Below are 56,829 nucleotides of genomic sequence, written 5' to 3'. Positions count from 1 at the left end.
GCTCTTGCGACGCTTTCGATTCGGAATTTTGGCGACGCCGCGGCGTCGGGTGAGCGACGCTGTAGCGTTACAGCTCAGACGCCAGTCAGGAGAGTGTCGGCAGCCGGCCCGAAGCCCCCCTGAAGATTGCATGAGATAGATGAGGTTACCTGCCCTGCTCTTTCTATATACTAGTGTGCCACATAATCAGTGAGCCACTATTTTTCTTTTTTTGTGTGTCACTCATATTAAAGAAAAAACACCATAGCCCCGCTTCCATCATTTCTCATTATCCGGGCTTATAACGGATACGCCGTGTCACTCTTAGTCTCCGAGAGCACAAAAAAACTTTGCACAGTGGTAATATTCGGAAGAGTCGCCAGCTTGTTCCGGTAAAAATCGTGGTAGGTGTCAATGTCACTGGTAGCAATCCGGAGGATGAAATCAAAAGTACCCGTCATTTGATAACACTCCATCACCTCCGGAAATTTCGAAACCTCCCGCTCGAAAGCACTGAGAGTTTCAGCGGTATGGTCATTCAGGAGAACATGACTAAAGGCGATCAGGCTTCTGTTAATTTTCCGGCGGTCTAAAATAGCCACCACACGTTGGATATACCCTTGCTCCTTCAATCGCCGGACCCGGTCATGAACCGTCGCTATAGATTTCCGTATTTTAAAAGCAATCTCTTTGTTGGTTAAGGAGGCATCTTTCTGCAATAGTCTAAGTATCTCAAGATCCGCCTTATCTAGTTCTGTGGAAGCCATAAAAATGCATGAATGAAAAAAGCATCAATTATTTAAATATAAAGCTTCAAAATTCTGTAAAAACATTCAAATATCCCGACAAAATCCATAATATTTTCAGCTTTTATGAAAAGTATTGAAATTTATTTCAGATAGAAGCATTTTTGACTGAAATAAAAACAAGTGATGGATACGTATATAAGCAAGCCTCCGGTCGCCAACACAGTTGAAAACATGTTTGAGAACTTGTGGTACATGGTGGGAAATACTCCGATGGTCGAACTGCGGTACACATACCGGGGTAAACCAGGGAACATTTTTGTCAAATGCGAACATTATAACCTGACCGGCAGCACAAAAGACCGGATGGCCCTTTACATCCTCAACCAGGCTTATCTCCAGGGTAAGATAAAACCGGGCGATACGATTGTAGAAGCGACAAGCGGGAGTACCGGAATTTCCTTCAGCGCCATAGGGCGGTCGCTTGGCCATCCCGTCAAGATTATCATGCCTGACAAAGTCAGCCAGGAACGTATAGATATCGTAAAAAGCCTGGGGGCTGAAGTGATCCTGGTAAGCCAGGAAGACGGCGGTTTTTCGGGATGCTTAAGGCTGTCAAAAGAAATGGCCGAAAACGACCCCAACGTATTTTTGCCAAAGCAATTCGATAACGAATACAATGTAGAGGCAAACGCCTGTACAACCGGACGCGAGATCTGGGAACAATTAAACGAAACCGGACTGAAGCCAACTGCATTTGTTGCAGGAGTGGGTACCGGAGGAACAGTGATGGGCGTAGGAAAATTCTTACGGTCAAAGAATCCATCCGTTGAAGTTCACCCGCTTGAACCAGCTGAATCACCCATTCTGACTACCGGCTACAAATGCGGAAAACACAGGATCCAGGGTCTTACCGACGAATTCATTCCTTCAATCATCAGACTGAACGAACTTGACTCTGTGGTTCAGGCACATGACGGCGACGCCATTATCATGGCACAAAAACTGGCAAAAGAGCTTGGCCTCGCTGTTGGAATATCCTCGGGTGCAAATGTTGCCGGCGCGATCATGTTAAAAGACAAGCTGGGCGAAGATGCAGTAGTGGTCACTCTCCTTTGCGATAGCAATAAGAAGTACCTCAGTACAGACCTGGTGAAAGAAGAACCGGTGAAAGAAGGCTACATTTCTACCGATGTCGTTTTCCAGACATACCGCCCGATCTGCCGGCTAACCAGCCCGGCTATGCATATCAAAGAAGAATTTAGTTTTTAATCGTATACACATAAAGATGAAAAAGTTAATAGTCGCAGCGTTTCTGCTGTTTGTAGCATTTAATACAAAAGCTCAGATCCTTCAGCCTGTAAAATGGAGTTATGCAGCCAAAAGACTCAGCAAAACAGAAGCTGTAGTATTCCTAAAGGCGACTATCGATGCAGGATGGCATTTGTATTCGCAAAACGTAGCTGATGGAGGCCCAGTAAAGACCACTTTCACGTTTTCTCCTTCAGGTGCATATTCCCTTACCGGAAGCACTATCGAGCCCAAGCCCATCACCCGCTTTGAAAAAACTTTCAATATGAACGTAAGCTACTTTGAGAAATCGGTGGTGTTCCAGCAGAAGATCAAACTCAAAGGTACCGGCCCGGCAACCGTAAAGGGAAAATTTGAATATATGGTCTGCAATGACCAGCAATGCCTGCCGCCGGACGAAGTTGAATTCAGCATTCCTGTTAAATAGTCAATCCGTTTAAGGTGCAAAAATCAATTAAACTCTTCTTAACAGTCCTGTTAACATGCTTCAGCTTACTCTCCTACAACAGAGCTGACGCACGCCAGGACACGGTATCAACTGACGGCATCGAGTTCAGTCCGGTTGAAAGCGAAGCCGCACAGGACTCAGTCTCCACCGATACACCAGACAAAGCAACAGTCGCTGCTCCCGGCACCAGCCAGGAAATTAAAGCAACAGCTGCATCTTCAGGAAAAACAGGAGAACAGCAAACAACCCTTTGGGCAATTTTCATTGCAGGATTTTTAGGGGGACTGGCAGCTTTGTTTATGCCCTGTATCTTCCCCATGCTCCCGTTTACAGTCAGCTTTTTCACCAAAAAGGCTCATAATAAATCACAGGCCGTTCGTACTGCCGTTCTCTATGGCATCAGCATTGTCTGTATCTATGTAGTGCTGGGTCTGCTCATCACCGTCATATTTGGTGCCGATGCATTAAACAGCCTGTCCACGAACGGTGTGTTCAATTTTGTCTTCTTCCTGCTGCTCGTTGTTTTCGCCGCATCTTTCCTGGGTGCATTTGAAATCACACTTCCGAGTTCCTGGGTAAACAAAATGGACGAGAAATCGGATAAAAGCGGGCTTGCGGGTATATTCTTCATGGCGGCAACACTGTCCCTGGTATCTTTCAGCTGTACTGGTCCTATCATCGGAACCCTGCTTGTACAGGCTGCAGTGAGCGGCGCTCTCCTCGGGCCGGCCATAGGTATGCTGGGCTTCTCCATAGCCCTGGCCATCCCGTTTGCTTTGTTCGCCATGTTCCCTTCCTGGCTTAATGCCCTTCCAAAATCCGGAGGCTGGCTGAATAGCGTCAAGGTGGTCCTTGGATTCCTTGAGTTAGCATTGGGATTAAAATTCCTCAGCAATGTGGATCTGGCTTATCACTGGCACCTGTTTGACCGGGAAGTATTCCTTGTGCTCTGGATTGTGATCTTTGGTTTAATGGGAATATACTTATTAGGAAAGCTCAGGCTCAGTCACGATAGCCCTTCGAACGGTATCTCCGTCTTCAGGTTATTCCTGGCAATCATTGTACTGTCATTTACTATATATATGGTTCCCGGCTTATGGGGTGCCCCGCTTAAATCGATCAGCGCGTTCCTGCCGCCGCAGGCAACCCAGGACTTTGATCTCTACAGCGCAAGCCTCAACAGCACAGCGCCTGCAGCCGGGGCCGGACAAGACAATACCCCCCACAAGTTTGCAGATCTTTTTGAAAAGCCTCCGGGCTTAAATCCTTACTTCGATTATGCCGAAGGGATTGCAATGGCAAAGAAAGCAGGGAAACCGGTAATGCTTGACTTTACAGGCCACGCCTGCGTAAACTGCAGAAAGATGGAAGCAAATGTATGGACAGACAAAACTGTTCTGCCTCTTATAAGAGATCAATATATCCTCATCCAGTTATATGTGGATGATAAAACAGAATTGAACGAGCACGATCAGTATACAAGTAAGTTTAGCGGCAAACTGATAAACACTATTGGAAAGCAGAACAGCGACATTCAGGCATCGAGGTTTAACAGCAACTCTCAGCCATTCTATGTACTGCTTGATCCAAATACAGAACAAGTTCTGGTAACGCCACAGGGAGCCGATTACGATCCTGCAGCGTATGCTGAATTTTTACAGAGCGGACTTTCCGCTTTCAGGCCATAGTGAGTTTAACTCCTTCATATGTTCCATAATTTTTGATTAATGATCCGGTATCTCCCCATGAGATGCCGGTTTTTTTTTAACTTAACCTGAAATTTATCCAGCTATGAACAGAACAAGCAGAAGGAAATTCCTCGTAACCTCCACCAGTTTAGCTATCGGAACAACAGCTCTTGGATCGGTACCGCTCTCTGCACCAGCACCAAAACATCCGGTCAGCCATCATGTATTTTTCTGGCTGAAAAATCCGGGATCGAAAGAAGACAGGGACAAACTTATCGACGGGCTAAAAACGCTTTCGAAAATTGAAGCGATAAAGGAACTGAGGGTCGGTGTCGTGGCAGATACGGAAAAAAGAGATGTTATCGATGATACCTGGTCAGTGTCGGAACTCATGTTCTTCGACGATTTGAAAGCACAGGCAAGTTACCAGTCGCATCCCCTGCACCTCGAGTTTATTAAAAACTGCAGCCATCTCTGGGAAAAGGTATTGGTATACGATGTAGAGGCGGTATAAGCGCCCTCTCAAATGTGCCCCGGCGGTTTAAAGAAAGTAACGGCAGACATGCAGCCTATATGGACGAAGCTCCGGGAGACATCTCTGCCTCGTCTTTTATCGTTTGATTCCGGTGCCGGATCAGGCGGAGCATGTATCTTTTGAGAAACAAGCTATCTGCCAGTCTTCCAAGTATACCAAACGGCGGTGTGTAAACAAACTCATCAATCATCAGAGTATAGCCATTTACCGGCAGGAACTGGTGGCGGTGAGCCAGCAGTTTAAACGGCCCCGACACCATTTCATCCGAAAAGATATCAGGATAACGAAACTCCGTAATTTTGCTTGTTAACTTAATAAACATCCCAAAATGCCTGGCCTGCCAGGTGACCGTCTCATTCAAGCCTATCAGCCCGCTCCTGACTCCTGCGATCGCTCTTTCACCATTTGAACGCATAGACATTAAATGAAGATCGATACTGCGGGCGAGATCAAAACAGATACCTGCCGGAGCATTTATTCGCGTACTAAGAATAAAACGTGCCATAAAACCCTTTCTATATTATTTAAGTCAGGAGTTCTTTTAAATGCTCCTTAACAAATCCCCTATTGCTAATACATCTGGAAATTATTTTTGTGTTCAAAAAAATTTCCAGAAACGACAGTGGGTTTCAGGTTCCCGGAGATTTTATTTTACTTTGTAAAAATCCAAAGCAATGTCCACCAAATTTAAAGCCTTTATATTTGATCTCGACGGAACCGTCGGAGACACACTCCCCTTATGTATTAGTGCATTTAAAAAAAGCATCGAACCGCTGTTAAAGCAATCTCTCACCGACGAACAGATTATCGCTACGTTTGGCCCATCAGAGGAAGGAACTATCCGTCAACTGGTCCCTGATCATCATGAAGAAGGAACTAAACAATATCTAGTCCACTATGAACACCTGCATTCGATGTGCCCGGCAGTTTTTCCTGGTATACAGGAGATCCTGGAAGAACTCACCCGCAAAGAGATCAAACTTGGCATGGTCACGGGTAAAGGCAAGTACAGCACAGAGATATCTCTCAGGAAATTTGGGATCGATCAATATTTCAAAATCTGCGAAACGGGCACTCCGGACGGTCCGGATAAGGTCAACGGCATCCGGAGGATTGCCCCAAGACTAAACATCCCGTTGAGTGAAAGCATCTATATCGGCGATGCACCTTCTGATATCAGATATTGCAGGGAAGCGGGCATACCTGTCATTTCAGCAGCATGGGCATCCACCGCTCAGCCTGAAGAATTGAAAGCACTGGAGCCTGACTATCTTTTTACGTCTATTGAAGAATTCAGAAAATGGATCGATCAGAACATTTAATGATTTGACTCCTCCGGAGCTGTTTCCTTCATTTGGATGCAAACCCTGTTTGCCATTCTGTAATATAATCACCTACTTTGTCTGAAAAATCCGGAATATGAAATTCGACGTTCTTTTAAAGCAAATGTCATTTATCCATGAGATAGATAAGATCAAATATATTTTCCGTAAAAGCAGGCTTTTTTCAAGTGACCGGCATGAAAACGACGCTGAGCACAGCTGGCACCTGGCTATGATGGCTATTATACTGGCAGACTATGCCAACGAGCCGGTGGATGTTCTGAAAGTCCTTAAAATGCTGCTCATTCACGACATCGTAGAGATCGATGCCGGAGATGTGTTTCTTTTTGATTCCGTGATCCGGCAAAATAACTCAGTGGCTGAATCCAAAGCAGCTGAAAGGATCTTTGGTTTATTGCCCGCAGATCAGGCGGCTGAACTCATAGAACTCTGGCAGGAATTTGAGGCTGCAGAAACCCCGGAATCCCTGTTCGCGCGTGCTATTGATAACCTTGAGCCTATTTTGCAGAATATATCAAACGGGGGTGGCACCTGGGAAGAATTCAATGTCAGTTATGAAACCGTGGTAGAAAAGAAAAAGCTTATCCAATACGGATCAAAGCACTTGTGGGAATTCACTGAAGATCTGCTGAAAGAAGGATTGAAAAACGGGCTTCTGAAAAGCGAAAAGGAAAAATCCCGATAAATTCTGCACATACCGGTAAAGGCTGTCAGGAATACGCGTTAAGGTTCTTTCCTCACCGAAGAAAAAGCCTCCAGGTATTTTGCAATATAATCCTGTTTGGACTTCGACTTATACTGCATAATAAACCGCGGGTGTTCAAGAGCTACAATGGAACCGAAGAACCCGTGTTGAGCATTCAACTTTCTCAGGAACGACTCATTCTTCCCTGTCCCAAAGCAGAAGCAAACGTCCGTTTCAAAGCCCATGCTGATGAGCTGATGAATGTTATCCAGAATAAAAGGCATCAGGGCATTCTGAAGTTCCTTACTGTCGTAGTAGTTATAGTTCGTCTCCTTTCCATTCAGTCCTTTAATGGTAAGACCCAGGGGACAGACCGAATGGATATAAAAACCGTGATAAAACTGTTCCGGACCACCATAAGCATCAATCATATCATAAATGAACTCAGATGAAGGTTCATGAGTCACCGGTCCGGGAAAAGGAATTCCACACTTACCGGCCAGGCGCTTCGGGTCTGTAAATGACACTCCCGTCGTTCCTGAACCGAAACGGCCGGGGTTAATGCCAAGGATCAGATGCCGCGGATTCCGATCATCGTAATATTTCCGGTAAAACGCCGTAGAGGCAGCCAAAGCAGTCTCACTCTCCCGGTAAGGATTCATCATTCTGATTCCTCCGGGTAAAGTACCGTGAAACTCTATATGCGTGTTAAAATGAATGATTTTATCGGCAAACGTCATGATGCTGCAAGTTAAGAACAGAATGCAGCCGGTGTATAAATAAATTTTTTATTTCCTCTGTATGGAATAAATTGCATCACCGCATCCGGTGATAAATTAAAAAATGAAACTAATCATATCCCTCCTGGGTCTGCTGATTTTTTCAACAGCGGTGTTCAGCCAGAAACCACTGACCAACAGCCGTAAGAACAGTTATTACACTTATATCTATCCATTAAAAGATGAACATGTCAAACTCCTTTACCAATCGAAGGATCGCAGGATGACCGACTATGTTCTCACAAATCCCATCGACTCCTTCTTAACTGACCATCCGCGGGAGCTCCGTCTGAAGCCAGGCTATTATCTTCAGGTCAGAGCGGTAGAGAATCAGCTCGAATATAAGCTCGTCGAGAATAAAACGGCCAGCCTCGTCCTGCTGTCGAACACGGACGGCAAACAGTTCATCCTGATGAATAAGAAGGGAGAGGAATTAAAAGACCTCCCGGTTTACATCGGGCACCGCAAGGTAGGTTACGATCCGGAAAGACAGCTCTATCACACCAAAAAATGGGGGGACCATGCTCTTTTGCAGGTAAATTATGGAGGGATAAATAACTTTTACCGCATATCGCACCCCGGGGTATCTCTTCCCTCGCGATCCTGGATGAAGAGGAAGAATGCCTTCGGACGGCTAAAGAATGTATTCAAAAAGGATAAACCCCGGTATCAATATAACATTCCTGAGAATCCGGGCTACATGGTCTTCAACAAACCTGTTTACAGGCCCGGCGACACAATAAAGTTTAAAGCCTTTATTCTGGCCAGAGGTCCGGGCAAACCTGTAACGGATAAAGAGTTGCTGATTCGTCTAAAAGATGATATGTGGGATAACGGCAAAATTATCGGCCGGGTAAGTGCCTACCGGCCCGGGGCGTTTGAATATCAGTTCAAATTAACGGACAGCCTTGATCTCGACCTTGACGACGATTATATCCTGAGCCTCGAACCTCTGAACAGTGCGAAATACGACCTTGACAAATATGAGGGAGATCTGGGGGACAGGGAATATTTGCTAAAACGAACGGTCTACCAGTCCAAAAGCTTTCATTTTGAAGACTATGAGTTAAAAGCAAATCACTTCGCGGTGAGGACGGATAAGGACGTACACACTCCCGGTGCTCCGGTCTCTATCTATTTTAAGGCCACGGATGAGAACGACCTGAACGTTCAGGACGGGCGGGTGGAGCTGACTCTTACCACAAATCACATCCCTGATTTCAACGCTCCTTACACCTTTGTTCCGGATACCCTCTGGAATCATACCATCGCACTTGAACCAACCGGGGAAACAAAACTGGTTTTGCCTGACTCGATATTTCCCGGTCCGGAAATACAGTTTAAAGCGGAGGCGGTTTTTCGTAATAGCAATAATGAAATGCATGTACAATCGCGCTACCTGTCCTTCTCCCCTGCTGAATATGAAATCACAGGAGAACTGACAAAAGACACGCTTGCCGTCAGTCACCGGTACAGGGGTAAAGAAACTCCGGTACGGGCACATCTCTTTGTAGTAAATACCACCGGCGATACGATATCTGCGAAAGAAGTTTCCCTTCCGTTAATCGAGAAGGTAGCTCAAAATGATTACAAATACGTGATCAGAACAGGCAAACTGACAAAAGCCTTCCTGATTAATAGTTTCCCCGCAGAGCTTTCACCATCGGCCTACCGCGATCGCGATTCCGTCTTCATACAGGTTTCCAATCCGCGCCGGCTCGATTTCTGGTATACGGTATTTGCGGGTAAAAAGATCATTGAAAAAGGAAGGTCAGGGACACTCAGGCGTGCAAGAGCTTTTTCTCAAAAAGCAAATGTGTCGGTCGTGTTTGACTATATATGGGGAGGGGAATCCCGCCACGAAGAGATTAACGTTCCTTACCAGGATAAACTCCTGAATATACAGGCGGAGCAACCTCTCACCATCTATCCCGGCCAGCAGGTGACCATCAATGTGCATGTAAAAGATGCAGCAGGCAAGCCCGTGGAAAACGCAGATATCAGTGCTTATTCCTTCACAAAAAAGTTTGAGAACGGACAAGCTCCTTTTGTTCCATACCTGGGCAAAGCCTATCCCTACAGGAAAGTTCAGGCTCCGTTTACCATAAACTTGCCGAAGAGCAGCGGTGCCTGGCTGTTGAACTGGGGTAGATGGAGTCAGGAAATGGGGCTTGACAGCATCAGGTATTACCAGTTTACCCACACACCAAACATATTCCGTGTCGAAGAACCAGCGCCTGACAGTATCACGCAAATCGCCCCCTTTGTGGTGAACAAAGGAAGGATCATCCCTGTTCATATTCTCTATATTGATGAAAAACCTGTTTACTTTAGCCAGACCACTCATCTTCAGAGATATTCTTTCAGGGTAAATCCGGGACCCCATAAAGTCTCTCTCCGGACAAGGGATTTCTCAGTTACGCTTGATTCCATAAAAGTTAGCAAAGGCAACAAATGTATTTTATCGGTTAACCTGGATCAGAGACAAAACATCCAGGCTCATTTTATCAAACAGAAACCGATACTATCTCAAGATGAGGCAAGACTGATTAATAAATATCTTCTCACAGTAACCGATAATTTCAACGGAGCTTTTGCCACCATTGAACAGGGCGATAACATATTTCTCCTGAACCCTGCTGACCGGAATGGCTATTACGGCTACTCCCGGGCACCAATTCTAACGGGGCCGCACTCCGGGTTTACTGCCAAATTTGACCTGAAAGGAGAAAAACCGGTTTATTTTGATCCTGAACCGGACTACAGGTTTGAGTTCAGGCCGGGGCTGCTGAAACAAACATCTTTACCGCGGTTTACTGAATTTCCATTCAGCACATCTTTGAACGATTTTACTCCCCGCACCAACAATGATTATACGCAATATCCTTTAACCACGAAGGAAGTTGATTCTATGTGGCAGGACTACCTCGATCTCCGGAGCAGAACAACTTCGCTGTTTCAAAATGAAAATCCGGACGACAGGAATACAGGCAAGCTGGTCGTGAAGATAGACTCTCTTCCGGACAAAACGTTTCCTTTTGTTAAGAACATCATCGTGTATAAATACGATGACCCTGATTTTATCAGGATATACCCTGGAAATACCACTAATCTTCAACGCTTCGCTGCCAGTAAATACCGCATATTTTATCTGCTGAAGGAAAACAGCTATATGCTGCAGGAAAATTTAAAGATCAGAGAGTATGGTACGAACCTTTACAGAACCATTGGTCTGCCGGTATTGAAACGTGATTCCGTCAGCTTAAAGATCGCAGGGATCATCGAAAACTATTCAAATGACCGGAACCCAAAAAGGGCATCGCACACTGTGCAGACCATCAAAGAAACATTTAATGAGAAGTATTTCGACAGCAACAAACTGACAGGCGAGATGTCCGGAACTGTTTACGACGGAGGTGACCAATCCCCACTGCCCGGTGTGAGCGTAAGAGTAAAGGGTATGAAGACGGGAGTTGCCACCGATATAAACGGAAACTTTTCAATCAGGGTCCCCCAGTCCGGCAAACTGGTCATTCAATTCATTGGCTATGAAACGGAGGAGGTTAGTATTCGTCAGGGTGCTGCTATGCGGATTAAGCTTACTCCCGCATCAAATGCCTTACAGGAAATTGTGGTGGTTGGATATGGAACCCGGGATAAACGAACGTTAACATCTGCAATAGCGCTCACAGGTGCTGTGCAGGGAGTGGCCGCCGGCGTACAAATCCGGGGCACCACTTCCATGCCGCCTGCAAAACCATTGGTCGTGGTCGACGGAGTTCCTTTTGATGGATCCATTGAAAGCCTGGATCCTTCTGTGATCGGTGAGGTCGCGATACTGAAAGATGCAGCTGCTACTGCCATTTACGGAACAAAAGCAGCGAACGGAGTCATTCTTGTGAGTACAAAAAAGAAAGTTACGGGAGAAACTCCTCAATCTCCAGGGGCTGAAGGCGCCGACCAGCAACAGAGCTTCCGCAAGAATTTCTCCGACTATGCCTTCTGGCAACCCGCACTGAAAACCAACGAACAGGGGAATGCATCTTTTACCGTGACTTTCCCGGACGATATTACCAGCTGGCGAACCTTCTTTGTGGGCATGACCGGCAATAAGCAAAGCGGTGCAGCTGAAGGGCAGATAAAATCATTCAGACCTCTTAGCGCATCATTTACCTCTCCGCTCTTCGCCGTTAAAGGCGATAAATTTCAGCCAATCGGCAAGCTCATGAACTACACCACCGATACCGTTGCCCTGAAGCGGAAATTTACATACAACGGAACGGTGCTGGAAGACAGCCCTCTCACGCTGCTCAATTCCAGGATAGATACCTTCAGGATCGAAGCCACGGGAAAAGACAGCCTCCATTTTGAGTATTCTATCCACCGTGAAAATGGCTACTTCGACGGAGAGAAACGGGCTATCCCTCTTTTCGAAAAAGGAGTGATGGAAACGAAAGGCATCTTTAAAAGCCTGGAGAGAGACACAGCATTGACTCTTTCATTTGACCCGCAACTGAAAAAAGTAACATTCCGCGCAGAAGCCTCGCTCCTTCCGGTATTGCTGAGCGAGACTAAACGCTTAAGGGAATATGAATACCTGTGCAACGAGCAGCTTGCTTCTAAATTGAAGGCCCTGCTGGCTGAAAAGAAGATCCGGACCTATCTGAACGAGCCTTTTAAATATGAAAAGAATATCCGGGACCTCATAAGAAAGCTTGAAGAAGGCAGGCAACAAAACGGTATATGGGGATGGTGGAAAGACACCAGGGAGGAACTGTGGATCAGCCTTCACGCTGCCGGGGCTTTACTTCAGGCCGAATCCCTGGGCTATAAAACCAATCTTGACAAGCAAAAAATGATTGGATACCTGATCTATGAAACTGACCGGCTGAAGGGAACGGATAAACTCTTCGCTATTGAAACACTTCAGCACCTTGGAGCAAAGGCTGACTTCAAGGCTCTGTTTGCAGCCTATCAGAAGGAAGCCCAGCCGGTGAAGAAGCAGTCGCAGTACGAGAAGATGCAGGCCGTCTTAACCGCTCTTCATGCGGGGCTGCCGGTGAGGACCGACAGTATTCTCGCCGCCCGGCGTTATACCATGTTCGGCAATGTCTACTGGGGAGACCCCGGTTATCGTTTTTTTGATAACTCGGTGCAGTTAACGATCCTGGCCTATAAGATTCTGAAAGAGGAAGGCAAACATCCGCAGTTACTTGAAAAAATACGCAACTATTTCCTGGAACAGCGTAAAGACGGCCAGTGGCGCAATACCTACGAGTCTGCGTTGATCCTGGAAGCCATCCTGCCCGACATCCTCAAACAAGGTACGCAGCCTCAGCCGGCTTCTCTGACTCTATCAGGAGCTAAGAATGAAACAGTGACCTCATTTCCCTATGAAACAACACTTGATCCGGAAAGCGCGTTCACCATTTCGAAGAAGGGTGATTTCCCTGTTTACATTACAGCGTATCAGCAATTCTTCAACTCAGATACTCAGAAAGTAAGTAATGACTTTATAGTGAATACATCTTTCGTGAAACGTGGAGATAACGTCACAACGCTCAAAGCCGGTGAGCCGGTCGCCCTGAAGGTGAACGTGACAGCCAGGGCCGATGCTGATTACGTGATGATTGAAGTCCCTATCCCGGCAGGTTGTTCCTACGAATCAAAACATCAGGCTTCTTATTCATCGGGCGAAGTACACCGGGAACACTTTAAAAATAAGGTAAGCATATTCTGCAGTAAATTAAAACAGGGATCTTACCAGTATGATATCCGGCTGATTCCCCGCTATAGCGGAACATACACACTCAACCCGGCAAAAGCGGAAATGATGTACTTCCCTGTATTCTTCGGAAGAGAGGAGATGAAGCAGGTGTTGATTAAATAGAACGTCCTTTTATTTCATCAACAGCATAACTATTACTTTCAGCAAAGTGCAAAAGCACTGCGAAGATAACCAGGTGCAGCAGTTGGGAGGGAATAGCCTCCCAATTTTCTATCATAGCCGTGCCGAATAACAGGACAAGCATGATAATACCGCCTGCCAGGAGTGCCTGCCTTGTGAAGAGCCCGATCAGCAGCAGCAATCCTGTTAAAAATTCTGCAAAAGGAAGGAGGTAACTAAACGCTTCCACAAAAGGTGCGGGAAGCATAGATTTTTCAAAGCTTTTCATCATCCAGCTGCTAAAGCCCTGCAATTTTGGGAGCCGAACCAACCCGTGGCCGAACATGCTGATGCCAATGCCAAGGCGGATTAAAAGATAACTATATTTGTTCATTGAAATCGGTTTTGCTTATTATCTGTTGAGTTGCTAAAACAAAAGTATACAATTAACAACCTTCTTAAAACGTAAAAATATTCCATAACCTGTATATTTGAATATGATCCGGGAGAATCTTTTTGAACCCTACTCTATTACGTATAAAACGATAGACGAATGTCCTAAAGAAGCACATCAGCATACCTTCTTTGAACTGGTATATATCGTTTCCGGCACAGGGCTGCAGTGTATCAATAAAAATCAGTTCAATTACCATGAAGGGCATATGTTCCTGATCACTCCCGATGACTGCCATTCTTTTGAGGTACAAACTACAACGACTTTCTTTTTCCTGAGGTTCAGCAACTTCTACCTGAAGAGCGGAGGCCTACCGCAGGAAAACATCCGGCGGCTGGAATTCATTCTTCAGAATGCTAATCACAGGCCTGGCTGCATTCTCAGAAACCAAACGGATAAACTGCTGGCAGCACCGGTCATTGAAGCGATAATACGAGAGCACTCCGGTAACGATATCTATAGTCAGGAGCTAATCAAACAGTTGGTCAATACCCTGATCATTATAGTAGCCCGCAACATTTCCAAATATCAGCAGGTAGAGATATCCGAATACACGGAAGAAAAGGCGCTGGACATCCTCCACTATCTCCAGGCGAATATCTATCAACCTGCAAAGCTGCGGACTAAACAGCTGTGCAAACACTTCAATATGTCCACCGCCTATCTCGGCACTTATTTCAAAACACACACTGGCAGTACAATTCGGCAATACGTATCGGACTATAAGCTGAAGCTCATTTGCCACCGCCTCGAGTTTAGTGATAAACGCATCCGCGAGATCGCTGGTGAGTTTAACTTCACCGACGAAAGTCACTTCAACAGGTTCTTCAGGAAACAGGCAGGGCGGAGTCCGAAGGAGTATAGGGGAATGAGGAGAACAAATGGCTTTTAGCTGTTGGCGATTAGTTGTTAGCTTCCCGTAAAGCGTTAATAGAAACGCTGTTCATTCTGTGAAGCACTTCAGATCCAACAACAGATGTATAATTTATTTTTATACGTATATTTGTTTATATGAAGACGCGATTGAATCTAACAATAGATGAATCTGTATTGGCACGGGTAAAGTCCTATGCTGAAAGTAAAAAGATCAGCATCTCAGAATTAGTAGAGCGATATTTTAAAAGCTTGTCCAAACCTGAAAAACAGAAAAACATTTTTGAGATGGTAGACGACCTGCCTGCCTCTTCATTCGATGTGAATATCGATTTAAAAAATGCTTTTTACGAAGACCAGGCTGAAAAATATGGCGCTTAAAGCATTTCTTGATGCTAATATTCTGCTTGACTTTCTGTTAAAAAGAGAAAACTATTCCGTTTCAAGAAAAGTCGTAGCACTGGCCGTTGAGGGAAGGATTGTTGCCTACGTCACACCAGCGATCATCCATATTGTAGGCTATTGGCTAACAAAAGCTTATGGTAGCAAAAAAACAAAAGAATTGTTGCTGACCTTGTTAACAGACATACGCGTCATTGATATTTCGCATGACATGACGATTATGGCACTCAATTCAAAGATTGACGACATCGAAGACGCTCTACAGTATTATTCAGCACTTGCAAATAAGTTGGATTACTTCATCTCCAGCGATAAAAAATTTCAGAAATTAGCAATTCCATCTTTACCAGTTGTCCCGCCTGAATATTTCATTAATTCAGTTATAAATACTAGTCCTAATTAACTTCCAGTCAACCCCAATTCATTGCCCATACTTCTGCCCTAAACTCTTAACTTTAAACTCCCCTCACCACAAGCTTTCCTCTCACTCTTCCTGTTTCCTGGTGCTCATGGGCTGCCTTCATCTCGTCAAATTCATAGATTCGGGAAACGTAGGGGCGGATGATTCCTTCCTCAAGCAGCCGGGCAACCTGTTCCATATCCTCGCCGTTTGAAGAAACCAGGAAGAAAAAGCCGTTTACGCCCTTGGCTTTGGCCTTTTCTGTCACGTGCTCGTTGAGGCCGGAGGGAATGCTGATCAGGGTTCCGCCGGGTTTTACGACGTCGAGGGAACGGTCGATATTGTCGCCTCCTATGGTATCAAGGACAAAGTCGGCATCCTGAATGACATCTTTGAGATCCTGTCTGGTATAGTCAATATGAGCGTCGGCACCGAGGGTGATGACGAAGTCCCGGTTAGCTGCGGAAGAAGTACCTACTACATAGGCTCCCAGATAACGGGCAAGCTGTACGGCAAAATGGCCGACTCCACCGGCAGCGGCATGGATCAGTACTTTTTGTCCTTTTTCCAGTTTACCTTGCTTTGTAAATGCCTGCCAGGCTGTAAGGGCTGCCAGTGTAGACGCGGCGGCCTGTTCAAAGGATATATTTGCGGGCTTCAATGCCAGATGGGATTCCGGGGCTGCAGCGAATTCGGCATATGCCTGACCGTGACCGGGAAAGTTGACCATGCCGAAAACCTCGTCGCCGGCTTTAAACCTGGTCACCCCGGGGCCTGTTCCGGTCACTATCCCTGCAATGTCCCAGCCGATAATCAAGGGGGACTGGTCCTTTATTCGTCCGTATACACCGTGCCCCGACCTGGTTTTTGCATCTACAGGATTGATGCTGATAGCCTTTACACGGACTAAAACTTCATTTTCTGATATTGTTGGGACCGCTACTTCACGGTACTCCAGCTGACCGGCAGCTCCGGGATTTTCTAAGACGATTGCTTTCATTTTCGTATGCGTTGATTACAAAAACAAAATTATACTCTTACGACTATCAAATACAGGTAAAAACTTTCCATTTACCTGTATTTTTCTAACATCCTAATCGCCAAAAACATTTCCCCGCTTGTCGGTCGCGATCACCCAGCGTAATGCGGCTATGATCAGCTTGTTCTGGGTTGCATCTGAGAATATATAGGGTCCGTGTCCCATATTCAGATATACCATCCGGTATTTGGTATTCGTCCACACCACCGGAACATCCCCGTCAGGGATAATATCCTTAAGTCCGAAAGGATAATTCTCAGGAGACAGTGAAACCAAAACCTTTACGTCTTTATTTTCACGGGGACTGGGTTTCCACTGATACCATTCATTAACAGGAGCAATAAAAGTACCCGGCAGCCCCTTTGTAACGGGATGATCTTTACCGTCGACCACTACTTTTGCCGGCATAGGAGGCCAGTTATTCCTGTAAAAGACTCCTCCGCCCAGGAATTTGACAAACCAGGGCCAGTTAGTGGTGCGATCGTTATAAGCAGCCACGTGAAACCCGTACCAGCCTCCGCCGTTCTCCATATAGTTCTCAAATGCCTTGCGCTGGGCGTCCGAGTGAGGAAAGTCGTTCAGCATCATCACCAGTTGATAATCCTTCAACTTTGTCTCATTCAGGTCGTTCATCGTGCTCGTCGTATCGAAAACAAAACCATTCCCGATAGTCAGTTCTTTAAAAAATTTAATGGCATCCCTGGAAAAGTCTGTATGAGCCGGCTCTACGTGCGGGTTGTAAAATGCCAGGACTTTAAACCGGGGAAACTGAGCATGCAGCGAAGATGACTGAATAAGTACCAGGAGAAAAACCGTTACGGCAAGGAGAATTGATCGCTTTGAATTCATGGATAAAATTAATTAGTTAAGTGGTGACAATTGAATATAAAAATATACCTGCAGCTTAATTCCTGGAAGCCCACAAGAGAGCATTGGTAAACATTGTTTTAAACTCTTTTGAGCCAAGCAGTTTAGCGTCGTGGCCCATAAGGAAATATACATTGCGGGCTTTCATCTTAGGGTTGGTCCATATTACAGGATGGTCCCCCATTTTAATATCTGAGGCTGGCTGGTAACTTGATTCGTCTACGGTGGCTAGCACGTGAACATTAGGCCGCGGATTTTTATCGAAGGTATACCATTCATCGTCCGGGATTACGAAAGAAGGAGGGAGTCCCTTCATTACCGGATGTTTGCTATCTTCTTTGTGAACAGTCCCGCTTGCTTTTGCGGCTATATAATTCTTAAACCGGATCCTTCCCATGAACTCAGAAAACCAGTCCCACATCGCAAATCCGTCGAATTCACCAAGCAATGTGGCATGGTGAAAACCAACCCAGCCTCCCCTGCCTTCGCTGATGTACTTTTCGAATGCCGCTTTAGCTTTGTCAGTCCAATTATAAGGAGGATAGTTTAGCTGTATAAAAACCTGGTAGTTTGACAAATAAGCATCGTCAACAGGCTCCGTACTGTTAATCACAGTCAGCTTAAAATTATGCTTTTCAGCGAGAGAATCAAGCCACCTGAGTGACGCCGCTACAAATCCCTCATGCAGGCCGCCCCGCTCTGTAAGGACCAGTGCCTTAAAGGAGGGTTTTTGAGCGTAACATACAGGAATCGTGATCAGCATCATGACTGTCACCATGCTGATTCTAAAGAAAAGAACAGGATTGAGTTGCATCTTCATTTCTTATGAGCTTATCGTTCACTTAATGTGTAGAAAAGGCCGTTACCGCCTGAAGGAACCATGCCGTATGGGGAATCCACTGTTCACTCCAGCGCCACTCGTTCCCGTTATCTTCCACCTTGAAGTCGATCCCCGACCCGTCCGGCATTCCATCCTTTCCCGTGATACCATTAGAAATGCCTCCCTTTCCGGATCCATGCCCGTACATGGATTTCATATAGGGTACATTGTTGCGGCCATATCCATACATCATGCACATATCGTAGGGATTGCATCCCAGTATCCAGGAGACCAGGTTCCCGGCAAACTGTTCAAGTTCAGGCTTTACCCCGGAAGCTGTACCGGCATCCGGATAAACCAGACGGCCCCCTGTTAATACGGCTGCGGCAAGAGAACCCAGCCTGGCATCTTCACCCTGCCACCACCAGCCGCTTTCGTTTTCGTGAGGAATGAAGAATGCGTCCTGCACCTTTCCCCTGAACAAAAAGCTCTGACGTGGATAACCGAACGGGTTTGTCACAGCCTGTGTGATTACGAGGTTGTAATCCAGAGATTTCCGGATGGTCAGGAGTGCTCTCTCCCGTAGTCCCGGGTCGGTTTCCTTATCCAGGTACCGCGCAAGAGCAATAAGGGGTAATCCGGCATCTGCCGCATGCCAGAAAGGGCGGTCTGCATCATTGGCTATAAAATATCCTTTATCTGAAAGACGGCCGCAAAGGTTGCCGGCCCTCTTTCTGGCCTCATCCCTGTAAACGGGCTTACCTGTAGCCATCCACAATTCGGAAGATGCCATTAGCGCGCAATAATCGTCAATAATATTGTCCTTTCCGTCATCTGCATACTTTAGGCTGAACTGCTGCAGGTGAGCAAAAGCCCGTTCTGCAGCTGCCAGATATTGTTTGTGAGAGAATTCGCCATCCATTTTCCAGCCTGAGACGCGGGCAAGGGCGGCAATGGCCATCCCTCCTCCTTCGCGATATGCACACTGGTAGTCGGAAGTCGTTTTGCTGTCGGCAAGAAGTCCGACTACCCTCCTCGCGCCCGGATCCGGGTTAAAATAGCTGAACACCGTCATATAGAAATAGCCTTCGGGGGAGAGAGAACGCATGATATAATCTGCACCATAAACAGCTTCAGTAGCCAAAGCATCCTTTGTTCCGGTTTGCTCAAGAAGGGATGGAATGCGTTCGGCAGTGTTGACCATCGCCCAGGTGACCATGGGAATCTGCTGAGGAAGCATAAAATTGGTATAGGCAAGATGAGAGAAGTACTTGCTCACATCACCCGAAGCATCACACCATCCTCCCCTCAGGTCGACGGTCCTGGTACTTCCAAAAAGAAGCACCTTCTTATCCGCTTCAAGTTCTTCCTTTGAATCGGCTCTCTGATGATGAAAGAAACTCACAATAGCAGGTAAGGCCACACATGCAAGGCCATTCCTTTCTATCCGAAAAACATGTGAGCGGGAAACAGATCCCCGGTACTGTATTTCCAGTTGAAATTCGCCTTCTCCGGAAAATCCTGAAAAATCCCCCCTGCTATACCAGATGCCTTTCTCCCAGCCGGACACCTCTTCTGCCTTCCCTGATCTGGTTGTAAAGACTGTCTGCGAATGTTTCGCTTCTTTCAGCTGAATTTCCAGACCTTCAGGAAGCGGAGTTGAACTTTTCAGCACCGCCAGCTTAGGTCCTGACGAATTATAAACTACCTGGTTGGATAAAATCGCGACCTCGGGAACTGCAGACTGCGGTCGTACCGTTTGTATGCTCACTGCAAAAAGAATAAACTGTATTGCACACAGGCGGTGCCAGGTTCGTTTCATGGTTGTTCACGTCCTGCAATTTTGCGGGACTTACTAGTATAGATCCATGAAAAAGGGAACAGGAGTAGTTTGGTTGAAATTATCTTTTGAAGAATATGTTTAATAACATAAAAACGACAGCCAGATCATTATGCTTCTGAAGGCTCAGCCTTAAAGACCGCAATGCCTGTTGCATGTGGGTCTTAACAGTCAGCTGTGATATGGACATCCGTTCTGCCACCTCTTTATATTTCAAACCTTCCTCCCGGCAGAGACGGAAAACGGTTCTTTGCTGGGGCGGCAAAAAGTCAATAGCTCTCTGAAGCAGTTTCTGAGCATCGTGGGTAATGATAGTCTGTTCGGTTTCGTCATGAGTTTCCTTCCAGTTAAGCGCGAGTTCGCGGCTGGCTTTCATTTCCAGTTGCTGTCTTCTCAGCAGGCGAAGCGTACTGTTACGGGCTACCACATGAAGGTAGCTCTCCAGATTGTCGATCTGCTCTAAATGATCGTGCTGCCATATACTCAGGAACACTTCATGCACAACGTCTTCCGCCCTGTCTTCGAATTTGAGGATCCTTAAAGCGTATGTATAGATCTTCTTTCGGTAACGGTCATAAAGCCACCTGAAAGCCTGCTCATCTCTCGCAGCTATCCTTTCAGCCAGCAACTTTTCATCGATCTTGTGTATATCTGCCGAGTTCATTAACATCTTTCTAACCCTGGACGCCTTAACGAAACAACAGTCATGACCAATACCGCAATTCGACGGCTAAACAGCCAATCTGATTAATGCATTTCCGTTAATTTCTCAGGTTTATAATTCAGGTTCTATTTATACCGCCATCCTTTCCCGGCGAACAAATAAAAATACAAACATAATTATTCGATTCTCTTTTGCAAATCCCGGTAAATAAAAATAAACACTGGTTGGCATAAAAAAAAATTTCATCGCACTACTCCTTTCTTTTTTCTCAAGCATCTTTAATAAGAAAGAACGCAGAAGGATTGCAGATTGATAGCCGACCAATTAACCAATGACAAAAGACCGCATTCGATATCTATATAAAAAATACCTGGATAACAACTGTTCGGAAGAGGAGTTTCAGGAACTGAAAGATGCTCTTACCGACCAGGATCATGAAACAATATTTCATGATCTGCTGGATGAAAGCTGGACAGAGATACAACCCGGGGAACTAGTTGATATGAAGAGTGACCGGTCTGACAGGATATTCGGTCAGATTGTATCGGCGCCCCGGAAAAAGGGACTTCCGCTTAAACTCCGGATCCCGCTTATAGCCGCAGCCACTGTACTTCTCGCTCTGAGTATTTCTTTCCTGATCAGGAACCGCGAAAGCGGGAATACGGAAAAAGAAGTGCATGCCAAGATCACAAAGGATATTCTTCCGGGAGTGAACAAAGCCGTTCTGACACTTGCAGGCGGCCGGACGATCACCTTAAAGTCTGAAAAGAACGGGATTGTCGTAACTGGTAATAAATTTGTGTACAACGACGGCACTACCGCCGGGGCATCAGACCAGGCAGCTGCCAGCCAGACTGCCACTCTTTCCACCCCTGCGGGCGGGCAATACCAGATCACCCTTTCCGACGGTACAAAAGTTTGGCTGAATGCTGAAAGCAGGCTCCGTTATCCTGTAGAATTCAACCGCGACAGCAGGACGGTAGAACTGGAAGGAGAAGGATATTTTGAAGTAGCGGGCGACAGCCGTCATCCCTTCATTGTAGAGTCAGCAGGGCAAAAGATCGAGGTTCTGGGTACTCATTTCAATGTAAATGCTTACAGGGATGAAAACTTCGTAAAAACAACACTTTTGGAGGGTAAGGTCAGGGTGAGCAATAACACAGATCCCGGCGCCGGGAAGCCGGTCATCCTCTCTCCCGGACAGCAGGCTCGCAGCATTTCAGGAGAGAGCCGGATATATGTGAACCAGGTAAGTATAGAGGAAACGATGGACTGGAAAGACGGGCTCTTCCTTTTCAATAACGAATCATTGAAAAGCATCATGAACCGCCTCTCGCATTGGTATAATATAGACGTCGTATACGAAGGCAATGTTGATGACATCCGCTTCACAGGTACTCACCACAGGAGCAAGGGTTTAAACAATTTACTGAAAAATATAGAGCAAATTGGAAAAGCGCGCTTTAGAACAGAAGAAGGTACGAACGGAAAAGAAAGGAGGATTATCGTAACAGCTAATTACTAAGTCTATTTGAAAGGAACGAAAATTCAGGAGTGTTGGCAGCACTCCTGAACGGGCAATTATTTCATAATTGCCGGGATAACAAAACTAATTAAGCATAAAACTTCATTAACCCATTTCAAATGTATAAAAAATATTCTGCAAGATCTTGCGGGGCAGGGAGGTACTGTCTTAAAAAATACTTAATAGCTATGAAACTTACTGCTATCTTAATTGTGGTGGGCATCCTGCAAACCACAGCAGCCAGCTTTGCACAAAAGGTTAGCATTAGTGTCTCCAATGCGCAGGTGAAAGATGTGCTCTACCAGCTCACCCGGAAAACCGGCTACAGCTTTATAGCAGACGCAGCGTTACTGGAAAAGCTGAAGCCCGTGACACTAAAGGTAAAGAACGAACAACTGAAGGACGTTCTTGAAAAATGCTTCGACCCGGAAAAATTTGAATTCTTATTTAATGAGAGTGAATCCGTGGTCATTAAAAGCCGCACAGCATCTTCCCTACCCCTGATGCAAAGCCGGGTACGGGGGAAGGTATCAGATGAGAACGGAGAAGCCCTACCCGGTGCTTCAGTTACCATCAAAGGTGCAGGAAGGGGAACTTCGACAGACGTGAACGGGAATTTCACCCTGACAAATGTACCCTCGAATGCGACCCTGGTGATCACTTTCATCGGGATGCAAACCCGTGAAATCGCTGTCAACGGTCGTTCCGAAATCAATGTCGTGCTCAAGAGCCAGTCGTTCAGCGTCGATGAAGTCGTAATCGTAGGCTACGGCCAGCAAAAAAAGGAATCTGTTACTGCTGCAATATCGACCATCGGAACGAAGGACCTCGTTCAGTCTCCCGTCGCGAATATCAGCAACGCCCTTGCAGGAAGATTATCCGGACTAACGGCTATTCAAACGAGCGGCAAGCCGGGCGACGATAAGTCGACACTGTATATCCGGGGCATCGGGACGTATACCGATCAAACCTCACCGTTAATTATGGTCGACGGGGTTGCCAGAACAAGCTACAACGAAATTGACGCTAATGAAATTGAGTCTGTCAGTATGCTTAAAGACGCATCTGCAACTGCCGTATATGGCGTGCGGGGTGCAAACGGAGTAATACTGATCACGACCAAACGCGGGCAGCAAGGGGAACCTAAGATCGCAGTATCCTCTCAGACAGCAGTTTCCGAATTTACAAGAGAGCCAAAATTTGTAAATTCCTATGAATACGCAAGCCTTCAGAATGAAAAGAGTTTTCAGCTTTACTGGGTGAATCATGCAAAGGACGCTGATATAAAGACCTGGAATGATTTCCTCATAAAAAGAGAGGCTAACTGGGTAAAAGAGGCGAGTTTATATTACACTCCTGAACAGTTGTTGTTCTATAAGAACGCGCACACTCCCACCCTCTCAAGCGGCGAAAAAAACCCTTACTATAATCCCTACTTCTACCCCGACGTAAACTGGACAGACCAGATCTTTAAAAATTTCGCACCGCAAAGCCAGGTGAATGCCAATATCTCCGGCGGTACTGAAGCCCTTAAATACTTCGTGTCCCTGGGGTATCTCACCCAGGGAGGCTTGTTTAAAACAGATTACATGAAGTTTTCTGATGAAATGGACTTCAGAAAGAAACGCTATAATGTGAGGGGGAACTTTGACTTTGATGTCAATAAAAACTTCAGGATCTCCGTGGATGTGGGAACCCAGTTCGTCAACATCAGCGGAATGAGCAACGACGGTTTCATTTGGGAAAAAAGGATCCTGTGGTCCAACCCAATGTCCTCCGCCGGGATCATCGACGGCAAGTTCGTGGTTCCATACTCCAATCCCCAGGCATCCCTCAACCCTTTATATGAGATTGCCAATGCAACAGATTATAATCTGACAGACAACAGTACTTTAAATTCTTCCGTGAAGCTCTCACACAAGCTCGATTTTATAACTAACGGGCTTTCTGTTAATGCAAGAGGGGCTTACGACAGTTATTTCTCAAGCCGGACAGGCGGCAGATATAACCCCGTATATTACGGGATCAGTCCTAACCCCAACGGGGATGTGCTCGATCCGGTATTCTCACAGTTACGGGAAGAAACACCTCCCGAAAGATGGTCGCCCTGGCACAACGGAAAATGGCGGAAAATATACGGTGAGTTTTCTTTAAACTATAACAGGTCTTTTGGAAACCATGCCGTTTCCGGATTATTCCTCTATAACCTCGAAAGATTCTATGATCCTGGTCTGGCGTATCATTTGCCGAAATCGTACACCGGACTGGCTACCCGCTTTACTTACGGATACAAAAGCCGCTACCTCGCCGAATTTAACATGGGATATAACGGTTCGGAGAACTTTCCCGAAGGAAAGCGGTTTGGCCTCTTACCTGCTTATTCCCTGGGCTGGGTTGCTTCCAACGAAAGCTTCTTTCCTAAGAACGACCTCGTCACCTATTTAAAGTTCAGAGGCTCACTCGGAAAAGTCGGAAATGACAACATCGGTGGCGCACGCTACCTTTACCTGCCTGACGTATGGACTTACGGGGGTACCGGCTACCCTTACATGGACTACACATTCGGAACCATCAGCGACCGTAATAATGTTAAAGGATCACAGGAAGGGACATTAGGAAATCCTAATGTCACATGGGAAACCGCCACCAAGGCCAATATTGGATTTGAGGCACACTTTCTCAAAGACAAGCTCTCGGTCACATACGACCACTTTTCCGAAAAACGTGTCGACATCCTGTCTTACCGGGGTACAGTACCCGCCATCGTACAGGCAACTCTTCCCCCTTATAACCTGGGAGAAGTAAAGAACTGGGGGAACGAACTGGAAGTGAACTTCAGAAGCAGGGCTGGAAAATTTGACTACTGGATAAAGGGCAATATTGCCAATAATGAGAATAAGATCATTTTCAGGGATGAGGCTATATCAGACGGACTGGAATACCAGGCGGAAACAGGAAGGCCGATCGGCCAGGGGCTCTATCTCCAGGCTGACGGTTTATATACCTCATGGGCCGATCTTTATAATATAGATACAAACGGCGACCCGGTTCTGGCAGAGCCGGTAAGGGCTCTCAATAAAGACGGACAGCCTTATACAAACGGGCAGGGACTTCCGGTTTATCAAAAGGATCTGGGTTACGGAGGGGTTGCCGTTCAACCTGGAGAGGTACGGCTGAAAGATGTAAATGAAGATGGCGTTGTAAACGAAAAGGACTACATCCGGACCGGAAATACTACGATACCTAAGATCACTTACGGGATTGCCTTCGGATTTAACTGGAAAGGATTTGATTTTTCCACCCTGCTGCAGGGCGTTGGCGGAGTCGCCAAATTCGCGATGAGCCAGCGGCATTTCAACAAGCAGGAATCACTATTTGAAGTAGACCTTCACCGTTTCACCCAGGAACGTTATAACAACGGAGAAAAGATCTACTTTCCACTGGCGGCGTATGACCACACGGGTGCAGAAAACACATACTTCCTGAAGAATACATCTTACATGAGGTTAAAGAACCTCGAAATTGGCTATACGGTAAAACCAGAATTCCTTCAGCGCATAGGCATCCGTTCGGCACGAATATATGCCAACGGGAACAATCTGACTACCTGGTCTCCGAACGAAATATGGGGAGACCCGGAGAACCTGGCCTACATAGGATATCCCCTGACAAGGACTTATAACCTCGGGCTCAATATTAATTTCTAACCTGATATTGTTATGGAGAAGAGATCAAACTTAAATATTTCGCTTTTTGCAGGCTTGCTGCTTTTGATCATGGCAACCAGCTGTACAAAGGATTTCCTGCAGAAACCCAAAGGTGGTGCCGTTACTGTCGACACCATATTTCATACCAAAGACCAGGCACGGTTTGCTGTGGCACGAATGTACTCATGGTGTGTAAGAAGCTACCTTCCGCAGGGGTCGACAGACCTCGCGAGACCGGAGATCCTCACCGATGCCCTCTACATTATCACTCCCGGATATGACTGGACTAACGCCGGTATTAACGCGCCAAGTTTTAAAAAGGGAAATATGGGAGCGAACAGCAATGTCGACTATGGCTGGGGGGCTGGCCGCGACGCCGCCGTAACCGGCGGAGCCTTCGGCTGGCACTACAAAGGGATCAGGCAGGCAAACCTGGTGCTGAAGAATATTGATATGGTAGTGGATGCCGACCAGGGATGGAAAGACGACGTAAAAGGTCAGGCCATCTTTTGCAGGGCCTTACAACATTATGAACTGTTCCGGCATTATGGCGGCATTCCCATTCTGCCGAATGCGTTAGCCGGCGATGGCAATATCAATATTCGCAGAAGCTCTGTTCAGTCGGTAGTAGACAGTGTTGTAAAATGGTGCGATCAGGCTGCAGGCCTGTTGCCTGTTACCCGCCCCAGCTCTGATTATGGAATGATCACCAGGCTGGCTGCTCTTGCGCTCAAATCGCGTATCCTGCTGTATGCTGCAAGTCCCCTTTACAACACGCCCGACAATCTGAAATCCGTTATATCGGCTGCAAGGTTCGGCGATCAGAGAGATACTGTGCTCTGCTATCCAGGCTATGATAAGGAAAGGTGGAAAAAAGCCTATGAAGCTGCATGGGATGTTATTCAGAACGCCTCTGCTGCGGGAGTTGGAATTTATAATACAGGCAAAGCACAGACAGATATCGGAACCGACAACTACGCCGGGCTTGGTGATTATGAAGCGGTCTGGAATGTATATGCCAATAAAGAATTGATATTAGTGAGCACCCGCAATCAGAACGGCGACGACTGGGGCGAAAATCTGACTGCCTGGGGAAAGTTTCTTTCATCCAAAGTAGGCGCCTGGGAATGGGGAGCAAAAAACAATATGCCGATAGAATTTATGCAGCTCTATGAAAAAAGGGACGGCACCAAATTCACGCTCCCTTCTTCAGGGAACGACCTTCCCGTAGATATCCGCAACTTCAACCTCGATCCGCGCTTTTACCAGACAGTTGCCTATGACGGAATGTTTTTCAGATCTGCCAGCGGGGGTAAATACGGGACAATCCCCTTCTACAAAGCGGGTGATGGTTTCCCCGAAGGCGCACTCTCCAAAAGTGATGTGGGCCCCGATGGATATGCATTAGATGTTTACAAGTTTGTGGCAAGGGTGGATAATGGAAACTGGAATCATTTTGCATGGCCGGTATTCCGCCTGGCTGAATTCTATTTAAGTTACGCAGAAGCTCTGAATGAATACAACAACGGGCCGAATACTGATGCCTACAAGTATTTGAATGAAATAAGAAGCAGAGCCGGCATGCCCGATAAATCAGGACTGGACTACCAGGGATTCCAGGCTGCTGTTCAAAACGAAAGGACCATTGAACTCGCCTACGAAGGACATCGTTACAACGACCTTCTCAGATGGCTGAAGGCACATACGGTCTTGAACACCGAGCTAAGGGGTATCGCTACCACCGCCAGAAAAGGTGCCGACGGCAGCCTGAAGAGATCGTGGACAATAGTTCCTTTCATGACGCAGGTATTTCCGGTTAAGTACTACTACCTCCCCTTCGTTTCTTCTGAAGTCAGCAAGAAATATCTGGGAGACGGAGTCTCATGGAATGGACAAAACCCGGGCTGGTAATCATTTATAAACTAAGTGTACTCACTGACACCTTGTTTCGGGGGTACATGGATCAATATTTATTCAAATGAAACATATAAGAAAAGAATATATCAAACTTTTTGCCTGTATTTTTTCATTCTTCTGCTTTCTCGCCGCCCGGGCTCAGCCTGGCTCCGATACCACTTCTGTTTCTGTTGTGAAATACAGAACAGGTGCAAGTTTCACATTAACCGGTGAAGAGATCCAGAGAATGATGGCAGGAAACCTCCTGAACACTCTCCAGGGAAGGATCCCAGGACTCACAGTTATGACAGGCTCAGGAGAACCCGGCTATGACAACCCGACCCTCTATTTAAGGGGACAAAGCAGCTGGAATATTACCGGGAATAAAGTGCTTATTTACCTCGACGGATACGAGGTGGACATGAATGCAATCAGTTCATTGTCGGCCTATGAGATCGAATCCGTCACCCTCCTTAAAGATGCCATCGCCCTCGCTCCGTTCGGACTGCAGGGTGGCGCAGGTGTGCTCTGGATTAAAACAATATCGGGCAATAATGAGAAAGTCCGGATTTCGGCTAATGCCCGTTACGGGATACAAAGTGCGATTGAACTGCCTTCTGCGGTGAATGCTTTCGACTTTACAAGCAATTATAACAAAGCGCTGGCCAATGATGGGCTGCCTCTGAAATATACCAACCCCGAACTGTATAAAGCGACCGACGATCCTTTTCATCCAAATGTAGACTGGTATAAGGAAACCCTGAAAAACACCTCAAAAATCCAGGACTATAACGTTTCATTCAGGGGCGGAAGTCCAAAAACAAGGTACTTCGTCCTGATGAATTATACCGACTTTACCGGCCTGTATAAGAATGCAGACGCCATTGATAAAGACTTTGGTACAAACGCACGTTACAACAAGATCAATCTGAGGGGCAATGTTGATCTGCAGCTAAGCAAAAGCCTTTCGATCACTGCCAATATCTCGGCTATCACAGAAGATAAGAATACTCCTGCCGGTTTTACAGCTACTGAGCTGTTTGACAATTTGCTGAAGATCCCGGCAGCAGCCTTCCCTGTTCGTAATCCAAACGGGTCCTGGGGTACCAGTTCAGCTTATAACTTTAACCCGGTGCAGCGGCTGCAGCGCTTCGGGATCTGGAACTCCCATACCCGGAACCTGCAGACCAACGTCTCCTTTACAGAAAAACTGGATGCTATCACAAAAGGTCTGGCACTAAAAGGAGGGCTTTCATTCAGCAACCAGTATGTAGGGTTCTACCAAAAGCAGTTCGGCCAGCCGGCATACGAGATCAGCAAGGGAGCAAATGATGAACCTCTTCTAAACGGCAGCGGCGAGGTAATCTACATCCAGAGGGGTACTATCAGTGAAAATATCAATGAGGGCGAAACCAGTCACTGGAACAGGACGACCGGCCAGGTAGGACTTGAATACAGCAGGACTTTTGGCAATAACACCTGGTCGGGAAGCATTTTGGCAAAGCGGCAGAACTACTCGAAAAACGGGGTGGTCTATGAGCTTCGAAACCAGGGATTATCGGGAAATGTGTCTTACGACTATAAAAAGACGTATCTGTTTGATTTCGTTGGCTCGTATATCGGGTCGACAGACTTCGCCCCCGGCAAACGGTATGGTTTCTTTCCGGCAGCAGGCCTCGGCTGGGTGTTGTCCAACGAAGATTTCTTCGATAAAAGCAAAGCGGTTAATTATCTGAAGCTCCGGGCCACCTACGGGAAAGTCGGCAACACGAATGAAGACCTGCGCTTCCTGTATCAGCAATGGGCTACAGGCGGCGGCGGCTGGATACTCGGCACCGGCAATTCATACAGAGACGGCAGAAAAGAGGGAGCCATTGCCAATCCGGCTGCAACATGGGAAGAAAAAACGACACTGAACATCGGACTCGACCTGCAATTATTTAAGAGGCTGACAGCCAACATCGATGTGTTCAGCGAAAAGCGATCGGGCATTCTCGAAATCCCCAGCGCTGATATCCCGGCCTTTACCGGGTTCTCGCTTCAGTATCTGAATACAGGGGAAGTAAAGAACAAAGGATTCGAAGCATCCCTTTCGTTCGACAACAACGATCATAATTTCAAGTACTACCTGAGAGGCTCCGCAGCATTTGCCCGCAATGAGATCACCAAACGATCGGAAGAAGCCCAGCCCTTTGATCGTTTATACACCAGGGGATATAGACTCGACCAGTTTAAGGGCCTCGCGTCCGATGGGTTTTACCAGGAAAGTGATTTTGATGCAAACGGAGCTTTAAAACAGGGCATTGTGGTATCATCCTATGCAACCGTAAAGCCCGGAGACCTGAAATTTAAAGATCAGGATAATAATGGAGTGATCAATGACTATGACATGGTACCCTTTGATTACGCCAGGCTGCCTGAAGTAACATTAGGCTTTAATCTTGGATTCAAATTTAAGGGATTCGACTTCGATGCCTACATGCAGGGAGTGCTCAACCGTACAGTAAGTTTGCTGAGCGATGCTTACATCTATAGCCACCCGTTCGTAAACAATAACAACATGACGGCTTTCTCGCTCAACAACTGGACACCGGAGAATGCCGGAACAGCTGACTACCCGAGGTTGTCCACTCTCAGCAATAAAAACAATGATCAGCAGTCCGACTTCTGGCTGCGCAATGGGAATTTCTTTAAACTGAGGAGCATCGAACTGGGATATACCTTACCGAAGATCAGCTCGGTTAAAAGGCTCGACAATGTCAGGATCTTCGTAAACGGCACCAACCTGTTTACATGGGATAAGCTGGAGGACCTGGAAGCAGAACGTTTGTCAATGGGTTATCCGCTGATGAAGGCGGTGACCTTCGGAATGAAAGCGCGGTTTTAATAATAATCTGTAACAGCATAGACAATGAAAAGAAATCATTATATAATAATCTCCTTGTTGACATTAGCTTCGGCTTTGTGTGCCTGTAAGGATGACTATTTAGATGTCAGAAAGATTGACGCCAACATATCAGTGGAACAGCTATACAGGAATTATCCATATGCACAGACCGCTCTCTGGAATATCTATAGTTATCTCCCCGACGGTTTCGCAAATTTAGATATGGAAGCCGCTACAGATAATGCGGAGAGCACCAGTGTCGACGCTATATCGCAGGCGTTTAACCTGGGGATATGGAACCAGTATACCAATCCTGATGGCAGGTGGAACATTAACTTTAATGGGATCAGGAATGCGAACCTTTTTCTTAAAAACAAGGAAAAAATTGATATCGCCTACATCAAGAACGGTGTCGTGGGAGTCGACTCTTCGAACTACTTCAATGCCCGTGATAATGTAAAGTACATGGAAGGTGAAGCGCTTTTCCTCAAGGCATTCTTTTACTTCGAACTGGTGAAAAGATACGGAGGAGTACCCCTTCTGGAGGAACCGCTTGATCCGGAAGATGCAGCAACCTGGAAAAACGTTCAAAGAAGCTCGCTGGATGAATCCCTGAAATATATTGCCTCATTGTGCGATAAGGCTGCCGCCATTATCCCGGCAAATCTTACTGCCTCCTGGTATGAAGACGGAAGGGTGAGACACGGGGCCATCCGGGCACTGAAAGCCAGGGTACTGTTGTACGGCGCAAGTCCCCTTTACAAGGCCAACGGATCCAGCATAACCTGGGCACAGGCGGCAAGTGCAGCCAATGAGGTGATCCAGCTTGCCAGGTACAGCCTCGATGCTTCGTATACGAAGGTATTCAGTAAAGACAATGCCGGCACCGCCGAGCTGATCTTCTACAGAAGGTATGGCGCCCTGAACTGGATTGAAAAGAACAATTTCCCTATCGTGTTTGAAAACAGTAACGGACGCAGTGTCACGCCTTCCCAGAATTTTGTGGATGCATTCGAAGTACTCGAGAAGGATGGTGCAGGCACGGTGACCGGCTCTGTTCCGTTCAATTGGAACAATCCTGCCCATACAGCTAATCCATACGCAAACAGGGACCCCAGGCTGGCGGCTACTGTCATCACCAATAACTCGTCCTATCAATCCACCACGATAGAAACATTCTATGGCGGAAACAGCGGGCTTCCCAGGCTGAATGCCACTAAGACCGGCTACTACCTGGCTAAATGGAGCAATTCTGCACTGAACCTGGTAACCAACACCACTTCCGATCATAACTGGATTTACTTCCGGTATGGAGAAGTTCTGTTAAATTACGCTGAAGCCATGTTTAATGCCTACGGGGCTCAGTCGGACCCGGGAAATTTCGGGATGACCGCTTTACAGGCCATTAACATGGTAAGAACAAGAGCCGGCGTTCCGGCACTGACAGCCGCCCAGCTTAACCAGGCTGCAATCGAAAGAGAGAGGAACGTCGAACTGAGCTTCGAAAACCATCGCTTCTGGGATGTACGCCGCTGGAACAAAGGTACCACCTACTTTAAAGCCCCGCTTAACCGGATCGATATCACAAAGAGTACTTCCGGAAGCGCAGTAACATTTACTTACACGGTAAAAAAACTGGAAGACAGGATCTTTGAAGAAAAGATGAACTGGTACCCGATCCCTCAGGCAGAGATCAACAAGACAGGATGGGCACAAAATGCAGGATGGTAACATAAGTAGCACGATAAAATGAATACAGACATGAAAATTCAGAGATATTCCATATCCATACTGTTTGCCGGTCTGCTGATGATCAGTTCAGCCTGCAAACAGGAAACGATAGAAGGCGCTGAGGCAACAGGAAATGAGCCGTTCAAAGTTTATTTCCTTAACGGGGAAGACAAGGGCGTTATCAATGGTATCCAGGATACAAAGATGGAAATAGATGTTGCTGCCAGAACAGCCAATTTCCCGGTACCGGTTTTTCGCGGTGGCCAGGCAGGCTCAGAACCCTTCACAGTTGATATAGCAGTAGACAACAGTGCTGTTTCCCCGCTGATTCAATCGGGAGATCTGCCAGCCAATACTGTCGTACTGGATGCCGGTGCATTCACCCTTGCACCAAAAGATACTCTCATGGTAGAACATGATATGATGAAAGGGAATGCAGTGCTGAAGGTTAAAATTGAGAGCCTGGGACAATATGCAGGCAAGAATGTAGCCGTAGGGCTGAAAATAGCCGGCACATCACGCTATTCTATTAATGAAAGTATGAATAAAGTGGTCCTTTACTTCAACGTCAGTTCTGTTGCAGGACTGGTAGGCTTCCCTTCGTCTGCATCGAACAACGGCAAGATCAATCTGCTCTCAGCGGGATATACAGTCAACCGCACAGCGGGCACTGTAGATCTCCCTGTAGCGGTAGAACGTGAAGGCTCTGCCAACCTGGGCACATTCACCGTGGATGTACAGACAGATAACAGCGCCGTTACGGATTTAATGCAGTCGGGTAAACTTCCTGCAAATACAGTGGCTCTGACCGCCAATGATTATACCCTTGAAACGAAGGTATCGCTTTCCAAACTTGGAAACGTCATAACCGGCAATGCTCTGCCCAGGATCAAGATTGCTCAGCTTAATCAGTATTCGGGCAAAAAGGCCGCAATCGGGCTGAAGCTGGCCAATCCATCCCAGTTTGCTGTCGATCCGGCAAAAGGCAGGACAGTCGTTTACTTCGACGTAGATTCTTTACTGGATGAGGTTGTTCCGCCAACCAACCTCCTTGTTCATTCGGCCTGGCAGGTGTTAAATATCTCTGCAGGCGTTACCTTTACGGTCAATTCCAATGGAAGTATCCTGGCAGAAGGGGGAAGCTGGGGCCATGCCGGAGTATTCCAGCCTATCCAGGTAAAAGCCAACAAGAATTATAAGATTGATATGAGAGTGGCTGGCAGCGGGGCTGCCGATACCTGGCTTGAAGTATACGTGGGTGCAACGGTTCCCTCACAGGGAGCTGAGTATAACGACGGAGGCAACCGGATGGGGCTCAACACCTGGTCCGGATGCGGCAATACACCTTTTAATGGGATGCTTTCAACTATTAAGTGCTCAGGAAGCAGCAACATTGTGAAGTTCAGCACAAGCGGAACGGTCTACCTGGTAATCAGAAGCGGTGGTGGAAACCTGGGAACAGGTGGCATCAGCATATCTGATATCGATTTCCGGAGGGTTGATTAACTGGTTTCTCAAAACATGCCCGGCCGGCAGGGGCTTTACCCTGCCGGCTTATTTGTATTTTATTATCTTTGCCTTTCCACCTGATTATGATGCATAGTGAAGACCGTCCGATTCGTACTTATTCTCTTGTTTTCTCTGGGAAAAGCAGCACTTGCCGAAGATAATCAACCAGCTATCATCGAACTGAACAAGGTACTTCAGCATAAAGAGATCTACTCCCGGATTAAGGAAAAACGGATTACCGCTCTAAAAAAGCTTCTTTCAGGCTCTCTCCCACCGCTCGAACGATATAATATCAGCAAAAGCCTGGCTGAGGAATACCAGAAATATCAGCTTACTGCCGCCATTGCGTATGCAGATTCATGCCTCCGGATTGCACAGACACTGAAAAGGGATGATCTGATCACTGCCAGCCTGTTACAGCAGTCCAACCTGTATTCCTCCACCGGGAAGTTTCTCGAATCGCAGAATATCTTAGAAAATATTAAAAGGAACACGCTGTCAAAGACCTTGCTGGTCCGGTATTACGAATCAAAGATCCTTTTCCTTGAGCACTACACCACGAATAATTATAATAAGGCATATATTGACCGGATAGGCCAATACCGGGATTCTCTCCTTAGCGTACTGAATCCTTCTTCGGTAAAATTTAAGCTGAACACGGTTCAGAAATACATCTCAGATAAAAAGCTGGAAGAAGCTCAGGACCAGATCCGTAAGCTGCTGGGCGAAGCTAAAAGAAACTATGCAGACTACGCAATGGCCACCTATGTGCTTGCCACCATCTATCACACAAAGGGAAAGATGGATAGTGCGAATCATTATTATGCTATATCGGCTATTACAGATATTAAAAACGCGATCAAAGATCATGCATCCCTGCAAAACCTGGCAATCATATTTTATTACAACGGCGATATAGACCGCGCGTCTGCCTACACCCGTTCGGCCATTGACGACGCAATCTTTTGTGATGTTAAATTCCGCACCCTCAGGATGTCAGAATTATACACCATCATCAACACCGCATATCTGGAAAAAGAAGCAAAGCAAAAGAACCAGCTTCAGCTCTATCTTGTACTGATCAGCATACTGTCTGCCATTCTCACCGCTGCCATCATCTATGTATACCTTCAGATGAAAAAGGTATCCCGTATAAAAGAAGAACTGCATGCTACCGGTCTGCAGCTGGCAGATCTGAACCGGCAGCTAAGTCAGACGAACCTGCACCTCAGCGAGGTAAATGCCCAGTTATCTGAATCCAACCAGGTGAAAGAGGTGTACATTGCTCAATTCTTTGACCTCTGCTCCACTTATATCAATAAGCTGGAAGATTACCGGAAAACACTCAATAAAGTAGCAACAGAAAGGCGGATGGAGACTCTTTTAAAGATGCTTCGCTCGAATACCCTTGTCGAGAACGAGATTGAAGAACTCTACCAGGTATTTGACAATATCTTCCTCAATCTCTATCCTCAATTTATCCGCGAATTCAATAATCTTCTGCTTCCTGACGAACAGGTCGCTCCAAAACCGGGAGAACTGCTCAATACCGAACTCCGGATATTCGCCCTCGTCCGTCTGGGTATTACAGACAGTGTCAAAATCGCTGCATTCCTCCGCTATTCTCTCAGTACAATTTATAACTACAGAACAAAGGCGAGGAACAGGGCCAGGGTACCCCGTGAAGACTTTGAGAAACGGGTAATGACCATCGGATCACTATCAGAAAGCGTTGATTCCGCTCACAAATCCACTACTTTTTCCACTGAAACAAACAACAATAAACCACTGTAAAACAACACACTACAACTTAAAAACACTACTTTTTTCATACTTCACATTTTCTGATCCCCCGCTCCTGTTAACTTTACATTCTGAAAGAATAAACGGCTTGTTTAGCCGGCCAAATATGTAAATCTATAAATCATGTACTGTTCAATTATGAAAAAAATGTACGCCAGAGCCTGCACCATCTGCAGTCTCCTTGTCGTCACCATCACGCTAAGTTTCCAGCAGGCAACTGCTCAAAGCCAGCTCCCTGTTTATCTTGATGACAGTAAACCCATCGATGCCCGAATTGAGGACGCACTGAGTAAAATGACACTCAAAGAAAAGATTGCCATTATCCATGCTCAATCGAAATTCAGTTCTCCCGGAGTACCCCGGCTCGGCATCCCTGATAACTGGGCAACCGACGGGCCTCATGGCATCCGTCCTGAAGTATTGTGGGACGAATGGTCTCAGGCTGGCTGGACGAATGACTCATGTACAGCATTCCCTGCACTTACCTGCCTGGCCGCTACCTGGAATAAGGATATGGCGGGCCTGTATGGAAAATCACTGGGGGAAGAAGCCCGGTACCGGAACAAGAATATCCTGCTGGGGCCCGGTGTAAACATCTACCGGAGTCCTCTCAACGGCCGTAACTTTGAATATATGGGAGAAGATCCCTTCCTCTCTTCGAAGATGGTCGTTCCCTACATTAAAGGGGTACAGCAAAACGGCGTAGCTGCCTGCGTAAAGCATTTTGCTCTCAACAACCAGGAAACAAACCGTCACGGCTATAATGTAAACGTCGACGACCGCACTCTTTACGAAATTTACCTGCCCGCTTTCAAAGCAGCCGTACAGGAAGGAGATGCATGGTCTATCATGGGGTCTTACAACCTGTATAAAGGACAGCATTGCTGCCACAATGAATACCTGCTGAATGACATCCTGCGCAAGGAATGGGGCTTTAAGGGGGTTGTGGTATCCGACTGGGGTGGTGTTCACGATACACGCCAGGCGATATTCAATGGCCTCGACCTTGAATTCGGATCCTGGACAAACGGGCTCACCGAAGGAAAGAGCAGCGCTTACGACAACTATTACCTCGCCAATCCTTACCTGAAGCTCATCAATTCAGGCCAGGTAGGCACCAAAGAACTGGATGAAAAAGTACGTCGTCTCCTCCGCTTGTCGTTCCTCACCACCATGAATAAGAACCGCCCTTACGGATCTTTCGCAACGGAAGAACACGCACTGGCAGCACGCAAAATAGCGGCTGAAGGAATTGTCCTGCTGAAGAACAAAGGCAACGTACTGCCAGTGAATTTAAGTAAAGTAAAAAGGATCGCAGTAATCGGTGAAAACGCCATAAAAATGATGACCGTTGGCGGAGGGAGTTCTTCACTGAAGGCCCGCTACGAAATTTCACCGCTTGAAGGCTTAAAAAACAGAATTGGCAAGCAAGCTGAGATCGTCTTTGCACGGGGTTATGTAGGAGATACTACCGGCAACTATAACGGGGTAGCTACCGGGCAAAACCTGGCAGATAAGCGCCCTGCTTCCGAAATCCTGGCAGAAGCCGTTGCCACAGCAAAAAATGCTGATCTGGTAATATTCTTCGGAGGTCTCAACAAAAGCGACTTCCAGGATTCTGAAGGCAATGACCGCAAGAGCCTCGGACTGCCTTACAACCAGGACGCCGTGATCAGCGAATTGGCGAAGGTGAACAAGAACCTGGTCGTAGTGAACATTTCGGGAAATGCAGTAGCAATGCCATGGGTTGACAAAGTTCCTGCCATTGTACAGGGCTGGTTCCTTGGCTCCGAAACCGGAAACGCCATTGCTTCGGTACTGACAGGCGATGTAAATCCTTCCGGAAAACTGCCTTTCACATTCCCTGTAAAATTAACAGATAATGGCGCTCACAACGCAGGCGAATTCCCCGGCGACAAGGAAATCACCTATAAAGAAGGAATTTTTGTTGGATACCGCTGGGCTGAAGCAAAAAAGGTGAAGCCTTTGTTTGCCTTCGGCCACGGCCTGAGCTACACATCGTTCCAGTACGGAAAAGTGAAAGCTGATAAAAACACCATCTCCCCTTCCGATAAAATCACCTTCTCTGTAGATGTGAAAAATACCGGATCAAGGGAAGGAGAAGAAATTGTACAGCTTTATATCAGCGACCTTAAATCAAGCGTCGCCCGCCCGGTAAAAGAACTGAAAGGATTTGAGAAAGTATCCCTCAAACCAGGCGAGCAGAAAACAGTGTCTTTCACGATAGACAAATCTGCATTAAGCTTCTTTGATGCCGCTAAACACGAATGGGTAGCCGAACCAGGAGATTTTGAAGCCGTCATCGGAGCATCATCCTCCGATGTCAGAACCAAAACAGGGTTCAGGCTAAATTAAAGAAGAAGCCGGGTGAAAACATCACCCGGCTTTTTTTGTCAGCGTCATTTTATTACCTTCACTGCACATCAAAAAAGCTAAATATATCAGAATGAAACCACTCTTCTTTCTCTTCAGCATTGCTGTTTCTCTTCATCTTAACACAGTAAAGGCCCAGACTTTAGAAAAAATGCAATGGTACAATGAACCGGAAAAATGGGAAGTGAAAAACAACGCACTGACCATGACCGTTACGCCCAAAAGCGATTACTGGCGCATATCCCATTATGGCTTCACAGTCGATGACGCCCCCTTCTATTACACCACTTACGGCGGAGAGTTTGAAGCAAAAGTAAAACTTACAGGAGCTTATAAAGCCCGTTTTGACCAGATGGGTCTGATGATCAGGACTGACCATAAGAACTATATCAAGACCGGGGTAGAATTTGTAGACGGGAAGTTTAACGTCAGCACCGTCGTCACTCACGAAAAGAGCGACTGGAGTGTAACGACACTCGACAAGGCGCCTCCATTCATCTGGATCAAAGTAGTCCGCCGCCTCGATGCCATCGAGATCTTCTATTCGCTGGACGACAAAAACTATATCATGACCAGGAATGCCCCCCTCCAGGACAATACTCCTGTAATGGTGGGTTTAATGGCTGCCTGTCCTGATGGCGACGGCTTTGTTGCCAAATTCGAGAACTTTACTGTAAAACATTTACCGGATCAGCGCAGGCTGGAATGGCTGAAGGCGCATCAGTAAGTTTTTAAATTAAACGATAACAGAGGGTGTCAGGATGAGCGTAATCCACTTTTCCCGGGACACCCTGTGTTTGATCATGACATTCACCAATCCTACAGCCGATGAATTTCCGGGGTGGACTGGTTGGTGATGCCTTGTCATACTTCCTATTGAGAAGCCCCGCTTCCCACTGAAGCCGAACCACTCAGAAGCTCCGCAAGCTTTTCATCCAGATCCTTCCCCCTCAGGTTCCGGGCGATGATGACTCCTTTCGGGTCAATCAGAAAGTTGGCAGGAATAGCCCTCACGCCATACAGCTTTGCAGGGGCGCTGTTCCAGAAAGCCAGGTCTGAAACATGCGTCCAGGTCAATTGATCATCCGCAATGGCCTTTACCCAGCTTTCCTTCGTTTTATCCAGTGAAACACCCAGCACATCAAATCCCTTGTCTTTGTATTTGTTATAGGCAGCTACAACATGGGGGTTCTCCCGGCGGCATGGACCGCACCAACCGGCCCAGAAGTCAACAAGAAGGTATTTACCGAAATGATCCGACAGCTTCACCGGCTTTCCGTCCGGATCGTTCGCTGTAAAATCAATCGCTTTATTGCCCACTCCTACCCTGCTCAATACAGGGATCAGCTCTTTCAATACCGACACATATTGTGTTTTCTGAAGCGCCGGAGCCAGCAAATTGATATTCGACTGGATCTGGTCAGCCGTCAGCCGGTAAGAAAAATCGCGGTACAAAACATATGCAGAGACAATGGACGAGGGGTTCTGCTTAATAAACTCATCGATCTTTACCTCCCTCTGGTTCTCTTTGTATGCAGTAAAGATATCCTGGGCTTTTGATCCGCTTACTTTAGAATTCCTGTAGTAAGATGCAGAATCGAGACTGACAGACACAGGAACGTTCTCAAGAAAAATATAGAAAGGGTTTTTGTTCCTGTCCAGCGTCAGTCCGTAAAGCTCCGGCAGCTTCACCTTAGTTGCGAAGCTGAACCTGCCGTCTTTAATGCTGGCAGAATCGATTGTGAAGAACATTTTATTCTCAAATTTCTGAAGGTATACTTTACCCTCTTTTATACCCAAAGTGGTCCCCTTAAGCTGAAGGGGACTGCTTGTTTGGCCAGATACGGTAGTGCCAAGCAAAACGGCTGTCGTGAATAATACGAAAGATTTCATCTCTTTTACTTATAGATTGGGGTTTGTCTTAATTTCATTATCAGGGATCGGGAACAAATAATAGGGACTATTAGGAACGAGGCTGGTTCCGTCGGTAAACTTGATAACGTAGTGCCCCTTGATCAGTACATTCGTTCCATTTACAAGAAAGGTCTCTGTCGATTCCTTCCGTACCGGGGCCCTTTGCAGGCGGAGCAGGTCGGGCAGACGGAAGCCTTCTCCCCATAATTCCCGGCGCCGTTCGGTCAGGATCTCCTCTATGAGTGCAGTTTCAGTAAAGTCTGCGGCTGACAGGGTAGCCAGGCCTCTCTTCACGCGAAGTTCGTTGAGGGCCGATACTGCTCCCTGAGGATCATGAAGCCGCGCCTTGCTTTCCGCTTCTATCAACGCCATTTCAGAAGATCTCATCAAAACGATGTGGGCGGACTTGTCCGTCTTGTTCACAAACTTCTTGTATTTGATCCAGCGGTACATAGGGTCGGAGGAACTGGTTACCACCTCGAATAAACTCTTCCTGATATCTCCGTCGGCGAAAAGGTTCCGGAAATAAGGATCCGGCATGATGCTGCGGTAGCCGGTGCTTGGCGTAACGTCGATGTAAGCAAAGTAGGAGGCGCCGCCCAGGTTTTGATCTGCCGTCTGCGGATGTCCCCAGATCCATTCTGTGTTCGACACATCGTTGAAACCTTGCAGATACTGCTGTGCCTCCATGATCGGGTAGCCGGTCCTGGCCTGGCGCGCTTTTTCCGCGGCGGCGGTCCAGTTCTCCATCGTCAGGTAAGTACGGGCGAGAAGCCCCCTCACGACATTTACATCCGGGCGGTTCTTCACCGACCTGACAAAGCCATTCAGCAGACTTTCTGCCTGGGTAAGGTCTGAGATCACCTGCTGGTACACCTGTTCCACAGTAGCCCTCGGCTTCGGCTGGGAAGCCGGGCTGGTTGGCTCGGTATATACCGGCACGGCCTTTGCATTTTTATCTTTTGCATACGTAAACTGGTATTGCCGTACAAGATTGAGATACACAAATCCCCTTAGAGCCAGGGCCTGCCCTTTCAGATAGTTCTTCTCGGCATCCGTTCCCACAGCAGCATCGGTATTCGCCAGGATATTATTACAGTTGTCGATCACCTTATACTGGAGTGTCCAGAAAAACAAAGCCCTCCTGGTAGTATTATCGTAGGGATCCTTATAAGGATAAGAATCGCGGAAGCCATACACGCCATCGCGGGCAATGGCGTCATCGCCCATTACCTCCTGAGTAAGAATGATAGCCCCCAGACCCGGATTGTCCTGCGAAGTGCTCGACTCCATCAGGTAGCGGAGGGTACCGTTCACCAGGGCATCGATGTTCTTGGTGGAAGCAAAAGTTTCATCTCCTGTAAGGTCCCCCGCAGGCGACGTCTCGAAGAAAGAGTCGCTGCAGGAGCTTACTGAGAGCGATAAGGTGATAAGGGCAGAATAAAGAAATATTTTAAAAGCTTTCATCTCGCTGGAATTAAAATGAAACATCAAATCCAAAAGTTATTGTTTTCTGAGCCGGGTAACGGTAATACGTCACTCCGTCAACCGCCTGTTCGGGATCCATCCCCTTGTGCCCGTAAAATGTCAGGAGGTTCTCGCCCCTGGTATACACTCTCACGTCTGCCAGCCCGGTCTTTTTAATAAAACCCTTCGGAAGCTGGTAGCTGAGGCTCAGATTTTTCAGTCTCGCATACGTGGCATCGTACAGGAACCGGGTGGAGATGCTGTTCCACGTTGTAGCCGGATTGGTGGTCAGTCTCGGAACATCGGTGGCAGTGTTCTCCGGCGTCCACCGGTTCAGCACCTGTGTTCCCCAGGTGCGGCCGGTATTTTCACCCACATGCACCACCATCAGCTCATCCAGGTCGAGGATCTTTCCGCCGAGATTATAGGCCAGGAGAAAAGAAAGCTCTAACCCGCTGAACCGGAACGTATTGGTGATACCGCCGGTAAGATCGGGCAAAGCGCTTCCTGAATAATAAATGTCTGCGTCAGCAGTCGTTTTAACCGTGGTGCGGCCGGTAATCACCTTATTCCCCTGAGCGTCTGTTTCATATACGTTCTTGTACCAGAGCGGGCTTCCTGTTGCAGGGTCCACTCCTGCCCATTCACGGATGTAAAAGTCGTATACCGAACTTCCGACAGTCAGCTTCTTCGTTGACCCCAGCTGCCCGATGGCGCCTGTCGTGATCTCTTTCTGCGGCAGCCTGGTGATCTTGTTCTTAAAGTGGGAGAAATTAACGCCCAGGTCCCAGCGGAACTTCTCAGACAACACCGGTGTCACCTGCAGCGATCCTTCAAAACCCTTATTGGTAAGAGTACCGATATTATCGTCGATAGCGCCGAAGCCAAGCGAAGGTGCAAGCGGGCGGCTGAACAACAGATCCTTCGACTTTCTCTGGTATACTTCGAAAGTACCAGTAACGCGGTTGCTGAAGAGTCCGAAATCAAGTCCCGCATTAAAATTCAGGTTACTTTCCCATTTTAACCCGGGAGTAGGAAGCCTGGACGTAATCAAACCAGCCTGCCCAAGGCTGTTATAAATAGAATAGAGCCCCTGGTAAGCATAGTAACTTCCAAGGTTATCGTTGCCCTGCGCACCATAGCTGCTCCTCAGCGTCAGGTTGCTGAGCCAGTCCGAATCTTTCAGAAAGGTCTCTGATGTGGCATTCCACGATGCTCCGACCGACCAGAAATTACCCCACCTCGAGTCGGGACTAAAGCGCGACGAACCATCACGCCTGAAACTGGCAGACAGGAAATAGCGGTGGTCAAAATTATACTCCAGCTTCCCGAGGAAGCTCGACAGCTTGTAATTATCGGCACTGCCGGTGAAACTGTTGAGCAGCGAAGCCGCTGATGGCTCATCTTTTCCGCCAAAACCAAAGTTACTGCGGCTGCCTGAAAGAGAGGATACATTAAATACATACACTTCCTGCCCTCCCAGCAAATTCACGTTGTTGCGGTTGCCGAAGGTAAAAGTATAGTCCAGCAGGTTGTTCACCGTGTATGCCACTGTGCGGGCACTGCTTTTTGATACGGAACCTCCCGTACTGATGCCCCCGCCAAAAAGCGGATTGGTATATGAATGGTTAAGCCGGTTGTTATAGTCCGTGTTCACGCTGCTTTTAAGCTTTAAACCTGGCAGCAGGTTAAATTGCAGGTTCGCGCGCATTAAAAGAGCGTCCAGCTTATTCTTATATTTATTCAGGTCTGCTCCCCCGAGAAGATTATTTCCCGTTGCCGCGGCACTGGGACGGTAATTTCCAAAATCATATATCCTTTGACCCTGCGAATCCAGCTTATAGGTGCCGTCGGCATTCCGTTCGTATACCGGGTAAATATTCGAAACCAGGCGGCCAAAGTTCGCAAAGTTGCCCTGGTTACTGTCTGTCTGGGGTGGCGCATCCTGATCTGTGGAAGAGGCCGCGATGTTCAGGCCAGCTTCAAACCATTTATTCACACGGGTATTGTAGTTCACCCTCGCGTTAAACCGCTCAAACTGGGAACCAATAATAAAACCCTTGTCCTGGAGATATCCGCCGGATACGAAATACCGGCTTTCGTTACCGCCCCCGTTTATACCCAGGTCTACCTGCCGTCTTACTCCCGTCCTGTTCAGCGACTCGTTCCAGTCGTCATTCCACAATGGAACGGCGCCTGCAACCAGCTTTCCATCTGTTCCCACCGGCTGCGAATAATCCGGGCCATACGGGTTTACCTTCAGGGTACCCACCAGTTCCCGGCTGGCATATTCGGCAGCCTGCTGGGCAGTCTTTCCCTGGTCAAGCTGCTGATTCCGGATAGCTTCCCATTCCAGTTCGAAATACTGGCCGGTGTTCACGTAATCATAGTCGTCTACTGCCCGCGATGCTACGCCTGTACTGGCATTCAGCGACACCACCGGCTTCGCATTAAGTTTTCCCTGCTTGGTGGTGACAATGATCACCCCATTGGCGCCACGGCTTCCGTAGAGGGCACTGGCAGCGGCATCCTTCAGCACAGAGATGGACTGAACATCCGCCGGGTTGATCGAATTGATATTCCCTGAATAGGGAATCCCGTCCACGACATACAGCGGATCACTGGATGCATTCACCGAACCTATTCCCCTCAGGCGGATCGTCGCTTCGCTCCCGGGCTGCCCGGCACTTGCGATGGACTGGACTCCTGGAACTGTTCCCTGCAACGTCCTGCTGATATTCGATACCGGCTGTTTGGCAATATCTGCGGCGCTCACGACCGAAGCCGATCCCGTATAGGTTGCTTTATTGGCGGTTCCGTAGGCTACAACGACCACTTCATTCAGTGCATTGGCCTGCGACTTCAGCTGTACATTCAGTACCCCTGTTCCGGCCGGCACCTGCTTTGCTTCAAAGCCAATAAAAGAAAAGACAAGCGTTGCTGCATCATTGTTGACCGTTATGGAATACCGCCCGTCGGGCGCTGTAGAGGTCCCCTTTTTCTGCCCCTTTACCGAAACGCTCACGCCCGGCAATGTCTGCCCGGTTCCTTCCTGTGTGACAACGCCTGTAATACGGCGCTGCTGGCCATACGTTTGCACCCGGATGGCAAACGATAGCAATATGAATAGATAAAGAAATTTCATTTTACTTGTGATAAGTATTGCTGTTGATTGATTTTACCAAGCTGACGCGCTAAACGCAGAATGGCTGCGGTCACTACTTCGGTTTGATGTTTGGCTTCATCCCATTTCCCCTGCTCAATAGCTTCCCTGATACCGGGCAGTGTTTTAACCCCATAACCTGTGTAGAAACCCGGTGCGTAAATAGTATGGCGGTACCATGGACGATGAGGCAGGCCTTCATCGCTTAAAAGGCTTTTCTCCGCCTGGAACAGAAGCTGGTTAAGGGCTGCCCGCGCTCTTGGGTTCCCTCCGGCGGCCTGTGTCTTGCCGGACAATGCAATGGCCGCGGCATCAAGGCTGTCCAGGGCACTCTTCAGGCTCCCGAACTCAAACTTTGGTACTTCCGGTTTAAGTTCCGGAATTTGCAGCTTCTCACGCGGGTCAGCAGCAAGCTGGTAATACTTATCGCTGACCAGGGTATTCTGAACAGCATAACTTTCACGGAGCTGATCAGCCAGTTGGCTAAGCTCCTGCACATACCCTGAAATCCGGCGGCGAAGACTTGTAAAGTCGAAAGGAAGCACATCCGCGTTTGCGAGGCGCAGAGCTGCACGGCCCGCAGTCTGAGATAATGTCACCCCATAACTGAAATCTGAATCTTTGAACCTGACGTAATCATCATAGGAATCATAAATGGAATGGTAGTCGCCCCCTTCATCTTCTCCTCCATAGCCCAGGTTAAGAGAAGGGATGCCAAGATGCTGAAGAAATGCGGAATAATCAGAGCCCGTTCCCAGGGCCGACAAGGCCAGGGTATCCTTCTTTATGAGCTCTTTTTTCTGCTTAGCGGTGCCTGCTCTTACGATATCCCTTGCTTTCAGCCGCTCGTACACCGTTGCTCCTGTCTGCGGATCTTTGACACTACGGGAAATTCCGTCTACCAGGTTTTCCAGGGCATGCGAACCTCCGGCACCGAGGAAGCCCCTGCTGTTCCCGTCCGAATTAATATACGCAACTGCTTTTTTCTGCAATTCCGCAGCATGATACTCTGCCCATTCGGTGGAGCCTAGTAATGACTGTTCCTCTCCGTCCCAGGCGCAATAGACCAATGTCCTTTTAGGCCTGATCCCCGATTTGTAAAGGGTTCCTATCGCTTTCGCCTCTTCCAGTAAAGCAGCAAGACCGCTTACAGGATCATCGGCGCCGTTTACCCAGGCATCGTGATGATTCCCGCGAATCACCCACTCATCGGGATAAACAGAACCTTTAATCTTCGCTATCACATTATAAGCAGGTACAATATCCCAGTTCGACTCTACTTTCAGATGCACCTGTGCCTGTCCCGGCCCGATCCTGTAGGTGAGCGGAAGGGCTCCGCGCCATTCAGCCGGAGCAACGGGGCCGCCCAGGGCTGCCAGAAGAGGCTGTGCATCGTGATAACTGATGGGCAGAACGGGAATCTTAAGAATCGTAGGGGCTTCACTCCGGTCGATCCGTTTTGCCTTTTCTGTCGCTCCTTCGTTCGGGGTAAGAGGATCTCCGGGGTAAACCACCATATCCATTACCGACCCTCTCTGCACCGTATGTTCGTTCTTAAACGGTCCTTTTGGATACACGTCTCCCTGGTAATACCCGTCCTCTTTCGGGTCTGAATAGATGATACAGCCAATTGCTCCGTGCTCCCATGCAATCTTAGGCTTTATTCCCCTCCAGGAGCGTCCATAACGGGCAATCACAATTTTCCCTTTTATGTCGATGCCGTAACGCTTCAAGACTTCGTAATCTTCCGGCAATCCAAAATTTACAAATACCAGTTGACCGGTGACGTCGCCATCTGCTCCCCAGGCATTGTAGGTAGGCAACTGCCCTTCCTGCCCCGAAGTCGCATCTTCCGGGAATGCCGGCTCCTTCAGGAGAGCTGTGAACTTCGTGGGTGCAATAAGCTCCAGCAAACGGTTCTTCGGCGTGGGAAAAAGAACCTGGTAGGTTTCGATCCTGGCATCCCATCCGTAGCTTGCAAACCGCCTGCGTATAGATTCAGCAACGATCTTTCCCTGTGCAGATCCGAGATGGTGGGGCTTTGCCGAATACTCCCTGATAGCTTCTCCGATGTTTTTCTTACTTAACAGTTTATCGAACTTGTCTTCCAGTTGCAGCTGCGCCTGTGATGACTGGCCCGGAAATCCGTTTATATGACTCTGTCCGAATGAGGTGAATGACAGGGCAAAACAAAATAAAAGTGTGTATATACTTCTTTTCATCGAAAGTTTAAATGTTGTGAACAGCAGGATTACAGGTGCAGCACGGAGACTTGATATAAAATACCATGCATACGACAGGAGTATACCTATCCGCAACCGGACAATCCTGCTCTGATATTAATAAAATGTACAAGTAGTGCCTGAACGTCCCGAACGGGGACAGGCATTGCAGAAATTAAAGTATGCTAATAGTGATTAGCAACAACACATTCGCTTACAACAGCTGACTGGAGAGATAGAGGTTTTAGAGGAAGAGGTCTGATGATCTACAAAAAGCCGGTAAGCGGCAGACTGTCGCCCGGAGGCTGAACGTTCATTTGCAACAATGTCTAAATAAATTTCCATAACTGTTTTGATTTATACTAAACTTATTCAGATTGACATACCAACCTTATCTCTTCCGCTGTTGCGGACAGGAATTAGCACCTTGAATATTTACAGGTTGCTAAGACTTCACAGGGCCTTTCCCTCCGTCTTTCTGGATAAGTATTAAAAGAACACTGGACAAAGGTAAAACAATAATCTACAAAGTCAATAGACTATTTAAAATATTCTATTAAAACTAAAAAGCAGGAATGCCAGGGTTAAATAGAGGCGAAACTCTGCAACGCTCTGCCCCATCCGGTCTGCTTTTAATTTACATCTACTAATTGTAAAATTGACATTTAATATTATTTTTGTTTTCTTCAACACACAGAACCAGTTAACCAATCCCTGATAGTAAACCATGACGAAGAAATTTCTGATAATCAGCTTCCTTTTACCCGCTTTCATCCAGTGCGTATTTGCCGCCAACCATAAAGCACTTGATCAGCCCGACTCGCTTTACCTTTTCTCTTACGGAACTAATGGCTTACGCTTTGCCTGGAGCATTGACAAGCAGAACTGGACTGCAATCGGCAATGGATACCCTTTTCTCAGGAGCGACTACGGTACCTGGGGAGCAGAGAAAAAGATGTATACCCCTTACCTGATCAGGGGAGCAAACGACACCTGGCAGATCGTTTGGAGCGTCAATGACCGGGCATTGCAGTTTGCGCACGCCAGTTCCGCAGATCTCATTAACTGGCGGCCTCAGAATTATCCTTATGTGCAAAAGGGCAGGAATGTACTTCGCCCCGTAATTTCTTACAGCAAAAGCACAGGTAAGTATACCATTGTTTATGCCGATTCAGGAAATGAATACTTCCGCACGGAAACGAAGGATTTCAAAAGCTATACGCCTGTTGAAAAAATAACAGCCTCAGCTTATACAAACCTGGGAACAACCGTTTCTCTTCAGGGTGAGAAGGTGGAGGGTCAGGTTCACCGCGTGGCGTGGGCCCTTGTTGAGGGTCTGATAAAAGCGTATGACCTTCAGCAATACAAAGCCATCCAAAACGCTGAAACAACCAAAGACGATGCAATCCGCTTCGCGGGATTGAAAACGGTAGATGCAGAGATCATGCTTCATCCTGGCGAAGCAAAAAAAATTAGTACAATGTTGACAGGTGTGTTTTTTGAAGATATTAACTACGGGGCAGACGGTGGTCTGTATGCAGAACTGATCCAGAACCGGGATTTTGAATATCACCCCCGGGATAAGAAATATTCGGACAAGGAATGGAACAGCAGCTCTTGCTGGAGCCTGAAGGGAGAAAATGCCAGCTTCAGAATCGACTCTGTGAAGCCTGTACATCCAAATAATCTTCATTATGCGGTGCTGACGGTGGAAAAGCCCGGCGCATCACTCGTAAACACAGGATACGATGGTATCGCTGTAAAGAAAGGCGATCCCTATATCTTTTCGGCATTCACCGGGTTGCTACAGGGAAAAGGAAACAAACTGGCGATAAAGCTTGTCAGCGACAGCAGGGGAGTTCTTGCCGGCAACACCATAACAGTTTCAGCATCTGGCTGGAAATCTCTAAAGAGTACCCTGATACCCTCTGCCGATGCATCCGATGCCCGTCTGGAAATACAACCCCTCAGTTCCGGCGGCATAGCACTCGACATGGTATCGCTGTTCCCCCAAAAAACATTTAAAGGCAGGAAAAACGGTCTCCGTGCCGACCTCGCACAAACCATCGCCGATATACATCCCCGGTTTGTTCGCTTTCCCGGAGGCTGTGTGGCCCATGGCGACGGCATCGCCAACATCTATAAATGGAAAAACAGCATCGGTCCGCTCGAGAGCCGCAAAGGCGACCGCAATATCTGGAACTACCACCAGAGCATGGGACTTGGATATTTTGAATATTTCCAGTTTTGTGAAGATATAGGAGCTGAAGCTGTACCTATTATTGCTGCAGGAGTTCCCTGCCAGAACTCTTCCACGGGTGGGGGCGGACAGCAGGGAGGCATTCCAATGGACGAAATGGGAGCCTATATCCAGGATATTATAGATCTCGTGGAGTATGCTAATGGCGCCCCGAATACGGTCTGGGGCAGAAAACGTGCAGAAGCCGGGCACCCCAAGCCCTTTAATCTTAAGTACATCGGGATTGGAAATGAAGATATGATCACTGATGTTTTCCGCGAGCGTTTTGAGATGATCTACAAGGCATTGAAAAAAGCACATCCGGAAATTACCGTGATCGGCACGGCAGGCCCGTTCTTTGAAGGATCAGATTACGTAGAAGGCTGGAAGATAGCTTCAGAACTGAATATCCCGGTAATGGATGAACATTACTATCAGTCGCCCGGATGGTTTATCAACAACCAGGACTTCTATGACCGCTACGACCGCTCCAAATCCAAGGTTTACCTCGGAGAATATGCAGCAAGCCTACCCGGCGGGAACAAAACCAACCTCGAAACTGCCCTTGCAGAAGCACTTTATCTCACTTCTTTAGAAAGAAACGGTGACGTGGTAGAGATGGCTTCTTATGCCCCTCTTTTAGCCAGGGAAAATCATACGCAATGGAACCCCGATTTGATCTATTTCAACAATACAGAAGTTAAGCCCACAACTGGCTATTATGTGCAGCAGCTTTATGGCCAAAACGCGGGAGACCAATATATTCCCTCATCAGTATCGTTATCCAACACCAACACCCCGGTAAAGAAACGCATTGCCTGTTCAGTTGTGAAAGACAGCAAAACAAACGAGATAGTGGTAAAGCTGGTGAATATCCTCCCGGTACCGGTAAACACATCCCTCGATCTTCAAACGTACAGGCCGGAATCCGGGAAAGCAGGAAAAACAGTGATCAGCGGAAACCCGGCAGACAGGGATGTTCGTCCGGTTATAAGCCAAACAGACATCGGCGGAAAAACTACCCTTGAGCTGGCTCCCTACTCTTTCACGGTTTTGAGATTCAGGGTCAAAAACTAAAACGATCTCTTACATAAGTTCTCCCCGGGAGGAATCCGTTGAATGGATCCCTCCCGGCTTAATGTCCGCTCCCGTTAATCTTCAGATCATTCAGGTCAAGCTGAAGTTCCGCTTTCCTGATCTCTTCATCGCTAAAAAGATTATACTTCCGAAGTCTGAATAATTCTTTGCGTTGTTCCGCATACACTTCAGACAATGCCTTGCGGTAAGACCGGATCTGATCCATTTCGGTAATATCACACTCCAGAGATTCAAGGCGCTGTTCATTTGCGGCAATATCGCGTTCCAACCCGTTTTTATATAAAGCCAGCAATTCATTTTCTTCCACGCGCTTGCTGCAATGATCTTTAATGTAGCGGAATGCCACCCGGTCGAGGTTTAGCTGGATCCCGGTTTCCTGTTCTTCCTGGCGGACGATGGGATCAATCTCACGGAGACGGATCAGTTTGATCAAAAAAGGAAGGGTGAGCCCCTGGAATACGAGCGTCACAAAGATCACCACAAACGTGATAAAAACGATCAGGTTCCGGTGCGGGAAAGGGCTTCCGTTCGCCATGTAGAGCGGGATAGAAAGTGCGGTCGCCAGAGAAACCACTCCTCTCATCCCCGCCCAGCCGATCACCAGCGGGCCCTTCCATCCGGGAGGAGGGTCGCGCCTGACAGATGCACTCAGCCAGCGGGGCACGAAGGCTGTAGGATAGATCCAGGCGATCCTGACGATAATAGCAAGCGCACTGACCAGCAGCCCGTATTTAATCCCTTCGGCGATGGAATAGTCGCCAAGGCCCTCTATGATCTCAGGCAAGGCCAGTCCGATCAGGATAAAGACCAGCGCGTTCATCACGAAGATCATCGTCGTCCACACTCCGAGCATGTTCAGCCGGGTGTTACCGGTACGAAAAACCTCATGCGACCGCCAGGATAAAAACAGTCCTCCCGAAACAACTGCCATCACCCCGGAGAAGTGAAAGTGCTCGGCAGCAAGAAAGAGAATATAAGGTGTCATGACAGTCAGGGCCGCATCTATAGCAGGTGTTGTCGGCAAAAACCGGTGGATGACGTACAAAATGTGAGCTCCGGCGAGGCCCACTACTATTCCCATCCCGGTAACCAGTACAAATTGCAAAGATGCATCCTGAACAGAAAAGGTGCCGGTAAGTACAGCCGCCAGAGCAAACCTGAAAACGATCAGGGAGGAAGCATCGTTCACCAGGCTCTCCCCTTCGAGTATAGCAAGCAGCCTTTTCGGGACACGCATCCCTTTCAGAACCGTGGTGGCAGCTACTGCATCCGGAGGAGATACAATTCCTCCGAGCAAGAAGCCTAAGGCGAGGGTGAACCCCGGAATCATGGAAGATGTTACCCAGGCAACAATACTGGATGTAAAAAAGACAAGCCCGAAGGCAAGAAGGATGATCGGCCTTTTCCACTTCCAGAAATCATTCCAGGAGGTATACCAGGCTGCTTCGTAGAGCAGAGGCGGCAAAAAGATCAGAAACACCAGCTCCGGGTCAAGATGTAAACGGGGCAGTCCCGGAACAAGACTGATCGCCAGACCGGCGATAACCAGAAAAATGGGATAAGCGATCTTCACCCGCTTCGCCAGCATCACCAGTAAAAAAACGACAAATAACAGGCTCAGTACAAACAGTATTCTATCGTGCATGACAACGAAAATAAAACAAAAATGCCCTTAATTCACTTCCTCTAGTCAACAAATATAAGTATGCAAAAGAAACTATCTATTGAAGAAGTCCTCGATACAAAGCAAAAAAAATTAGCCTTCTTCCAAAATGTAATACTGGTTGCCGCAGCAGATAAGGTACTCGACGAAAATGAAAGCAATTTCCTGCTTTTCATAGGAGACAAATTAGGTTTAAGCCCGGATGATGTGATGCCAATTGCCGATAACCTCGGCGTACTCAGTTTCATCATCCCCCAAGATGGTCTTCAAAAGACCCTCGAACTGCAAACCCTGGTACAGATGATGATACAGGACGGCGAAATCCACGACACAGAATACGCCCTCTGCCTGGACTATGCTCACCGTATCGGTTACAGCAAAGAGATCCTGGATGATATGATCGCACAGTTTTCAGAGAACCCGTCCTGATTAAAGATGTGAAAGTGTTGAAGAATGTTCATGTCGAAAAAAAGCATTAAATTCGACATGAAACAAAATTCATGTCGAACGCTTCGACATGAAAAAATGTTCATGTCGAAAAAAAGCATTAAATTCGACATGAAATAAAATTCATGTCGATCAATTCGACACGAATCAAAATAGTATCGGAGATTCACCATGTCTTATAACAAGGATATTCCCTATAATGATCTGCCCAATCTGCCCCCTCCGGACTTTACAGAGTCACCGGAAATACTCAGGCATCTCATAAAAGCGTCCCGGCATTTAGGCGAGCTAAATGGACTTTGCGCATCCTTACCTGATCCTCAACTATTAATCAACACCATCGTCCTCCAGGAAAGTAAAGACAGCTCTGCCATTGAGAATATTGTCACCACACAAGACGAGTTATATAAAGCAACGATAGAAGAAGAATCTGGCAGTACTGCAGCAAAAGAAGTATTAAATTATAGAGAAGCACTATACAAAGGCCTTGAAAAGATGAAAGGGCAAAAAAACCTTTTACTTGCCAACACAATGGTTGAAATAGTACAAACGATCAAAAAAAACGATTCGGGAGTCAGGAAAACTCCGGGTACGGCACTAAAAAATGCCATTACCGGCGAAGTGATCTATACCCCGCCATGCTGCGAAGACATATTAAGAGAAAAATTAACTGATTTAGAGAATTTTATAAATGATCCGGGTTCTTCCATCTTCGATCCTCTCATCAAGATGGCTTTTATTCACTATCAGTTCGAAGCTATTCACCCTTTTTCTGATGGTAACGGCCGTACAGGACGTATTGTGAATGCACTTTATCTTGTACAACAGGAACTATTATCTCAACCGGTCTTATATCTCAGCTCATACATTGTAAAGCACAAGCCCGAATATTACCAGCTACTGAGAGAAGTGACCGAAAAAAACAACTGGCATAACTGGATCATGTATATGCTTACAGCGGTAACGGAAACGGCACAACTGACTACCAAAAAGATAAGACACCTGCTTGCCTTAAAAGATGAGACAGAAGAAAAAATAAAACAGGCCTTAGGAGCATCCTTTAGCTACGATCTGTTACAATTGATGTTTACGCTGCCCTATCTGAAAATTGATTTACTGGAGAAAAAAGGTCTGGCGCACCGGCAGACCGCATCTGCCTGGCTAAAAAAACTAACAGATTCAGACATTGTAAAACCACAAAAAACGGGGAGGACAACTTACTACGTTAATCACAGATTAATGGATCTATTGTCCTCTCATTAGCACGATCAGCTATCAACCCGGAACCTGTGCTTTCTCATAAAGAATTCTTTTTTATCCAGCTTTTCATGGTATTTGTTTTTCTGTTCAATAGAAAAACAGATGGAAGCACTCGATACGAACCTGCATAATCACAGATTTATCCAAAAAAATCGCATTACACTTACTATATTGCTAACCTGAAATATCACAAACATGAATACGCTTTTAAAGCACAGCCTGTCATCTTTTCTTTTAGCAGTTCTTTCCCTTACCTGCTTTGCCCAACTATCGGTAAAACCCGGTAATAAAAACATCTCCTATATGGGAAGAATAAAAGTAAACGAAGATTCCGTATCATTTTACTGGCCGGGCTCTTCCGCTACGCTGAACTTTACAGGTACCGGCATTATAGCAGACATGAAATCACTCGGCGAAGAGGGCTTTTTCTATGCCATCATCGACGGAGATGCTTCCAACGCACTTAAATTCGGGTCAAACAGCTCCAGGCAAGACTTTACGCTGGCCAAAGGCCTGCCGCAGGGGAAGCATACTTTGGAACTTTTTAAGGTTTCTAATAACACCTCTGAAAATATTCTGTATGGACTTGAAATTGAAGGCAATGCCAGTATCTCCGAACCGGAAAAGCTTCCGAAAAGGAAGATAGAGTTCTACGGAAATTCGATCACTGCAGGACACGGCGTAGACGTTCCTGCAGGAATGGATGACTCGGGCTTAGCCAAATACTTTAACAACTATTACACGTACGCGGCGTTAACCGCCCGTCACTTCAACGCTCAGTATTCCTGCATAGCCCGTAGCGGCATCGGTATTATGCTGAGCTGGTTCCCCGAGATCATGCCCGAAATCTACGACCGTCTAGACCCCGCCGATCCCCGCAGCAAATGGGATTTTAATCAATATACCCCGGACATCGTGGTGATCAATCTCTTCCAAAACGATTACTGGCTCTCAAACATGCCCGAACACCCGCAGTTTAAAGCCCGCTTCGGCACAAAAAAGCCGACAGAGGACTTTATTATCCAGTCCTATCAGAGTTTCGTTGCAAGCATTCGTAAAAAATATCCCAAAGCCCATATCATCTGTGCCCTGGGAAACATGAATGCCACTGAGCAAATTTCAAAATGGCCTGGCTATATTAAACAAGCAGTATCTAACCTCCACGACAACAAGATCCACACTATTTTCTTTCCATATAAAAATACCCCCGGCCATCCTAAAAAGAATGAACAGCAGGCCATGGCCAACGATTTAATCGGGTTTATCGAGAAAACGATTAAGTGGTAGCATACACGCATATAACCACTATTGCCGGGAAGTGAACGTCAGTTCTTTCAGATGTAGCCAATCTTCAGTTTGTCTGTATTTCTCCCAGGTACTGCGTTTGCGAATTATCCCCATATGGTGATGTGTAAAACATAAAGCACTGCCATGTTCCGGGCTCCGGGATGTCAGGAGGATCTAAAAGCGCCTGTCCCTCCCTCCTTTCGAGGCAACCGGTGCTGAGGAAATGAGAAACAGTGTTCTCATGATAGAACACCAGGTTCACTTTATCTTCGGGAGAAATAAAGGAATTTTTTATTTCAGCAGACCATCTTACAAGAAACTTTTTCTCCGGCGTAACTTCAACAGTTGCCTCTACAGGCTTGGGAAGGCTGCCGCGGCTGAGCGCTATCCTGCTGTAGTCAATTTTCCATTTACCATCTTTCAGGACAACTGCCCACTTCAGGTTATATCCAAATGCAATATTATAGGCAGTCTTGAAACGAACGTCTTCATTGCTATATCCGATTTTAAGCAGCTTAGCCATAGGATAAAGAAATGCCGACAGTATTCTGAACTTCTCGCGCTGGGCAGTCTGTGCTTCGCTGGCGGGTTTATGAGTGGGTTTTGAAATTCCCCGCATATAATCAACCTTCCGCCACTTGCTTCCGATTACACTTCCGGCTTTGCCGGAGAAAGGGCCATTAATCCCTTTTTTATATACTCCCATGCTGTTCCTTTATGAATATATAATCATTTCAACCCCCTGCTGTACCTCCGTTTCATCCTCTTCTTCCACCAGCAAAAAATTACGGATCAGCTCATTTCCCATGTAACCATTGAGAGCCTCCTTATCCAATGCTCCTGACGAAGCCTCATCCGTATTTCCGGGGCCAGCATGAAAGGCTGTCAAAATCGTGGCAGGACACCAGTCCTTTCCGTTTACATACCTTCTGCCCGACTTGTTGTCATCTGTGAAGTAAGCCAGAGACAAACAAACGAACACTATACCCCCTTCGGGGATCAGCGGTGAAAAATACCATTCCAGGGGCTCGTTTTCTGTTATCCTGACATCGGCATTCCTCCGTTCCAGCCTGATAAAATAATCTTTCCTGAGGTTGAAAGCAGTAATATGCACAGAAATGGAACAGCGCAGCTGCGACGGAAATTTAGGATAAACTACATCCTGCTTACCGGAAAAAGCCGGCAGGAAGAAGGAAACACGATAGTTTTCATCTACAGAGACTTCCGGCTTTACTTTCAGGGCCCTGTCAACGGGCGACTTGATATTGAACTGGAAACCGGCAAACACATCCGTATCCCCGTCATGAAGATCCCGGTGCAGGATCTTTTTATCACTTGCAGTGATAGACTTTTTTACGACCGCCGTGAGGCGGTTAGTGATGTCGCTGTCGTAAAAATCACAGATATAGCTCATCGCTTTGCGAATAACTTTCCCCGTGGTGCTGACAAGCCCCCACTCGCCGCTGCACTTTTTTGTAGCTTCGGTTTGGTTGACCTCGTCCGGAATTGCCTGCACAATGTTTTTGCCGCCCAGCACCCTGTTAATTTTATCCCCTGCACGGCCCCTCAGATTTCCCTGCCTGTCTCTGACTGCCATAATTTTAAATGTTTAGTTAAATAACTGAATATATAGTGATAAACAATTTCAAAGGAAGAAAGGTTATAGAATTATGTGATTACTGTGTGAACCCCAGTGGATTACGATGGGAGACGAGAGCAGGATGACAGCACAGTGAGAGCACGGTGAGTGCACCCTTTCCTGGCAAAGGGTGCACTCACCGTGCTCTCAACGTTCACTCACCGGGCATTCACCCGGGACAGGGATCACAACGGGGTACCAAACGGGCAGGATGGTTC

At 47.1% G+C, this 56,829-nt stretch carries 39 protein-coding genes and 1 riboswitch; of the genes, 23 read left to right on the top strand and 16 right to left on the bottom strand.

Translation table 11 applies throughout. The features are described 5' to 3' along the window. Positions 1-278: 278 nt before the first annotated feature. Positions 279-746, bottom strand: coding sequence for an Lrp/AsnC family transcriptional regulator (locus DDR33_RS22975; RefSeq protein ID WP_109418148.1), 468 nt, complete (start codon positions 744-746; stop codon positions 279-281). A gap of 165 nt (positions 747-911) precedes the next feature. Between DDR33_RS22975 and DDR33_RS22970 the strand changes: the two genes are divergently transcribed. The 4 genes from DDR33_RS22970 (at position 912) to DDR33_RS22955 (ending at position 4,686) form a co-directional block, all read left to right on the top strand. Then, the gene (locus DDR33_RS22970; protein WP_109418147.1) at positions 912-1,997 is read left to right on the top strand and encodes a PLP-dependent cysteine synthase family protein; all 1,086 of its coding nucleotides are present in this window, start codon (positions 912-914) and stop codon (positions 1,995-1,997) included. A gap of 16 nt (positions 1,998-2,013) precedes the next feature. Beyond that, positions 2,014-2,463 carry a protein-disulfide reductase DsbD N-terminal domain-containing protein gene (locus tag DDR33_RS22965; RefSeq protein WP_109418146.1) on the top strand — a complete coding sequence of 150 codons (450 nt, stop codon included), beginning with the start codon at positions 2,014-2,016 and terminating at the stop codon, positions 2,461-2,463. Between the two features lie 14 nt (positions 2,464-2,477). Beyond that, positions 2,478-4,172, top strand: coding sequence for a protein-disulfide reductase DsbD family protein (locus tag DDR33_RS22960; protein WP_394341129.1), 1,695 nt, complete (start codon positions 2,478-2,480; stop codon positions 4,170-4,172). A gap of 103 nt (positions 4,173-4,275) precedes the next feature. Next, positions 4,276-4,686 (top strand): Dabb family protein, encoded by a 411-nt coding sequence (locus DDR33_RS22955; protein ID WP_109418145.1) that lies wholly within the window; start codon positions 4,276-4,278, stop codon positions 4,684-4,686. Positions 4,687-4,741: 55 nt separating this feature from the next. Here the strand turns inward: DDR33_RS22955 and DDR33_RS22950 are convergent, their stop codons facing one another. Continuing rightward, positions 4,742-5,212, bottom strand: a complete 471-nt coding sequence (locus DDR33_RS22950) for an SRPBCC family protein (protein ID WP_109418144.1) — start codon at positions 5,210-5,212, stop codon at positions 4,742-4,744. Positions 5,213-5,381: 169 nt separating this feature from the next. Here DDR33_RS22950 and DDR33_RS22945 point away from each other — a divergent pair, with 169 nt between their 5' ends. Next, positions 5,382-6,029, top strand: coding sequence for an HAD family hydrolase (locus DDR33_RS22945; RefSeq protein ID WP_109418143.1), 648 nt, complete (start codon positions 5,382-5,384; stop codon positions 6,027-6,029). Positions 6,030-6,126: 97 nt separating this feature from the next. After that, complete coding sequence (locus DDR33_RS22940) at positions 6,127-6,735, top strand: HD domain-containing protein (protein ID WP_109418142.1); 609 nt, start codon at positions 6,127-6,129, stop codon at positions 6,733-6,735. Positions 6,736-6,773: 38 nt separating this feature from the next. Here the strand turns inward: DDR33_RS22940 and DDR33_RS22935 are convergent, their stop codons facing one another. After that, the gene (locus DDR33_RS22935) at positions 6,774-7,475 is read right to left on the bottom strand and encodes a uracil-DNA glycosylase family protein (protein ID WP_238387916.1); all 702 of its coding nucleotides are present in this window, start codon (positions 7,473-7,475) and stop codon (positions 6,774-6,776) included. A 103-nt stretch (positions 7,476-7,578) separates the two neighbouring features. On the opposite strand from DDR33_RS22935, the gene DDR33_RS22930 reads away from it, so the two are divergent. After that, complete coding sequence (locus DDR33_RS22930; protein ID WP_109418140.1) at positions 7,579-13,404, top strand: carboxypeptidase-like regulatory domain-containing protein; 5,826 nt, start codon at positions 7,579-7,581, stop codon at positions 13,402-13,404. On the opposite strand, the gene DDR33_RS22925 is transcribed toward DDR33_RS22930, so the two are convergent. Then, the gene (locus tag DDR33_RS22925) at positions 13,397-13,795 is read right to left on the bottom strand and encodes a DoxX family membrane protein (RefSeq protein WP_109418139.1); all 399 of its coding nucleotides are present in this window, start codon (positions 13,793-13,795) and stop codon (positions 13,397-13,399) included. The two genes, DDR33_RS22930 and DDR33_RS22925, sit on opposite strands and share 8 nt — an antisense overlap. A 103-nt stretch (positions 13,796-13,898) precedes the next feature. On the opposite strand from DDR33_RS22925, the gene DDR33_RS22920 reads away from it, so the two are divergent. From DDR33_RS22920 to DDR33_RS22910, 3 genes are all read left to right on the top strand, one after another. Continuing rightward, positions 13,899-14,747, top strand: coding sequence for a helix-turn-helix domain-containing protein (locus DDR33_RS22920; protein ID WP_109418138.1), 849 nt, complete (start codon positions 13,899-13,901; stop codon positions 14,745-14,747). Positions 14,748-14,866: 119 nt separating this feature from the next. Beyond that, complete coding sequence (locus tag DDR33_RS22915) at positions 14,867-15,109, top strand: DUF6364 family protein (RefSeq protein ID WP_109418137.1); 243 nt, start codon at positions 14,867-14,869, stop codon at positions 15,107-15,109. Beyond that, the gene (locus DDR33_RS22910) at positions 15,099-15,533 is read left to right on the top strand and encodes a type II toxin-antitoxin system VapC family toxin (protein WP_158280841.1); all 435 of its coding nucleotides are present in this window, start codon (positions 15,099-15,101) and stop codon (positions 15,531-15,533) included. The genes DDR33_RS22915 and DDR33_RS22910 overlap by 11 nt, the downstream gene beginning before the upstream one ends. A gap of 52 nt (positions 15,534-15,585) precedes the next feature. Here the strand turns inward: DDR33_RS22910 and DDR33_RS22905 are convergent, their stop codons facing one another. From DDR33_RS22905 to DDR33_RS22885, 5 genes are all read right to left on the bottom strand, one after another. After that, positions 15,586-16,530 carry an NADP-dependent oxidoreductase gene (locus DDR33_RS22905; RefSeq protein ID WP_109418135.1) on the bottom strand — a complete coding sequence of 315 codons (945 nt, stop codon included), beginning with the start codon at positions 16,528-16,530 and terminating at the stop codon, positions 15,586-15,588. Between the two features lie 93 nt (positions 16,531-16,623). Beyond that, a complete protein-coding gene (locus DDR33_RS22900; protein WP_109418134.1) occupies positions 16,624-17,418 on the bottom strand; it encodes a ThuA domain-containing protein in 795 nt (264 codons plus the stop codon). 55 nt (positions 17,419-17,473) lie between these two features. Then, entirely contained in the window at positions 17,474-18,256 is a 783-nt protein-coding gene (locus DDR33_RS22895; protein ID WP_109418133.1) for a ThuA domain-containing protein, read from the bottom strand. Between the two features lie 22 nt (positions 18,257-18,278). Continuing rightward, positions 18,279-20,078 (bottom strand): glycoside hydrolase family 9 protein, encoded by a 1,800-nt coding sequence (locus tag DDR33_RS22890; protein WP_109418132.1) that lies wholly within the window; start codon positions 20,076-20,078, stop codon positions 18,279-18,281. Positions 20,079-20,157: 79 nt separating this feature from the next. Beyond that, entirely contained in the window at positions 20,158-20,760 is a 603-nt protein-coding gene (locus DDR33_RS22885) for an RNA polymerase sigma-70 factor (protein WP_158280840.1), read from the bottom strand. A gap of 331 nt (positions 20,761-21,091) precedes the next feature. Here DDR33_RS22885 and DDR33_RS22875 point away from each other — a divergent pair, with 331 nt between their 5' ends. The 9 genes from DDR33_RS22875 to DDR33_RS22835 all read left to right on the top strand — a co-directional run bounded on the left by DDR33_RS22875 (position 21,092) and on the right by DDR33_RS22835 (position 38,939). Next, the gene (locus tag DDR33_RS22875; RefSeq protein ID WP_109418129.1) at positions 21,092-22,285 is read left to right on the top strand and encodes a FecR family protein; all 1,194 of its coding nucleotides are present in this window, start codon (positions 21,092-21,094) and stop codon (positions 22,283-22,285) included. A 188-nt stretch (positions 22,286-22,473) separates the two neighbouring features. After that, entirely contained in the window at positions 22,474-25,992 is a 3,519-nt protein-coding gene (locus DDR33_RS22870; RefSeq protein WP_238387915.1) for a SusC/RagA family TonB-linked outer membrane protein, read from the top strand. A 12-nt stretch (positions 25,993-26,004) separates the two neighbouring features. Beyond that, complete coding sequence (locus DDR33_RS22865) at positions 26,005-27,903, top strand: RagB/SusD family nutrient uptake outer membrane protein (protein ID WP_109418127.1); 1,899 nt, start codon at positions 26,005-26,007, stop codon at positions 27,901-27,903. A 67-nt stretch (positions 27,904-27,970) separates the two neighbouring features. After that, positions 27,971-30,775: a SusC/RagA family TonB-linked outer membrane protein gene (locus DDR33_RS22860; protein ID WP_238387914.1), complete on the top strand. Its 2,805-nt coding sequence runs from the start codon at positions 27,971-27,973 to the stop codon at positions 30,773-30,775. A gap of 24 nt (positions 30,776-30,799) precedes the next feature. Then, on the top strand, positions 30,800-32,506 hold the full coding sequence (locus DDR33_RS22855; protein ID WP_109418126.1) for a RagB/SusD family nutrient uptake outer membrane protein: 1,707 nt from the start codon (positions 30,800-30,802) through the stop codon (positions 32,504-32,506). A gap of 30 nt (positions 32,507-32,536) precedes the next feature. Continuing rightward, positions 32,537-34,012 carry a DUF1735 domain-containing protein gene (locus tag DDR33_RS22850; protein WP_158280839.1) on the top strand — a complete coding sequence of 492 codons (1,476 nt, stop codon included), beginning with the start codon at positions 32,537-32,539 and terminating at the stop codon, positions 34,010-34,012. A gap of 96 nt (positions 34,013-34,108) precedes the next feature. Continuing rightward, on the top strand, positions 34,109-35,809 hold the full coding sequence (locus DDR33_RS22845; protein WP_238387913.1) for a DUF6377 domain-containing protein: 1,701 nt from the start codon (positions 34,109-34,111) through the stop codon (positions 35,807-35,809). Between the two features lie 147 nt (positions 35,810-35,956). Next, positions 35,957-38,194: a glycoside hydrolase family 3 C-terminal domain-containing protein gene (locus tag DDR33_RS22840; RefSeq protein ID WP_238387912.1), complete on the top strand. Its 2,238-nt coding sequence runs from the start codon at positions 35,957-35,959 to the stop codon at positions 38,192-38,194. Between the two features lie 91 nt (positions 38,195-38,285). Beyond that, positions 38,286-38,939, top strand: a complete 654-nt coding sequence (locus DDR33_RS22835) for a DUF1349 domain-containing protein (RefSeq protein WP_109418123.1) — start codon at positions 38,286-38,288, stop codon at positions 38,937-38,939. 146 nt (positions 38,940-39,085) lie between these two features. Here the strand turns inward: DDR33_RS22835 and DDR33_RS22830 are convergent, their stop codons facing one another. Genes DDR33_RS22830 through DDR33_RS22815 form a run of 4 tightly spaced genes read right to left on the bottom strand, consistent with a single transcriptional unit; the run spans position 39,086 to position 46,978 of the window. Then, the gene (locus DDR33_RS22830) at positions 39,086-40,105 is read right to left on the bottom strand and encodes a TlpA disulfide reductase family protein (RefSeq protein WP_109418122.1); all 1,020 of its coding nucleotides are present in this window, start codon (positions 40,103-40,105) and stop codon (positions 39,086-39,088) included. Positions 40,106-40,114: 9 nt separating this feature from the next. Then, positions 40,115-41,593: a RagB/SusD family nutrient uptake outer membrane protein gene (locus DDR33_RS22825; RefSeq protein WP_109418150.1), complete on the bottom strand. Its 1,479-nt coding sequence runs from the start codon at positions 41,591-41,593 to the stop codon at positions 40,115-40,117. A 10-nt stretch (positions 41,594-41,603) separates the two neighbouring features. Further along, positions 41,604-44,738 (bottom strand): SusC/RagA family TonB-linked outer membrane protein, encoded by a 3,135-nt coding sequence (locus DDR33_RS22820; RefSeq protein WP_202913824.1) that lies wholly within the window; start codon positions 44,736-44,738, stop codon positions 41,604-41,606. Then, positions 44,735-46,978 carry a transferrin receptor-like dimerization domain-containing protein gene (locus DDR33_RS22815; protein ID WP_109418149.1) on the bottom strand — a complete coding sequence of 748 codons (2,244 nt, stop codon included), beginning with the start codon at positions 46,976-46,978 and terminating at the stop codon, positions 44,735-44,737. Before DDR33_RS22815 ends, DDR33_RS22820 begins: the two co-directional genes overlap by 4 nt. Positions 46,979-47,366: 388 nt before the next feature. Then, positions 47,367-47,467: riboswitch (SAM riboswitch) on the bottom strand. Positions 47,468-47,705: 238 nt separating this feature from the next. On the opposite strand from DDR33_RS22815, the gene DDR33_RS22810 reads away from it, so the two are divergent. Next, the gene (locus DDR33_RS22810; protein WP_109418120.1) at positions 47,706-50,294 is read left to right on the top strand and encodes an alpha-L-arabinofuranosidase C-terminal domain-containing protein; all 2,589 of its coding nucleotides are present in this window, start codon (positions 47,706-47,708) and stop codon (positions 50,292-50,294) included. Between the two features lie 58 nt (positions 50,295-50,352). Here the strand turns inward: DDR33_RS22810 and DDR33_RS22805 are convergent, their stop codons facing one another. Next, positions 50,353-51,960, bottom strand: a complete 1,608-nt coding sequence (locus DDR33_RS22805) for a Na+/H+ antiporter (protein WP_109418119.1) — start codon at positions 51,958-51,960, stop codon at positions 50,353-50,355. A gap of 60 nt (positions 51,961-52,020) precedes the next feature. Here DDR33_RS22805 and DDR33_RS22800 point away from each other — a divergent pair, with 60 nt between their 5' ends. The 3 genes from DDR33_RS22800 to DDR33_RS22790 all read left to right on the top strand — a co-directional run bounded on the left by DDR33_RS22800 (position 52,021) and on the right by DDR33_RS22790 (position 54,972). Further along, on the top strand, positions 52,021-52,407 hold the full coding sequence (locus DDR33_RS22800) for a hypothetical protein (RefSeq protein ID WP_109418118.1): 387 nt from the start codon (positions 52,021-52,023) through the stop codon (positions 52,405-52,407). Positions 52,408-52,596: 189 nt separating this feature from the next. Further along, positions 52,597-53,688, top strand: a complete 1,092-nt coding sequence (locus tag DDR33_RS22795) for a Fic family protein (RefSeq protein ID WP_109418117.1) — start codon at positions 52,597-52,599, stop codon at positions 53,686-53,688. Between the two features lie 192 nt (positions 53,689-53,880). Next, positions 53,881-54,972: an SGNH/GDSL hydrolase family protein gene (locus DDR33_RS22790; RefSeq protein WP_109418116.1), complete on the top strand. Its 1,092-nt coding sequence runs from the start codon at positions 53,881-53,883 to the stop codon at positions 54,970-54,972. Positions 54,973-55,036: 64 nt separating this feature from the next. On the opposite strand, the gene DDR33_RS22785 is transcribed toward DDR33_RS22790, so the two are convergent. Together DDR33_RS22785 and DDR33_RS22780 are read right to left on the bottom strand one after the other, a co-directional pair. Then, positions 55,037-55,678 (bottom strand): DUF6266 family protein, encoded by a 642-nt coding sequence (locus DDR33_RS22785; protein WP_109418115.1) that lies wholly within the window; start codon positions 55,676-55,678, stop codon positions 55,037-55,039. 9 nt (positions 55,679-55,687) lie between these two features. Then, complete coding sequence (locus DDR33_RS22780) at positions 55,688-56,569, bottom strand: hypothetical protein (protein ID WP_109418114.1); 882 nt, start codon at positions 56,567-56,569, stop codon at positions 55,688-55,690. Between the last annotated feature and the right edge of the window lie 260 nt (positions 56,570-56,829).

Origin of the sequence: Pararcticibacter amylolyticus (genome assembly GCF_003130405.1) — a bacterium.
In the GTDB taxonomy this organism is placed as follows: Bacteria; Bacteroidota; Bacteroidia; order Sphingobacteriales; family Sphingobacteriaceae; genus Arcticibacter; species Arcticibacter amylolyticus.
This window is presented reverse-complemented; position numbering and strand designations above follow the sequence as displayed.

Excerpts from the sequence above, each read along its gene's own strand:
- DDR33_RS22810 (WP_109418120.1), top strand. The coding sequence starts at position 47,706 with ATGACGAAGAAATTTCTGATAATCAGCTTCCTTTTACCCGCTTTCATC.
- DDR33_RS22930 (WP_109418140.1), top strand. The coding sequence starts at position 7,579 with ATGAAACTAATCATATCCCTCCTGGGTCTGCTGATTTTTTCAACAGCG.
- DDR33_RS22855 (WP_109418126.1), top strand. The coding sequence starts at position 30,800 with ATGAAAAGAAATCATTATATAATAATCTCCTTGTTGACATTAGCTTCG.
- DDR33_RS22900 (WP_109418134.1), bottom strand. The coding sequence starts at position 17,418 with ATGAATTCAAAGCGATCAATTCTCCTTGCCGTAACGGTTTTTCTCCTG.
- DDR33_RS22850 (WP_158280839.1), top strand. The coding sequence starts at position 32,537 with ATGAAAATTCAGAGATATTCCATATCCATACTGTTTGCCGGTCTGCTG.
- DDR33_RS22790 (WP_109418116.1), top strand. The coding sequence starts at position 53,881 with ATGAATACGCTTTTAAAGCACAGCCTGTCATCTTTTCTTTTAGCAGTT.
- DDR33_RS22890 (WP_109418132.1), bottom strand. The coding sequence starts at position 20,078 with ATGAAACGAACCTGGCACCGCCTGTGTGCAATACAGTTTATTCTTTTT.
- DDR33_RS22950 (WP_109418144.1), bottom strand. The coding sequence starts at position 5,212 with ATGGCACGTTTTATTCTTAGTACGCGAATAAATGCTCCGGCAGGTATC.
- DDR33_RS22940 (WP_109418142.1), top strand. The coding sequence starts at position 6,127 with ATGAAATTCGACGTTCTTTTAAAGCAAATGTCATTTATCCATGAGATA.
- DDR33_RS22935 (WP_238387916.1), bottom strand. The coding sequence starts at position 7,475 with ATGACGTTTGCCGATAAAATCATTCATTTTAACACGCATATAGAGTTT.
- DDR33_RS22955 (WP_109418145.1), top strand. The coding sequence starts at position 4,276 with ATGAACAGAACAAGCAGAAGGAAATTCCTCGTAACCTCCACCAGTTTA.
- DDR33_RS22970 (WP_109418147.1), top strand. The coding sequence starts at position 912 with ATGGATACGTATATAAGCAAGCCTCCGGTCGCCAACACAGTTGAAAAC.
- DDR33_RS22945 (WP_109418143.1), top strand. The coding sequence starts at position 5,382 with ATGTCCACCAAATTTAAAGCCTTTATATTTGATCTCGACGGAACCGTC.
- DDR33_RS22910 (WP_158280841.1), top strand. The coding sequence starts at position 15,099 with ATGGCGCTTAAAGCATTTCTTGATGCTAATATTCTGCTTGACTTTCTG.
- DDR33_RS22975 (WP_109418148.1), bottom strand. The coding sequence starts at position 746 with ATGGCTTCCACAGAACTAGATAAGGCGGATCTTGAGATACTTAGACTA.
- DDR33_RS22830 (WP_109418122.1), bottom strand. The coding sequence starts at position 40,105 with ATGAAATCTTTCGTATTATTCACGACAGCCGTTTTGCTTGGCACTACC.
- DDR33_RS22795 (WP_109418117.1), top strand. The coding sequence starts at position 52,597 with ATGTCTTATAACAAGGATATTCCCTATAATGATCTGCCCAATCTGCCC.
- DDR33_RS22905 (WP_109418135.1), bottom strand. The coding sequence starts at position 16,530 with ATGAAAGCAATCGTCTTAGAAAATCCCGGAGCTGCCGGTCAGCTGGAG.
- DDR33_RS22840 (WP_238387912.1), top strand. The coding sequence starts at position 35,957 with ATGAAAAAAATGTACGCCAGAGCCTGCACCATCTGCAGTCTCCTTGTC.
- DDR33_RS22820 (WP_202913824.1), bottom strand. The coding sequence starts at position 44,738 with ATGAAATTTCTTTATCTATTCATATTGCTATCGTTTGCCATCCGGGTG.
- DDR33_RS22865 (WP_109418127.1), top strand. The coding sequence starts at position 26,005 with ATGGAGAAGAGATCAAACTTAAATATTTCGCTTTTTGCAGGCTTGCTG.
- DDR33_RS22895 (WP_109418133.1), bottom strand. The coding sequence starts at position 18,256 with ATGAAGATGCAACTCAATCCTGTTCTTTTCTTTAGAATCAGCATGGTG.
- DDR33_RS22885 (WP_158280840.1), bottom strand. The coding sequence starts at position 20,760 with ATGAACTCGGCAGATATACACAAGATCGATGAAAAGTTGCTGGCTGAA.
- DDR33_RS22805 (WP_109418119.1), bottom strand. The coding sequence starts at position 51,960 with ATGCACGATAGAATACTGTTTGTACTGAGCCTGTTATTTGTCGTTTTT.
- DDR33_RS22825 (WP_109418150.1), bottom strand. The coding sequence starts at position 41,593 with ATGAAAGCTTTTAAAATATTTCTTTATTCTGCCCTTATCACCTTATCG.
- DDR33_RS22920 (WP_109418138.1), top strand. The coding sequence starts at position 13,899 with ATGATCCGGGAGAATCTTTTTGAACCCTACTCTATTACGTATAAAACG.
- DDR33_RS22785 (WP_109418115.1), bottom strand. The coding sequence starts at position 55,678 with ATGGGAGTATATAAAAAAGGGATTAATGGCCCTTTCTCCGGCAAAGCC.
- DDR33_RS22780 (WP_109418114.1), bottom strand. The coding sequence starts at position 56,569 with ATGGCAGTCAGAGACAGGCAGGGAAATCTGAGGGGCCGTGCAGGGGAT.
- DDR33_RS22925 (WP_109418139.1), bottom strand. The coding sequence starts at position 13,795 with ATGAACAAATATAGTTATCTTTTAATCCGCCTTGGCATTGGCATCAGC.
- DDR33_RS22815 (WP_109418149.1), bottom strand. The coding sequence starts at position 46,978 with ATGAAAAGAAGTATATACACACTTTTATTTTGTTTTGCCCTGTCATTC.
- DDR33_RS22835 (WP_109418123.1), top strand. The coding sequence starts at position 38,286 with ATGAAACCACTCTTCTTTCTCTTCAGCATTGCTGTTTCTCTTCATCTT.
- DDR33_RS22875 (WP_109418129.1), top strand. The coding sequence starts at position 21,092 with ATGACAAAAGACCGCATTCGATATCTATATAAAAAATACCTGGATAAC.
- DDR33_RS22965 (WP_109418146.1), top strand. The coding sequence starts at position 2,014 with ATGAAAAAGTTAATAGTCGCAGCGTTTCTGCTGTTTGTAGCATTTAAT.
- DDR33_RS22800 (WP_109418118.1), top strand. The coding sequence starts at position 52,021 with ATGCAAAAGAAACTATCTATTGAAGAAGTCCTCGATACAAAGCAAAAA.
- DDR33_RS22860 (WP_238387914.1), top strand. The coding sequence starts at position 27,971 with ATGAAACATATAAGAAAAGAATATATCAAACTTTTTGCCTGTATTTTT.
- DDR33_RS22915 (WP_109418137.1), top strand. The coding sequence starts at position 14,867 with ATGAAGACGCGATTGAATCTAACAATAGATGAATCTGTATTGGCACGG.
- DDR33_RS22870 (WP_238387915.1), top strand. The coding sequence starts at position 22,474 with ATGAAACTTACTGCTATCTTAATTGTGGTGGGCATCCTGCAAACCACA.